The organism is Actinopolyspora sabaoui, from assembly GCF_051225635.1.
Lineage (GTDB): Bacteria > Actinomycetota > Actinomycetes > Mycobacteriales > Pseudonocardiaceae > Actinopolyspora.
The window spans coordinates 229,125-286,795 of the sequence record NZ_JBMIHH010000001.1; the positions used below are offsets into that span (position 1 = coordinate 229,125).

At 68.0% G+C, this 57,671-nt stretch carries 55 protein-coding genes (2 of these 55 cut by a window edge); 43 read left to right on the forward strand and 12 right to left on the reverse strand.

Features of this window, described 5'->3' with window-relative positions; translation table 11 throughout:
- Both ACOQFL_RS01030 and ACOQFL_RS01035 read left to right on the forward strand, forming a co-directional pair.
- Positions 1–759, forward strand: partial view of a helix-turn-helix domain-containing protein gene (locus ACOQFL_RS01030; protein WP_435542175.1) — the 3' portion only. Its footprint begins 90 nt before the window's first position; 759 of the gene's 849 nt are visible here — the last part of the coding sequence; its start codon lies beyond the left edge, outside the window; it ends in the stop codon at positions 757–759.
- Complete coding sequence (locus ACOQFL_RS01035) at positions 756–947, forward strand: DUF397 domain-containing protein (protein ID WP_435542176.1); 192 nt, start codon at positions 756–758, stop codon at positions 945–947. The genes ACOQFL_RS01030 and ACOQFL_RS01035 overlap by 4 nt, the downstream gene beginning before the upstream one ends.
- A gap of 107 nt (positions 948–1,054) precedes the next feature.
- Here the strand turns inward: ACOQFL_RS01035 and ACOQFL_RS01040 are convergent, their stop codons facing one another.
- Together ACOQFL_RS01040 and ACOQFL_RS01045 are read right to left on the reverse strand one after the other, a co-directional pair.
- Entirely contained in the window at positions 1,055–1,600 is a 546-nt protein-coding gene (locus ACOQFL_RS01040) for a DUF3558 family protein (protein ID WP_435542177.1), read from the reverse strand.
- On the reverse strand, positions 1,597–2,067 hold the full coding sequence (locus ACOQFL_RS01045) for a hypothetical protein (RefSeq protein ID WP_435542178.1): 471 nt from the start codon (positions 2,065–2,067) through the stop codon (positions 1,597–1,599). The genes ACOQFL_RS01040 and ACOQFL_RS01045 overlap by 4 nt, the downstream gene beginning before the upstream one ends.
- Positions 2,068–2,269: 202 nt before the next feature.
- Between ACOQFL_RS01045 and ACOQFL_RS01050 the strand changes: the two genes are divergently transcribed.
- On the forward strand, positions 2,270–2,485 hold the full coding sequence (locus ACOQFL_RS01050; RefSeq protein ID WP_435542179.1) for a DUF397 domain-containing protein: 216 nt from the start codon (positions 2,270–2,272) through the stop codon (positions 2,483–2,485).
- Between the two features lie 160 nt (positions 2,486–2,645).
- Here ACOQFL_RS01050 and ACOQFL_RS01055 read toward each other — a convergent pair whose 3' ends face one another.
- Entirely contained in the window at positions 2,646–2,861 is a 216-nt protein-coding gene (locus tag ACOQFL_RS01055; protein WP_435542180.1) for a hypothetical protein, read from the reverse strand.
- 144 nt (positions 2,862–3,005) lie between these two features.
- Here ACOQFL_RS01055 and ACOQFL_RS01060 point away from each other — a divergent pair, with 144 nt between their 5' ends.
- A complete protein-coding gene (locus ACOQFL_RS01060; protein WP_435542181.1) occupies positions 3,006–3,965 on the forward strand; it encodes a GlxA family transcriptional regulator in 960 nt (319 codons plus the stop codon).
- Positions 3,966–3,991: 26 nt separating this feature from the next.
- Here the strand turns inward: ACOQFL_RS01060 and ACOQFL_RS01065 are convergent, their stop codons facing one another.
- Positions 3,992–6,094 carry an elongation factor G-like protein EF-G2 gene (locus ACOQFL_RS01065; protein WP_435542182.1) on the reverse strand — a complete coding sequence of 701 codons (2,103 nt, stop codon included), beginning with the start codon at positions 6,092–6,094 and terminating at the stop codon, positions 3,992–3,994.
- A gap of 410 nt (positions 6,095–6,504) precedes the next feature.
- Here ACOQFL_RS01065 and pdxS point away from each other — a divergent pair, with 410 nt between their 5' ends.
- A complete protein-coding gene (gene pdxS / locus ACOQFL_RS01070; protein ID WP_435542183.1) occupies positions 6,505–7,425 on the forward strand; it encodes a pyridoxal 5'-phosphate synthase lyase subunit PdxS in 921 nt (306 codons plus the stop codon).
- A gap of 95 nt (positions 7,426–7,520) precedes the next feature.
- Here the strand turns inward: pdxS and ACOQFL_RS01075 are convergent, their stop codons facing one another.
- Positions 7,521–8,081: a helix-turn-helix domain-containing protein gene (locus ACOQFL_RS01075; RefSeq protein WP_435542184.1), complete on the reverse strand. Its 561-nt coding sequence runs from the start codon at positions 8,079–8,081 to the stop codon at positions 7,521–7,523.
- A gap of 70 nt (positions 8,082–8,151) precedes the next feature.
- Here ACOQFL_RS01075 and ACOQFL_RS01080 point away from each other — a divergent pair, with 70 nt between their 5' ends.
- The 5 genes from ACOQFL_RS01080 to ACOQFL_RS01100 all read left to right on the forward strand — a co-directional run bounded on the left by ACOQFL_RS01080 (position 8,152) and on the right by ACOQFL_RS01100 (position 11,297).
- Positions 8,152–8,877, forward strand: coding sequence for an AzlC family ABC transporter permease (locus tag ACOQFL_RS01080; RefSeq protein WP_435542185.1), 726 nt, complete (start codon positions 8,152–8,154; stop codon positions 8,875–8,877).
- Positions 8,874–9,173: an AzlD domain-containing protein gene (locus ACOQFL_RS01085; protein WP_435542186.1), complete on the forward strand. Its 300-nt coding sequence runs from the start codon at positions 8,874–8,876 to the stop codon at positions 9,171–9,173. The genes ACOQFL_RS01080 and ACOQFL_RS01085 overlap by 4 nt, the downstream gene beginning before the upstream one ends.
- 249 nt (positions 9,174–9,422) lie before the next feature.
- Positions 9,423–10,127 carry a pyridoxal 5'-phosphate synthase glutaminase subunit PdxT gene (gene pdxT / locus ACOQFL_RS01090; protein ID WP_435542187.1) on the forward strand — a complete coding sequence of 235 codons (705 nt, stop codon included), beginning with the start codon at positions 9,423–9,425 and terminating at the stop codon, positions 10,125–10,127.
- Positions 10,124–10,876 (forward strand): YebC/PmpR family DNA-binding transcriptional regulator, encoded by a 753-nt coding sequence (locus ACOQFL_RS01095; RefSeq protein ID WP_435542188.1) that lies wholly within the window; start codon positions 10,124–10,126, stop codon positions 10,874–10,876. The genes pdxT and ACOQFL_RS01095 overlap by 4 nt, the downstream gene beginning before the upstream one ends.
- A 208-nt stretch (positions 10,877–11,084) precedes the next feature.
- Positions 11,085–11,297, forward strand: a complete 213-nt coding sequence (locus tag ACOQFL_RS01100) for a hypothetical protein (RefSeq protein ID WP_435542189.1) — start codon at positions 11,085–11,087, stop codon at positions 11,295–11,297.
- Between the two features lie 3 nt (positions 11,298–11,300).
- Here the strand turns inward: ACOQFL_RS01100 and ACOQFL_RS01105 are convergent, their stop codons facing one another.
- Positions 11,301–11,930, reverse strand: coding sequence for an SAM-dependent methyltransferase (locus tag ACOQFL_RS01105; RefSeq protein WP_435542190.1), 630 nt, complete (start codon positions 11,928–11,930; stop codon positions 11,301–11,303).
- A gap of 347 nt (positions 11,931–12,277) precedes the next feature.
- On the opposite strand from ACOQFL_RS01105, the gene ACOQFL_RS01110 reads away from it, so the two are divergent.
- From ACOQFL_RS01110 to ACOQFL_RS01145, 8 genes are all read left to right on the forward strand, one after another.
- Complete coding sequence (locus ACOQFL_RS01110; RefSeq protein WP_435542191.1) at positions 12,278–12,787, forward strand: DUF4262 domain-containing protein; 510 nt, start codon at positions 12,278–12,280, stop codon at positions 12,785–12,787.
- 378 nt (positions 12,788–13,165) lie between these two features.
- The gene (gene ruvC / locus ACOQFL_RS01115) at positions 13,166–13,753 is read left to right on the forward strand and encodes a crossover junction endodeoxyribonuclease RuvC (RefSeq protein WP_435542192.1); all 588 of its coding nucleotides are present in this window, start codon (positions 13,166–13,168) and stop codon (positions 13,751–13,753) included.
- Positions 13,750–14,388: a Holliday junction branch migration protein RuvA gene (ruvA, locus tag ACOQFL_RS01120; RefSeq protein WP_435542193.1), complete on the forward strand. Its 639-nt coding sequence runs from the start codon at positions 13,750–13,752 to the stop codon at positions 14,386–14,388. The genes ruvC and ruvA overlap by 4 nt, the downstream gene beginning before the upstream one ends.
- Positions 14,389–14,474: 86 nt before the next feature.
- Positions 14,475–15,581 (forward strand): Holliday junction branch migration DNA helicase RuvB, encoded by a 1,107-nt coding sequence (gene ruvB, locus ACOQFL_RS01125; RefSeq protein WP_435542194.1) that lies wholly within the window; start codon positions 14,475–14,477, stop codon positions 15,579–15,581.
- A gap of 265 nt (positions 15,582–15,846) precedes the next feature.
- On the forward strand, positions 15,847–16,227 hold the full coding sequence (gene yajC / locus ACOQFL_RS01130; protein ID WP_435542195.1) for a preprotein translocase subunit YajC: 381 nt from the start codon (positions 15,847–15,849) through the stop codon (positions 16,225–16,227).
- A gap of 412 nt (positions 16,228–16,639) precedes the next feature.
- Positions 16,640–18,454, forward strand: coding sequence for a protein translocase subunit SecD (secD, locus tag ACOQFL_RS01135; RefSeq protein WP_435542196.1), 1,815 nt, complete (start codon positions 16,640–16,642; stop codon positions 18,452–18,454).
- 3 nt (positions 18,455–18,457) lie between these two features.
- The gene (gene secF, locus ACOQFL_RS01140; RefSeq protein WP_435542197.1) at positions 18,458–19,738 is read left to right on the forward strand and encodes a protein translocase subunit SecF; all 1,281 of its coding nucleotides are present in this window, start codon (positions 18,458–18,460) and stop codon (positions 19,736–19,738) included.
- Between the two features lie 301 nt (positions 19,739–20,039).
- The gene (locus ACOQFL_RS01145; protein ID WP_435542198.1) at positions 20,040–22,352 is read left to right on the forward strand and encodes a RelA/SpoT family protein; all 2,313 of its coding nucleotides are present in this window, start codon (positions 20,040–20,042) and stop codon (positions 22,350–22,352) included.
- A gap of 352 nt (positions 22,353–22,704) precedes the next feature.
- Here the strand turns inward: ACOQFL_RS01145 and ACOQFL_RS01150 are convergent, their stop codons facing one another.
- Positions 22,705–23,565, reverse strand: a complete 861-nt coding sequence (locus ACOQFL_RS01150; RefSeq protein ID WP_435542199.1) for a peptidylprolyl isomerase — start codon at positions 23,563–23,565, stop codon at positions 22,705–22,707.
- A gap of 227 nt (positions 23,566–23,792) precedes the next feature.
- On the opposite strand from ACOQFL_RS01150, the gene ACOQFL_RS01155 reads away from it, so the two are divergent.
- From ACOQFL_RS01155 to ACOQFL_RS01165, 3 genes are read left to right on the forward strand one after another with little or no spacing between them, the layout of a single operon-like run.
- A complete protein-coding gene (locus tag ACOQFL_RS01155) occupies positions 23,793–24,476 on the forward strand; it encodes an MBL fold metallo-hydrolase (RefSeq protein WP_435542200.1) in 684 nt (227 codons plus the stop codon).
- 50 nt (positions 24,477–24,526) lie between these two features.
- The gene (hisS, locus tag ACOQFL_RS01160) at positions 24,527–25,789 is read left to right on the forward strand and encodes a histidine--tRNA ligase (RefSeq protein ID WP_435542201.1); all 1,263 of its coding nucleotides are present in this window, start codon (positions 24,527–24,529) and stop codon (positions 25,787–25,789) included.
- Complete coding sequence (locus tag ACOQFL_RS01165; protein ID WP_435542202.1) at positions 25,786–26,430, forward strand: hypothetical protein; 645 nt, start codon at positions 25,786–25,788, stop codon at positions 26,428–26,430. The genes hisS and ACOQFL_RS01165 overlap by 4 nt, the downstream gene beginning before the upstream one ends.
- A gap of 85 nt (positions 26,431–26,515) precedes the next feature.
- Here ACOQFL_RS01165 and ACOQFL_RS01170 read toward each other — a convergent pair whose 3' ends face one another.
- Positions 26,516–27,913, reverse strand: a complete 1,398-nt coding sequence (locus ACOQFL_RS01170; protein WP_435542203.1) for a YibE/F family protein — start codon at positions 27,911–27,913, stop codon at positions 26,516–26,518.
- A gap of 140 nt (positions 27,914–28,053) precedes the next feature.
- Between ACOQFL_RS01170 and ACOQFL_RS01175 the strand changes: the two genes are divergently transcribed.
- On the forward strand, positions 28,054–29,142 hold the full coding sequence (locus tag ACOQFL_RS01175; protein ID WP_435542456.1) for an Rv2578c family radical SAM protein: 1,089 nt from the start codon (positions 28,054–28,056) through the stop codon (positions 29,140–29,142).
- A gap of 204 nt (positions 29,143–29,346) precedes the next feature.
- Here the strand turns inward: ACOQFL_RS01175 and ACOQFL_RS01180 are convergent, their stop codons facing one another.
- Positions 29,347–30,417 carry a hypothetical protein gene (locus ACOQFL_RS01180; protein ID WP_435542204.1) on the reverse strand — a complete coding sequence of 357 codons (1,071 nt, stop codon included), beginning with the start codon at positions 30,415–30,417 and terminating at the stop codon, positions 29,347–29,349.
- Between the two features lie 347 nt (positions 30,418–30,764).
- On the opposite strand from ACOQFL_RS01180, the gene aspS reads away from it, so the two are divergent.
- The 6 genes from aspS to ACOQFL_RS01210 all read left to right on the forward strand — a co-directional run bounded on the left by aspS (position 30,765) and on the right by ACOQFL_RS01210 (position 39,974).
- Complete coding sequence (gene aspS / locus ACOQFL_RS01185) at positions 30,765–32,570, forward strand: aspartate--tRNA ligase (protein ID WP_435542205.1); 1,806 nt, start codon at positions 30,765–30,767, stop codon at positions 32,568–32,570.
- Between the two features lie 675 nt (positions 32,571–33,245).
- Entirely contained in the window at positions 33,246–34,451 is a 1,206-nt protein-coding gene (locus ACOQFL_RS01190) for a phosphotransferase family protein (RefSeq protein ID WP_435542206.1), read from the forward strand.
- Between the two features lie 582 nt (positions 34,452–35,033).
- Positions 35,034–35,417, forward strand: coding sequence for a hypothetical protein (locus ACOQFL_RS01195; protein WP_435542207.1), 384 nt, complete (start codon positions 35,034–35,036; stop codon positions 35,415–35,417).
- A gap of 446 nt (positions 35,418–35,863) precedes the next feature.
- Positions 35,864–37,381: a SulP family inorganic anion transporter gene (locus ACOQFL_RS01200; RefSeq protein WP_435542208.1), complete on the forward strand. Its 1,518-nt coding sequence runs from the start codon at positions 35,864–35,866 to the stop codon at positions 37,379–37,381.
- Positions 37,382–37,459: 78 nt separating this feature from the next.
- On the forward strand, positions 37,460–38,848 hold the full coding sequence (locus ACOQFL_RS01205; protein ID WP_435542209.1) for a replication-associated recombination protein A: 1,389 nt from the start codon (positions 37,460–37,462) through the stop codon (positions 38,846–38,848).
- 160 nt (positions 38,849–39,008) lie between these two features.
- Positions 39,009–39,974: a 2-hydroxyacid dehydrogenase gene (locus tag ACOQFL_RS01210; protein ID WP_435542210.1), complete on the forward strand. Its 966-nt coding sequence runs from the start codon at positions 39,009–39,011 to the stop codon at positions 39,972–39,974.
- A 64-nt stretch (positions 39,975–40,038) separates the two neighbouring features.
- Here ACOQFL_RS01210 and ACOQFL_RS01215 read toward each other — a convergent pair whose 3' ends face one another.
- Complete coding sequence (locus ACOQFL_RS01215) at positions 40,039–41,214, reverse strand: hypothetical protein (RefSeq protein WP_435542211.1); 1,176 nt, start codon at positions 41,212–41,214, stop codon at positions 40,039–40,041.
- 230 nt (positions 41,215–41,444) lie between these two features.
- Between ACOQFL_RS01215 and ACOQFL_RS01220 the strand changes: the two genes are divergently transcribed.
- The 6 genes from ACOQFL_RS01220 (at position 41,445) to ACOQFL_RS01245 (ending at position 47,645) form a co-directional block, all read left to right on the forward strand.
- Positions 41,445–41,849 carry a DUF948 domain-containing protein gene (locus tag ACOQFL_RS01220; protein ID WP_435542212.1) on the forward strand — a complete coding sequence of 135 codons (405 nt, stop codon included), beginning with the start codon at positions 41,445–41,447 and terminating at the stop codon, positions 41,847–41,849.
- On the forward strand, positions 41,846–42,202 hold the full coding sequence (locus ACOQFL_RS01225) for a hypothetical protein (RefSeq protein WP_435542213.1): 357 nt from the start codon (positions 41,846–41,848) through the stop codon (positions 42,200–42,202). The genes ACOQFL_RS01220 and ACOQFL_RS01225 overlap by 4 nt, the downstream gene beginning before the upstream one ends.
- Before the next feature lie 85 nt (positions 42,203–42,287).
- Positions 42,288–44,966: an alanine--tRNA ligase gene (gene alaS, locus ACOQFL_RS01230; protein WP_435542214.1), complete on the forward strand. Its 2,679-nt coding sequence runs from the start codon at positions 42,288–42,290 to the stop codon at positions 44,964–44,966.
- Positions 44,963–45,460, forward strand: a complete 498-nt coding sequence (ruvX, locus tag ACOQFL_RS01235; RefSeq protein ID WP_092628463.1) for a Holliday junction resolvase RuvX — start codon at positions 44,963–44,965, stop codon at positions 45,458–45,460. The genes alaS and ruvX overlap by 4 nt, the downstream gene beginning before the upstream one ends.
- A gap of 12 nt (positions 45,461–45,472) precedes the next feature.
- Positions 45,473–46,684 carry an endolytic transglycosylase MltG gene (locus ACOQFL_RS01240; RefSeq protein WP_435542215.1) on the forward strand — a complete coding sequence of 404 codons (1,212 nt, stop codon included), beginning with the start codon at positions 45,473–45,475 and terminating at the stop codon, positions 46,682–46,684.
- A 67-nt stretch (positions 46,685–46,751) separates the two neighbouring features.
- Positions 46,752–47,645, forward strand: coding sequence for a shikimate dehydrogenase (locus ACOQFL_RS01245; protein ID WP_435542216.1), 894 nt, complete (start codon positions 46,752–46,754; stop codon positions 47,643–47,645).
- 372 nt (positions 47,646–48,017) lie between these two features.
- On the opposite strand, the gene ACOQFL_RS01250 is transcribed toward ACOQFL_RS01245, so the two are convergent.
- Positions 48,018–48,287, reverse strand: a complete 270-nt coding sequence (locus tag ACOQFL_RS01250; protein ID WP_435542217.1) for an HPr family phosphocarrier protein — start codon at positions 48,285–48,287, stop codon at positions 48,018–48,020.
- A 51-nt stretch (positions 48,288–48,338) separates the two neighbouring features.
- Complete coding sequence (locus tag ACOQFL_RS01255) at positions 48,339–49,613, reverse strand: PTS transporter subunit EIIC (RefSeq protein ID WP_435542218.1); 1,275 nt, start codon at positions 49,611–49,613, stop codon at positions 48,339–48,341.
- 306 nt (positions 49,614–49,919) lie between these two features.
- On the opposite strand from ACOQFL_RS01255, the gene ACOQFL_RS01260 reads away from it, so the two are divergent.
- The 9 genes from ACOQFL_RS01260 to ACOQFL_RS01300 all read left to right on the forward strand — a co-directional run.
- Positions 49,920–50,156 (forward strand): PTS sugar transporter subunit IIB, encoded by a 237-nt coding sequence (locus ACOQFL_RS01260; RefSeq protein WP_435542219.1) that lies wholly within the window; start codon positions 49,920–49,922, stop codon positions 50,154–50,156.
- On the forward strand, positions 50,153–50,608 hold the full coding sequence (locus tag ACOQFL_RS01265) for a PTS sugar transporter subunit IIA (protein WP_435542220.1): 456 nt from the start codon (positions 50,153–50,155) through the stop codon (positions 50,606–50,608). The genes ACOQFL_RS01260 and ACOQFL_RS01265 overlap by 4 nt, the downstream gene beginning before the upstream one ends.
- Before the next feature lie 129 nt (positions 50,609–50,737).
- Positions 50,738–51,430, forward strand: a complete 693-nt coding sequence (locus ACOQFL_RS01270; RefSeq protein WP_435542221.1) for a prepilin peptidase — start codon at positions 50,738–50,740, stop codon at positions 51,428–51,430.
- Between the two features lie 104 nt (positions 51,431–51,534).
- The gene (gene aroC, locus ACOQFL_RS01275; protein WP_435542222.1) at positions 51,535–52,743 is read left to right on the forward strand and encodes a chorismate synthase; all 1,209 of its coding nucleotides are present in this window, start codon (positions 51,535–51,537) and stop codon (positions 52,741–52,743) included.
- Positions 52,740–53,258: a shikimate kinase gene (locus tag ACOQFL_RS01280; protein ID WP_435542223.1), complete on the forward strand. Its 519-nt coding sequence runs from the start codon at positions 52,740–52,742 to the stop codon at positions 53,256–53,258. The genes aroC and ACOQFL_RS01280 overlap by 4 nt, the downstream gene beginning before the upstream one ends.
- Before the next feature lie 191 nt (positions 53,259–53,449).
- The gene (aroB, locus tag ACOQFL_RS01285) at positions 53,450–54,559 is read left to right on the forward strand and encodes a 3-dehydroquinate synthase (protein ID WP_435542224.1); all 1,110 of its coding nucleotides are present in this window, start codon (positions 53,450–53,452) and stop codon (positions 54,557–54,559) included.
- Positions 54,556–54,987 (forward strand): type II 3-dehydroquinate dehydratase, encoded by a 432-nt coding sequence (gene aroQ / locus ACOQFL_RS01290; protein ID WP_435542225.1) that lies wholly within the window; start codon positions 54,556–54,558, stop codon positions 54,985–54,987. Before aroB ends, aroQ begins: the two co-directional genes overlap by 4 nt.
- 377 nt (positions 54,988–55,364) lie before the next feature.
- Positions 55,365–56,834 (forward strand): extracellular solute-binding protein, encoded by a 1,470-nt coding sequence (locus ACOQFL_RS01295; RefSeq protein ID WP_435542226.1) that lies wholly within the window; start codon positions 55,365–55,367, stop codon positions 56,832–56,834.
- On the forward strand, positions 56,831–57,671 hold the 5' portion of the coding sequence (locus ACOQFL_RS01300) for a carbohydrate ABC transporter permease (RefSeq protein WP_435542227.1). Its footprint extends 86 nt past the window's final position; the window shows 841 of its 927 coding nt (coding positions 1–841); the start codon lies at positions 56,831–56,833; the stop codon falls past the right edge of the window. The genes ACOQFL_RS01295 and ACOQFL_RS01300 overlap by 4 nt, the downstream gene beginning before the upstream one ends.

The following is a 57,671-nucleotide window of genomic DNA, read 5'->3' on the forward strand; positions in this document are numbered from 1 at the left end:
GAACTCGCCGAGCGACTCAACGTGAGCTACGTTTCGATTTCGCGCTATGAAACCGGAGCGCGTACTCCGAATCCCGAGGATGTCGCTCAGATCCTCGCCACGCTCGGCATCACGGGCGCGAGGTACGCGGAACTGGTCGACATGGCGCGGGATGCCGACCAGCCGAATTGGCTGGACACCGGCCACACCGGCGCTCGTCGTGAACTCACCACGTTGATCGAGTTCGAGCGCACCGCTCGGCGCATCACGGATGTCGCCACCATCGTGATTCCAGGGCTACTTCAGACAGCGAACTACGCACGAGCCATCCTCGGCGAGACCAGCAGCGATCTCGATACCCGCGTGACCATGCGGGTCGGACGGCGGGACGTGCTGTTGCAGCGCGAGGCTCCCGAGTTCATCGCGTTGATCTGGGAAGCCGCGCTGCGCGAACCACTCGGCGGCCACCGGACGATGGCCGACCAGCTGCAACACATCATGACGATGAGCGAACGCCCGAACGTCACAGTGCGGGTCATTCCGATGGGAAGCACGCGGTGGCATCCCGCTCACGCCGGTGCGTTCCTCGTCTTCCACTTCCCCAGGTCAGCACCGATCGTGCACGTCGAGAACTTCCACTCGACCACGTTCTTGCACAAGAGTAGGGATGTTGCCGCGTACGATACGGCGGCGACCACCCTGCAACAGCTGGCGATGACACCGGAAGACTCGCTCGGGCTCATCGCCAAAATCAAAGACGAAATGGAAGGGCAACTATGACGATGCCCCCGCAAGGCTGGCGCAAATCGAGCCGATCCCAGCAACGTACGAGCTGCGTCGAGGTCGGCCGGGTCGACGACGGCGCGGCGGTACGCGACACCAAGGACCGCTCGCTCGGCTACTTCACCACCACGAGCACGCAGTGGCAGACGTTCCTGCACGCGGTCAAAACCGACCGGTTCAACTGACACAGCCCCGGCGACACAGCGCCTCCGACACCACCGGAGGCGCTACCCGCGCCCACTATCGCTGAGACCGAAGCATACGTATAGGCGAAGCGTGCCGCGATACCCACTCACGCGGGTTCAGGAACGTTCAACTCTACCTTCTTCGCGATCTCCAATGCCTTTGCACACTCGTCCACGTCATCGGGAAGGCGGTCTTCTCGAGCCTGCACTTGGATCAATCCTTGTCCAGCGTCGAACATCACGTTGCACAGACGCGCCTTCGTAGTTCCCTGGGTGATCGCTCGCGCACCAGAACGACCATTCACCTCAAGACGCTCGAACTCTGCCCAAGTAGACTTCTGCTCATTCGAGGCGACCGTATTCCGCTTGTCTTTGTACAACGTGACGGAAACAGGCTCACCTTGATAGCCACAACCCGGTCGCCACGGCAACGAATTCATAGCTTCGCCCGGAACCTCTAGTCCGAAGGACTTCAAGGTTTCCGACGAGAGGAGCTCACACGGCTTCACACTCGCCAATGTTTCACCCGACGGTGAGGCTCCAGTGGTCTCTGACGAGCCGTCACCAGCTCCTTCACTCGGCGAACATGCGGAAGCGCTAATCAACGCTGCACCGGCAGCGGCCGCCAACAACGACCGTGTCCACAGCTTCACTCCGCACTCCTCCGCAGATCATCGGCAACCTGCTCATCGGTAGCCTGATAGTTCTCCTTGGCCTGTTCGAACAGACTCGCCTTGCGCCGCAGCTCTTCGGCGAACTGACCTAGCAGGTCCGCCGCACCGCTCGAGCCGTTTTGAGCTTTGTTCCCGAACTTGGCCGCCAACTGCTGCCCAGAGGTGTAGGCCCCCAGACCTGGAACCTGCTGCAAGTTCCCAGCCTTCCTGGCAAGGTTGTCAGCTTCCTCGGCCTCACGTCTATACACCTCGGCCGCCTCGTCGGCGGCTTGGGGTTCCATGCTCAGCCCGCCGCCGGAGATCTGCTGCTGGATCCAGGAGTTCTCGTCCCGGATCGACTGCAACGCCGCACCAGCACCCACGAAACCGGACGCATCGGCGCTCTGCTCCGCCATCACGGCTCCCTTCACGTCCCAGGCATGCTCACCGTGCACGACCCCGCTCACCCACGATCACCCTAGCCGAAGGCGCGGCTACGCTGGCCCGTTATTCACCATCGCGGCTGTATCGCGGCTGTGGCCGATGTTTCACTCGCACGGCCGTAGCGGGGCAGAGGCCACCTCGCTTAGTGGTGGAGTAGTTGGCCGAGCAGGCATTGTCTCCGGCGGAGTCAGCCGATTTCCTCTCCGAACTCGTGAAGGAGCTGGCATGAAGCGTTACGACAGTGTGCCGAACGCGGCCGAGCTGACCGATGTGGCCTGGCGGCGGAGCAGTCGCAGTGGACCCAATGGGGGCTCGTGCGTGGAAGCCGCTTCCCTGTCGGATGGTGAGGTCACCGCTGTGCGGGATTCCAAGCGTCCGCACGGCCCGGCGCTGCTGTTCGACCGTCGAGCCTGGACGGCTTTCCTGCGCTCACTGGGCTGATACGGGAGAGCACGGCCGGGCCGTGCGGTTTGGTGCCGACCCGCGCCACGTACCGGCGAGGCGGCGGTACCTCGGTACCCGCCCCGCCGGTGGTCGTCGCCGCACCGTGCCCACTTGCTGTGAGCTTCCGTCGTGCTCCGCACTTCGGGCGGTCGATGGTTCAGCCGACGGGTAGCTGCGTCTCGGCATTCGCGGAAGGTTCGAGTGCTCGTGCGGCCTCGTTCGGTGCTGCTGTCCGAACCTCCGCCCGAACGTCCGCCGCTCCGTCCCGCGTTACTTCCCACGGCCGCAGTGAGTTCAGGTAGCGCTGCCACAACCACACGTTGTCGGCGTTGAATTCGCGGAGCACGTGCCAGAAGGCCCTCAACCGTCGCATTTCGGTCTCCTCGTTCGCGGTCTTCGAGTTCGCCGGCCGGCCGCTGGTAGCGGGTGATCACACCTGACAGCATGCTCCGTCCCGGGCGGCAGCAACGAGTGGCAGATCTGTCGATCGTCGATGACTTTCTGCCACAATCGCGTCGTGTCTCATTCGTGGAATGTGGCGGTACTGGTGGATGACGGCGTGGCTCCGTTCGAGCTCGGAGTCGCCTGCGAGGTCTTCGGCACGGACCGCGGCGAGCAGGGGCTGCCGACGTATGAGTTCGCGTTGTGCTCCGAAAACACGAGCTCGATCCGGACCAAGAGCGGTTTCCGGCTGATCGCCACTCACGGCTTGGAACGATTGCGGGAAGCCGATCTGGTGATCGTGCCTCCCATCGACGAACCCGCTCCGCCGGAGGTCTCCCGTGCTGTCATCGACGCGCTGGCGGAGGCGGTCGAAGCGGGTTCCTGGGTAGCAGCGCTGTGCTCCGGCGTCTTCGTGCTGGGGGAGGCGGGACTGCTCGGGGAGGGCAAAGCGGCGGTGCACTGGTACAAGGCAGCCGATTTCCGTCGGCGGTTCCCCGAGATCGAAGTGGACGAGTCGGTGCTTTACACGGCGAATCCGCCAATCTTCACCAGCGCGGGAACCGCGGCCGCGATCGATCTGTGCCTGCACCTGGTCCGGGTGCGGTCCGGCGCCCGTACCGCGAACGCCATCGCCCGCCGGATGGTCGTGCCACCGCACCGGGAGGGCGGTCAGGCACAGTACATCGAGCTGCCGGTGCCGACCTCGACCGACACGATGGGGCCGGTGCTCGACTGGATGGAGCAGAACCTCCGCGAGGAACTCCCGGTCACCGAGCTCGCCCGCCGTGCGCGGATGTCCCCGCGCACTTTCGCCCGCCGGTTCAGGACGGAAACCGGAACCACGCCGCACCACTGGCTCACCACGCAACGGGTCGCGCGTGCGCAGCAACTGCTGGAGGACACCGACAGCGCCCTCGAAGTCGTGGCCGACAGCTGCGGGTTCGGCAACGCCGCCGCGCTCCGGCATCATTTTCTGCGCAGGTTGGCCGTAACTCCCACCGAGTACCGCCACACCTTCCGTCGAAAGGTGTAGGGCGTGGTGCGGCTCGCCCGCCCGGTTCACTGCGGCAGCGGTTCGTAGCCCGCGAAGCTGCGGCTGAAGCTGGCGCTGCCGGAGCTGAGCGAACGCACGTTGACCGCGTAGCGCGTCAGTTCCGTGGTGGGCACGTGCGCCCGCACCACCGTCCAGCCGGTGTCCTCGGGCTCGGTGCCGATCACCCTGCCCCTGCGGCTGGACAGGTCACCGAGCACCGCCCCCAGGTGGTCGTCCGGGATGTGCACCTCCACCTCGTCCACCGGCTCCAGGGTGACCAGCCCGGCCTGCTCCGCCGCCGACTTCAGGGCGAGGGCCCCGGCGGCCTGGAAGGCCGCGTCGGAGGAGTCCACGCTGTGCGTCTTGCCGTCCACCAGTGTCACCCGCAGGTCCACTATCGGGCAGTCCGGTTCGATTCCCCGCGCCAGCTGAGCCCGGACCCCCTTCTCGACACTGGCGATGAACTGCTTGGGTACGGCACCACCGACGATCCGGTCGGCGAACTCGAACCCGGCGCCGCGTTCCAGCGGTTCCACCTCGATGTCGCAGACCGCGTACTGCCCGTGCCCGCCGGACTGCTTGACGTGCCTGCCGTGGCCCTTCGCCGGGCCGCGGAAGGTCTGCCGGAAGGCCACCCGCACCGGCTCGGTGTCCACCTCCACACCGATCTCCCGCAGCCGCTGCAGGATCACCTCGGCGTGCGCCTCGCCCATGCACCACAGCACCATCTGGTGCGTCTCGGTGGAGCGGTCCAGTCGCAGCGTGGGGTCGGCGGCCAGCAGCCGGTTGAGGTTGCGGGCGAGCGCGTCGTCGTCACCGTGCCCGGTGACGGCCATCGGCAGCAGCGGGTCGGGCATGTCCCACGGTTGCAGCAGCAGCGGGTCCCGGGGATCCGAGACGGTGTCGCCGGTCTCGGCCGAGGTCAGCTTGGTCAGCGCGCACAGGTCGCCCGCCACGCAGTACGGAACTTCGCGCAGTCCGGCCCCCAGTGGGCTGTGGATGTGGCCGATGCGCTCGTCGGAGTCGTGATCGGGGTGTCCCCGCTCCGACAGGCCGTGACCGGACACGTGCGCCGGGCGGTCCGGCGAGATCGTCCCGGAGAACACGCGAAGCACCGAGACCCGCCCCACGTAGGCGTCCACCGAGGTGTGCACCACCTCGGCCGCCAGCGGGCCGTTCGGATCGCACTCCAAGCGGCGCGGATCGCCGCCGCGTGGGTCGGTGAACTCCGGGAGCACGTGCTCCAACGGGGAGGGGAACGCACGAACGATGCCGTCCAGCAGTTCGGTCATCCCGATCCCGGTCTCGGCCGAGACCGGGATCACCGGGTGCAGCCCGCCGCGGGCCACCGCCGTCTCCAGGTCGCCGATGAGCGTCGCCTCCTCGATGTTCTCGCCACCCAGGTAGCGCTCCAGCAGCGTCTCGTCCTCGCTGCCCGCGATGATCCCCTCCAGCAGGCGATCCCTGGCGGCTTCGGTCGACTCGTCCGGCGGTTCGCTGCTCGCCCGCACTATTGGTGTGCTGCCCTGCGAGTAGTCGTAGCTGCTTCCGGTGAGCAGCCCGAACAGCTCGGTCGGCGATCCACCGTGGTAGCGCGGCAGGTACAGCGGAACCACCCCGCTGCCGAAGGCGGCCACGCAGGACTCGATCGCCGCCGTGGCGTCCGCGCGCGGCTGGTCCATGCGCGAGATCAGTACCGCCCTGGGCATGCCGACCCTGTCGCACTCCTGCCATATCGTCCGGGTCGCGGAGTCCACCTCCTCGGTGGCGGCCACGACGAACAGCGCCGCGTCGGCCGCGCGCAGTCCGGCGCGCAGCTCGCCGATGAAGTCGGCGTATCCGGGCGTGTCCACGAGGTTGATCTTGGTCTCGCGATGCCACAGCGGGGCCACCGCCATGCCCACGGAACGCTGCTGCTCCACCGCCGCCGTCTCGTGGTCGCAGACCGTGCTTCCCTCGGTGACCGAGCCGCGCCTGCTGATGGCCGAGGTGGTCGCCAGCAACCGCTCCACCAGCGTGGTCTTGCCGGAACCGGACGGCCCGACCAGCACCACGTTGCGAACGGCGGCGGGGTCGGTGGTCACCGGTACCGACTGAGCCTGCCCGTTGCCCGTGCGCTTGTTCCCCATCACTGCCCCCTGCCGTGTGGCACACCGGACTCGGATGTGGTGCCGAGCACACACCCGGTGGGAGGACTCCGCAAGGTCGAACCCGGGTGTACGGCGCGTCGCGGTCGTTCGCGCGCCGGAAGTGGACTGGCGAGAAAGCCACGCAGTGGCCCGTTCGCCGTGCCGCGATTCCTCCTAGGCTCGGTCGTGTCGACCCCACCCGGCGCGTGTCGGCGACCCCGTCACGTTCAGGAGGCCCACTCGTGTTCGGGCGGCCCACTCCTGTTCGGCCGGTCCAGCCGTGTTCGGGCACCGCCGAGCCCTTCGGGCGACGCTCGGCACGCCGGGTCCGGCACGTCGCCGGTGGTCGGGGCGAGCTCTTCCCGGAAGGCCCGTGCCGGGAGTCAACCGCGCGAAAGGATCGATCGAACGTGACCAACGGCGACACGACCAGCCCGTCCGCCGACACCCAGGCGACCGGAACCGACGGTGTCAAGCGAGGCATGGCGGAAATGCTCAAGGGCGGCGTGATCATGGATGTCGTCACGCCGGAACAGGCGAGGATCGCCGAGGACGCCGGGGCGGTCGCGGTCATGGCACTGGAACGCGTGCCCGCCGACATCCGCTCCCAGGGAGGTGTCGCCCGGATGTCCGACCCCGAGATGATCGACAGCATCGTGCGTTCCGTGTCCATCCCGGTCATGGCCAAGGCACGCATCGGCCACTTCGTCGAGGCCGAGGTGCTGCAGTCGATCGGGGTGGACTACGTCGACGAGTCCGAGGTGCTCACCCCCGCCGACGAGGACAACCACATCGACAAGTGGCCCTTCACGGTGCCGTTCGTGTGCGGCGCGACCAACCTCGGCGAGGCGTTGCGCCGGATCTCGGAAGGCGCGGCGATGATCCGTTCCAAGGGGGAGGCCGGGACCGGCAACGTGGTCGAGGCGACCCGGCACATGCGGCGGATCCGCGCGGACATCCGGAGGCTGTCGGTGCTGGACAGCACCGAGCTCTACGCCGCGGCCAAGGAACTGCGGGTGCCGGTGGAGCTCGTGCGCGAGGTCGCGCGGACCGGTGAGCTGCCGGTGGTGCTGTTCACCGCGGGCGGGATCGCCACTCCGGCCGACGCCGTGATGATGCGCAGGTTGGGTGCCGAGGGAGTCTTCGTCGGTTCGGGCATCTTCAAGTCGGGGGACCCGTCCGCGCGTGCCGAGGCCATCGTCAAGGCCACCACCCTCTACGACGACCCCGAGCTGGTCGCGAAGGTCTCCCGTGGGCTCGGCGAGGCGATGGTCGGCATCAACGTGGACGAGCTTCCGGAGGAGCAGCACTACGCCCAGCGCGGCTGGTGACGTCTCCTCTTGAGATGTCGGGGAACCGCCTCGCCGGATCCGGTCCACTCGTCGGCTCCGGGGGCGGTTCCCCGTGCGAGACCACGAGCGCCTGTTCAGGAGTGCTCCATGACCAGCACCGCCGTGGTGGGGCCGTTCACCGCCTGGTAGACGTGCGGCACCGCTCCGGAGAACGTGGTGTAGTCGCCCGGTTCGAGTTCGGCGGGCTCGTCGGCGGGGCCGCTGCGCATGCTTCCCGAGACCACGATCAGGTGCTCGACCGTGCCCGGCTGGTGCGGCTCCGCCCGCCGGATCTCCCCGGCGTCCAGTGCGATCTCGTGGATGTCCCGGCTCGCTCCGGCGGGGCAGGCGGACAGCAGTCCCGCCGCGAAGCCGGAGTGTTCCGCCCGGATCCGGGGCGCCTGCCCCGCGCGGATCACCCGCATACGGGGAGTCGGCAGCTCCACGAGCCTGCTGAACGGCACGTTCAACGCGACGGCCAGCGCCCACAGCGTCTCCACTCCCGGGTTTCCCTCCCCGGATTCCAGCTGCGACAGCGTCGACTTGGCCACTCCGGCTCGCTTCGCCAGCTCGGACAGCGAGATTCCCGCGCGTTCGCGGTGGTGGCGCAGCGCGATCGAGATCGTCTCGATCGCCTCGGTCTCGGATCCCCGCATAGCCGTTCCTTCTGGACTACCGATCGTTCGTCTTGACGAACGCAGTTCGTTTTGTTCATTGTAGAAGACGATGCGTTCGCCAAAAAGAACGGACCGTGCTTCCGACAGCGCTCGATTACTGCCCGCCGTGGCCTCGATGGCCCTCGCGCTGGTGGTGGTCGGGGCCTCGCTGGGAGCCATCGCGGTCTCGAGTGGCGCTCCGTTGTGGCTGGTCACGGTAATGGCCGCCCTCGTCTTCGCCGGTGGTTCCGAGTTCCTGGTCGTGGGGCTGGCCACCGCCGGAGCCGCACCACTGACCGTGCTGCTGGGCGGCTGGCTGCTCAACGCACGTCACCTGCCCTACGGGCTGGCGATGGGCGACGTCCTCGACGGCGGTCTCGGACGCAGACTGCTCGGGAGCCACCTGCTGGTCGACGAGGCCGTGGCCTTCGCGCTCGCCGAATCCGAGCCGGGGCGCAGGCGACGCGCCTACTGGGTGGCGGGGACGACGCTCTACGCGGTCTGGACGCCCTCGGTGCTGCTGGGCGGGCTGCTGGGACGCGGCCTCGGTGACCCCCAGCTGCTCGGGCTCGACGCCGCACTGCCAGCCGGGCTGCTCACTCTGGTGCTGCCCGCCGTGCGCGATCGCCCGACCGCGCGTGCCGTGCTGCTCGGCTGTCTGCTCGCCGTGCTCACCGTCCCACTGCTGGAGGAGGGACTCGCGGTGCTGGTCGCGCTGCTCGGCACCGCCGCCGCGCTGCTGCCCGTGCCGCGCGCGAGGCGCGGAACCGAGGTCTCGGAAGGGGAAACGGTATGACACTCGGCCTGGTACTGGCACTGGCCGCCGGGACCTACGCGATGCGTGCGGCGGGGCCGTTGCTGCGCGGCAGACTGCATATCTCCGAACGCGGCAGGTGGCTGCTCTCCGTGGCCGCGGTGACGTTGCTCGCCGCGTTCGTGGCCGTCAGCGCGGGTTACGAGTCGGGCTCGTTCGCGGGCTGGCCCCGTGTGGTCGGGGTGCTCGTGGGGGGTGTGCTGGCATGGCGCAGAGCACCCTTCGTGGTCGTCGTGCTCGTCGCGGCCGGTGTCACGGCCGGACTGCGTGCCCTGTGAGCGCGGCGACGGCTCGGCGGCCAGTGCTGCCACGGCGCGGGACGGGTTGCCAGGGCGCGGGGACGGGCTGCCACAGCTTCGTGGGCTCGGTGGCTCACCCGGTGGCTCACCCGGTGGCTCACCCGGTGGCTCGCCCGGTGGAACTGTCCGGCTCCTGCCGAGCACGGGTACCGCCATCGAGCCGGGCACGGGTTCGAACGGAGCTGACCCGGACGTTGCTCGTGCGCGCCACTGCCGGACAATCGTGGTGTGAACCCAGCTCAACCGGTAGTCGGTGTGCTCGCTCTGCAGGGCGGCGTCGCCGAGCATCTCGCCGCGCTGCGGCGCATCGGGGTGACGGCGTTCCCGGTGCGTCGTCCCGAGGAGCTCGCCCGAGTGGACGCCCTGGTGCTTCCGGGCGGGGAGTCGACCACCATGACGCGGCTGTTGGACACCTTCGAACTCTTCGAGCCGCTGCGTACGCGGCTGCGGGAAGGCATGCCCGCCTACGGGTCCTGTGCGGGCATGGTGCTGCTCGCGGACAGCGTGCTCGACGACCGCCCCCAGGTTCGGGGCAGTCCCGGCGTTCGATCGTTGGGGGCGCTGGACGTGGTGGTCCGCCGCAACGCCTTCGGGCGGCAAGTGGATTCCTTCGAGGCGGATCTCGACTTCGCCGGGATCGAAGGCCCGGCGTTGCGCGCCGTGTTCATTCGGGCCCCTCTCGTCGAGAAGGCGGGTGCCGAGGTGACCGTGCTGGCAAGCGTGCCGTCTCCCGCCGAGCCGTCGGACGGACGACCGGAAGAGACGGGTGCGGGTACCATCGTCGCGGTTCGGCAGGGACCGGTGCTCGCCACGGCTTTCCATCCCGAGCTGGTCAACGGTGACGACCGCGTGCACCGGCTGTTCGTGCGGATGATCAACGAGAACAGCGGGCACACCGGCCCGGGACGACCTGATACCACGGAGGAAAAATGAGCGGCCACTCCAAGTGGGCCACGACCAAGCACAAGAAGGCCGCCCTCGACGCCAAGCGCGGCAAGCTCTTCGCGAAGCTGACCAAGAACATCGAGGTCGCCGCGCGTACGGGTGGGGGCGACCCGGAGGCCAACCCCACGCTGTTCGACGCCATGCAGAAGGCGCGCAAGTCCTCGGTACCGCAGGACAACATCGAGCGCGCCCGCAAGCGCGGCGCCGGTGAGGAAGCGGGCGGCGCCGACTGGGAGACGGTCATGTACGAGGGCTACGCCCCCAATGGGGTGGCCGTGCTGATCGAGTGCCTGACCGACAATCGCAACCGCGCCGCGGGCGAGGTGCGCACCGCCATGAACAAGCACGGCGGTTCCATGGCCGACGCCGGGTCGGTGGCCTACCTGTTCAACCGGCGTGGCGTGGTGATCCTGCCCAAGAACGGTCTCAGCGAGGAGGACGTCCTCGGCGCCGTGCTGGAGGCCGGTGCCGAGGAGATCGAGGACCTCGGCGAGAACTACGAGATCCTCTGCGAGCCCAGCGACCTCGTTCCGGTCCGCAAGGCCCTGCAGGCCGAGGGCATCGAGTACGACTCCGCTGAGCCCAGCTTCCTGCCGTCGGTCAACGTGCCGCTGGACAGCGAGGGCGCGCGCAAGGTCTTCAAGCTCATCGACGTGCTTGAGGACTGCGACGACGTGCAGAACGTCTACTCGAACTTCGACGTCAGCGACGAGATCATGGCCCAGGTCTCGGCGTGATCCGGGGGAACTTCCGGACCACGTGGTCCGGAAGTTCCCTGTCCGCCGCGGTCGGTTCGTGCCCGCGTGCCGCGACCGGTTCGTGCCCGCCCCGGCCGGTTCGGTCGAGATCTTTTCACGAATCGCTGCTACTCTCCGGCGCTGACGGATACTCTCCGGCGCTGACGGATTCCGAAGTGCGGTCCGAACAGGGCCTCGGGAGGCAGCCGTGCCGGCGACCCCCACCACGTTCACGAACGAGGACCTCAACTTCGACGTGACCGACAGCGGCGTCGCCCGCGCCGGTGTCGACGCGACCGCCCGGTGGGTGACCGGGCCGTACGAGAAGGTCGTGCTCAGGGGCGTCGGCCACTGGATTCCAACCCAGGCTCCCGAGGCAGCCGCCTCGGCCGTCCTCGCCAGAGCCCGGTCCACCCGCTGAGGCTCAGATCCTGCGGACCCGTGCCAGCCAAGCGGCCGTGTCGACCTGCTCATTGGGCGAGACGCCGAGTCGGGCGGCGTACTCCTCGTTCGCGACTCCCCGGTAGACCTCGGGTCGCAGCGACTCGACGAGCCAACCCGCACCGAACGAGTCCCGCACCTGCTCGGCACTCAGTCGCGGCCCGCCCGCGTCCTCGGCGTCCGACAGCGCGAGCACGTGCACCACGGCTCCCGGTGCACACACCGCGTGCAGGCTTCGGGTGTAGGCGCGTCGTTCGACCTCGCCGAACACATGCAGCAGGGCGCTGTCCACGACGGTGTCGAACCGCGGTTCGGTGCCGAGATCGAACGCGTCGGCCACCTCGAAACGCGCGGCCACCCCGCGCTCGGCCGCGTTGTCCCGGGCCCGGACCACAGCCGTCCGGGAACCGTCCACGCCGAGCACGTCGTAACCGAGCTCGGTCAGCAGTATGGTGTGCTCGCCCTCGCCGCAGCCGGGGTCCAGCACCGAGCCCCCGATCCACCCCTGCCGTTCCAGTTCGACGACCGCGGGCTGTGGGGCGCCGATCACCCACGGCGGGTTGCCCTCCCGGTAGGTCTGCTCGAAGTGCTCCCCCGAGATCGAATTGTTCATGGTGCTCTCCCGGTCTTCTGTTCGTTCCTGGTTCGTGGTTTCCCGGTATGTGCGATACGTGGTTGCCCGGTGGCGTTCGTGCCCGGTGGCGTTCGTGCCCGGTGGCGTTTGTGCCCGGTGGCGTTTGTGCCCGGTGTCGCGCTTTCGTGCGGCACCACCGAGCATGCGAGTTCGAGTGAACTCGAAGTCAAGATCGCTCGTGTAGTCCGTCGAACTTCCCGTTTCGCGACCGACGACGGCATGTCCCCGGCGCCCACCGGTGAACTAGGCTTCGCCCCCGACGCGGCGCTCACCGGGGACGCGCGGTCGCGCCGCGAACGAACCCGTCGACGAAGAGGTGACACGTGATGACCGGGACGGCGAGCTCGACGGACGAACTGCGACGCTGGTTGGTCGACACCTCGGAGCGGTACGGAGCGGCCGTGCTGCACGTTCCCGAGGAGGAGGACCACGCCCCGTACTCCTTCTCGGTGGGCGCGTGGCGGCGGTTCGGCAAACCGGAGCTCGTGGTGATCGGTTTACCCGAGCAGGTGGGCCGGAGCGTGGTGGAGACCTACGTGGCCCGCGTCGGCCGTGGCGAGCGGTTCATCACCGGCAGGCTCTACGAAGGTTTCCTGGCCGAACAGCCCGTCACCTTCGAGCGCGTGGCCGGGATGTACTACCCGGAGTACCTGGGAAGCGCGATGCTGGTTTACGGCGACGACGACTTCCCCGCGCTGCAGTTGGTGCTCCCCACCCCGGACACCGGGCTGTTCCCCTGGTCGGAGCACGCTCCCGAGGGCTTCGCCTCCTATCAGCCGGTGCTGACCCGGAGCGGTGCTCCCGAGACCTGGAGGCCCGGTCACGACGGCGCCTGAGGACCCGCCGCCGAATCCGCCGGGCGGTCCGAAAATCACCGGACGCGCCCGCGCGTGCGCTGCGTGAAGCACGTGCCGTGACCGAACCGGACGCCCCGAGCCGGAGGCGGTCCCCGACGAGCACGTCCCGGATCCCCTGGTCGAGGGGACTCAAAGCGCCCACTGGTACCGCCTGCCGCCCGGTGCTCCGCGCATCCCTCTACTGTTCACGCTGCGGGCGAGTCTGCCCGGCTGATCCTGCCGCGGGTGCGGCCTCGCCCGGTCGGTGCTGCTTCCTCCGCTCGGTGCGGCGTGCGTGTCGCCGTGCTCGGTTCCGTCCGACCGGCCGGTATCATTCGAACGCGTGTTCAAAGCGGGCTCGCGCGAGAGGATGAGGGTGTGCGCATACTGGGAGTCGATCCGGGACTGACACGCTGCGGAGTCGGTGTCGTCGAGGGCGGGCATCGGCGCGGGGTGAGCTGTCTCGGGGTCGGCGTGGTGCGCAGCCCCGTGGACGACGAGCTGCCCCGGCGCCTGGTGGCCATCGCCGACGGGGTGGAGGAGTGGATCGACCGGCACGAACCGGAAGTCGTGGCCATCGAACGGGTCTTCAGTCAGCAGAACGTGCGCTCGGTCATGGGAACCGCGCAGGTCTCCGGAATCGTGGCGCTGGCCGCCTCACGGCGGGACATCCAGGTCGCCTTCCACACGCCGAGTTCGGTCAAGGCCGCCATCAGCGGCTCCGGCAAGGCCGACAAGCGACAGGTCACCGCGATGGTCGGCAAGGTGCTGGGAATGTCGAGCCCCCCGAAACCCGCCGACGCGGCCGACGCACTGGCACTGGCACTGTGTCATCTCTGGCGGGCTCCCATGGCGGGCAGACTCGCCGAGGCGGAGCAACGCGCGACCGAACTCGCGCGCAATCATCAACAGCGGCTGCGAGAGGCAGCACGAGACTCGTCCGGTACAAGGGGGAACCACCGATGATCGCTTCGGTGCGGGGTGAGGTGCTTTCGATCGGACTGGATCACGCGGTGATCGAGGTCGGCGGCGTGGGAATGGCCGTGTACGCGACACCGGCCACGCTGGGTGGGCTGCGACGCGGCTCCGAGGCGAACCTGGCCACCTCGCTGATAGTGCGGGAGGATTCGCTGACGCTCTACGGGTTCGCCGACGCGCAGGCCCGTGACCTCTTCACCCTGCTGCAGACCGCCTCGGGCGTGGGGCCGAGGCTGGCGCTGGCCGCGTTGGCGGTGCTCGACCCCGCCCAGCTGCGCGACGCGGTGAGCCAGGGCGACATCGGGGCACTGACCCGTGTTCCCGGAATCGGCAAGAAGAATGCCGAACGGCTCACCCTGGAGCTGCGCGACAAGGTGGCGGCGCTGTCCGTCCAGCCCGGTGTCGATTCCGGGTGGACGACCACGGAGACGGGCGTCGCGCCCGGGGCCGCTGCCGTGGACACCGCCGGTATCCGCTCCGAGGTCAGCGAGGCCTTGGTCGGACTCGGGTTCTCCGCGAAACAGGCGGAGCAGAGCGTGAACGCGGTGCTGGCCGAGAACGGTGGTGAGACCGACACCTCCACCGTGCTGCGCAAGGCCCTGGCCGGTCTCGGTCCCAAGTAGCGCGGCCCGGCAGCCCCGAGTAGTGCGGTTCGGGACGACGGCGGCGCGACAATCGAAAATGGCACGAGCGAAGTTCTGAGGAAACGATGCACGAGGACGGTCCGGTGGAGCCGGAAGCCGAAACCCCGGACGCGACGGATGCCTCCGAGGAAACCCTCTCGCCGCACCGCGCCAACGGGGAACAGGAGATCGACGCGAGCCTGCGCCCGCGCAAGCTCGACGACTTCGTGGGCCAGCAGCGCGTCCGCGAGCAGCTGCGCCTGGTGCTGCAGGGTGCCCTCGGCAGGGGGGAGCAGCCCGATCACATCCTGTTCGCGGGGCCACCCGGGCTCGGCAAGACCAGCCTGGCCATGATCCTCGCGACCGAGCTGGACTCGGCCATCAGGGTGACCTCCGGTCCGGCTCTGGAACGCCCCGGGGACCTGGCCGCGATGCTGTCCAACCTCACCGGCGGGGACGTGCTGTTCATCGACGAGATACACCGCATGGCGCGCCCGGCCGAGGAGATGCTCTACCTGGCGATGGAGGACTACCGGGTCGACGTCGTCGTCGGCAAGGGGCCGGGTGCCACCAGCATCCCGCTGGACATCGCCCCGTTCACCCTGGTGGGGGCGACCACGCGATCGGGGTCGCTGACCGGCCCGTTGCGGGATCGGTTCGGGTTCACCGCGCACATGGAGTTCTACGAACCCGCCGAGCTCGAGGAGGTCATCAACCGTTCGGCCGGGATCCTCGGGGTGAACCTGCGCCCGGACGGTGCCACCGAGATAGCCCGGCGGTGCCGGGGAACGCCGCGGATCGCCAACCGACTGCTGCGGCGGGTTCGCGACTACGCCGAGGTGCGCTCCGACGGGGTGGTCACCGTCGAGGTGGCCCGCGCCGCGCTGGAGGTCTACGACGTGGACGAGCTCGGACTCGACCGCCTCGACCGGGCCGTGCTCGGCTCACTGGCCCGCTCGTTCGGCGGTGGACCGGTCGGAGCCTCGACACTGGCGGTGGCCGTGGGCGAGGAGCAGAGCACCATCGAGGAGGTGTGCGAGCCGTACCTGGTGCGGGCGGGCATGCTGGCCCGGACACCGCGTGGGCGGGTCGCCACCGCCGCTGCCTGGAATCACCTCGGCATGGTGGCGCCGGCCAACGCCTTCGGCGCGGCGCCCGCCGCTGAACCCGAACCCGGGTTGTTCGACGAGTGAGCCCGGCCCTTTCGAGAGCGCGTCGACGAGCGGTGCGCCCCCGCACCGCGCCGGTGGGTGAGGCGAACCGGAGGCGGCGTTGTGCGCTGCATCACTGCTCGATCCTTCCGGGCGGTGTGTCCACCGCAAGGGCAGGGGCGGTTGTGTGCTGGTGAACCTGGCACACTGGGGAGCGGTACATCCGAATAGTCCGGGCGCCGGTGGGGCACGGCTCCGTTGTCGCGGTCGCCGCGCTGTCCGGGTGACGTCCGTGGATGGAGCAAGATTGACGACAGAGTATTTGATCCCGATTCTGTTCGTCGCCTTCGCGGCGCTGCTGTTCTTCCAGATGCGCAAGCAGCGCAAGGCGATGAGTGAGCAGCAGAAGCTGCAGAACTCGCTGACGGTCGGGGACCGAGTGATGACCACTTCCGGATTGTTCGGCACCGTGGTCGAGACCGAGGACGATTCGATCGAACTCGAGATCGCCGACGGTGTGGTCACGACCTGGCTGCGCCAGGCGATCCGTGAGCGGGTCGAGACCGAGGTCGACGAGGACGAGGATGAGGACGACGAGGACGAGGAGATCACCGACTCCTCGGACCGCGATTCGTCCGACGAGGAGTCCGAGGTCGCGGAGAACGCCGAGACGCAGAAGACCGGCTGAGGCCGTTCGACGGCTCCCGGCGGGCGTCGCGGTGTAGCGGCGATGCGGGTGTGGAGCGTGCTTTCGACGACGACTCCGGCAGCCTTTCGGTGGTGACCCCCGGCGGTGACCCCCGGCCGCGCGGAGATACGTCGCTCGGCCGGTGGCCGTGTCGATTTTCCGCCGTCGGGGTGTCCTCGCTGTCCATGCGGGAGCGTTCCCAGGTCACGATGACGATCACTCGTGTCACGCACCGCCCGCACATCACGATTCAGTACCTGCGCGACGCCGTCGGAATGTGACCTGTCAAACTGGACGCCGTTGTCGCGTCAGCCACGTGCGGTGTCGGCACCGTGAAGGGCCGGGCGCGACGGCGGCTTTGGACGACTGCCGGACCTTCGGCACCGACCCCGGACGAGGAGACGGACCTAACGTGGCACCTCCACGCGGGCAGATCCGGCCGGCGCGTTACCTGCTGGCCTTCGTGGTGATTCTGCTGGGCATATACAGCCTTGTGTTCTTCACCGGTGACCGCAAACCGGTTCCGGAGCTGGGCATCGACCTGCAGGGCGGTACCCGGGTGACGCTCACGGCGCGGACCCCCAACGGTAAACCCCCCACCGATGAGTCGTTGCAGCAGGCTCGCGAGATCATCGAGCAGCGTGTGAACGGGCTCGGTGTCAGTGGCTCCGAGGTCACCGTCGACGGCACCAATCTGGTGATCACGGTGCCCGGCAAGGACGGTGAGCAAGCCAAGCGGCTCGGACAGACCGCGGAGCTGAACCTGCGCAAGGTCAAGCAGGTCGTTCCGGTCAGCGCGTTGCAGGGCAACCAGTCCGGCCAGGGCAACCAGTCCGGCCAGGGTGATCAATCAGGCCAGGACGGGAACTCCGGCCAGGGTGATCAGTCCGGCCAGAACAACGGATCGAGCGGTTCCCAGGACCAGCCCTCCGGCACCACGCCCCAGGCGGTGGGTGCGCGGCAGGCCCCGGCGCAGGACCAACCGGACGAGAACTCCCAGTCCGGTAATGGTGAGCAGCAGTCCGGCGACGGTGAACAGCAGAGCGGTAACCAGCAGGGCGGTAACCAGCAGAACGGTGACCAGCTGACCAGGACCGAACGGATCGAGCAGGCCAAGCAGCTGCGCCAGAGCAAGAACCCGACCATGCAGCGGCAGGCACTGCTGACGCTGGACTGCAGCGCCCCCGACCCGCTGCGCGGCAACGCCGACCCCAAACTCCCGCTGGTGACCTGCGGCGACGACGGGCAGCGCAAGTACATCCTCGAACCGGTGCTGATTCCCGGTACCCAGATCAGCGACGCCAACTCCTCCCCACCGGGGCAGCGCAAGGCCGAGTGGACCGTCAACCTGGAGTTCAAGAACCAGGGCAAGAACACCTGGGCCGACTTCACCTCGCAGAACGTCGGTGAGCAGGTCGCTTTCGTGCTCGACAACCGGGTGGTCTCCGCACCCTCCATCAACGACGCGATCGTCGGTGGAACCACCTCGATCTCCGGCAACTTCAACCAGGAGACGGCCAAGAACCTCGCCAACACCCTCAAGTACGGCGCGTTGCCGCTCGCGTTCGACCAGTCCACCGCCGAGACCGTCTCGCCGACACTGGGGATCGCCTCGCTGCAGGCCGCGTTGCTGGCGGGTGGTATCGGACTGATCCTCGTGGCGGCCTACTGCCTGCTCTACTACCGGCTGCTGGGGCTGTTGACGATCCTGTCGCTGGTGCTGTCCGGTGCGGTGGTCTACGGCGTGCTGGTGCTGTTCGGTCGCTGGATCGGATTCACGCTCGACCTGCCGGGCATGGCCGGTTTCATCATCGCGATCGGTATCACCGCGGACTCGTTCATCGTCTTCTTCGAGCGACTCAAGGACGAGATACGCGAGGGCAGAACGTTCCGGTCCGCGGTGCCGCGTTCCTGGGCCCGTGCCCGTCGGACGATTCTGTCGGCCGACGCGGTCAGCTTCCTCGCGGCGGGTGTGCTGTACCTGCTCGCGGTCGGCCAGGTGAAGGGCTTCGCCTTCACACTCGGAATGTCGACGGTGCTGGATCTGATCGTCGTCTTCCTGGTCACCCATCCACTGGTGGCGCTGGCCTCGCGCAGCAAGTTCCTCTCCCGTCCGGGGGTGACCGGTCTCGGCGCGGTCCAGCGGATGGGCGAACGCGCCAGGGCACAGCGAAAGGGCGGCAACCGGCAGCAGGGTGCCTCCAACGGCACTCCGAAGGAGGCGTGAGTCGTGGACACGACCGGCAGCAACGGGAGCGATCCCGCCGCGACCGACGCGAGCGGCACCGAGGCCAAGCGTGGGGTGCTGCAACGGCTCTACACCGGTACCGGTGCCTTCGACATCGTCGGCAAGCGCAAGTACTGGTACGTCGTCCTCGGGCTGCTGATGCTGGTCTCCGCCCTTTTCGTCGGCGTCAAGGGCTTCAACCTCAGCATCGAGTTCGAGGGCGGTACCAACATCTCGATGCCCGCACAGGGCGCCTCCGGGCAGATCACCACGGAGGAGGCCGAGGAATCCTTCCAGCAGGCGCTCGGCTCCGAGCCGTCCTCGGTGCAGCTGGTGGGCAGCGGTGACAGCCAGACGCTGCAGATCAACACCGAGAAGCTGTCGCAGGCCGATCTGGTCCAGGTCAAGTCGGCCCTGTTCCAGGATCTGCAACCGCTGGGAACCAACGGCCAGCCCAGCGCGGACGCGATCAGCGACAGTGCCGTCAGCGGTACCTGGGGCAGCGAGATCACCCAGCAGGCGTTGATCGCGCTGGCGGTGTTCCTCGTGCTGGTGACCGTGTTCCTGGCGTTCTACTTCGAGCGATGGATGGCGGTCGGCGCCCTGGTGGCGTTGCTGCACGACGTGCTCGTCACCGCGGGCATCTACTCGATGATCGGATTCCAGGTCAGCCCCAGCACGGTGATCGGTCTGCTCACCATCCTCGGTTTCTCGCTGTACGACACGGTCGTGGTCTTCGACAAGGTCAAGGAGAACACCACCGGGCTGTTGAGCACCACCAGGCGCACCTATCCCGAGGCGGCCAACCTGGCCGTCAACCAGTCCCTGATGCGGTCGATCAACACCTCGGTGATCGCGCTGCTGCCGGTACTCGGCCTGCTGGTCGTCGGCGCGGGGCTGCTGGGTGTCGGTGTGCTGCGGGACCTCGCGCTGGTGCAGGGCGTCGGCATGCTCGCGGGCGTGCTCTCCTCGCTGCTGCTGGCCACCCCGCTGCTGGTGGACCTGAAGATGCGCGAGTCCAAGTATCGCGTACATGCCGAGAAGGTCGCCCAGCGCAGGCGCAACCGGGGCAGTGACGGGACCGCCACGGGAAACGGGACCGGCACCGATGAGCAGTCCGACTCCGAGTCCGGGACGAGCACGGGCGAGAAGCAGCGCCCCGCCCGCAACGGGACCAACGGGACCGGCGGCGCGAAACTGGCCGGCGCGGGTGCCTCCGGTTCCGGCGGGGCCCAGCCCTCGGGGAAGGCGGGACGCCGTTCCGCCGGACGCAGGCGGCGGTGAGCATCCGCCGATCACCGCGGGCCCGCTCCTGAAGCGGTCGGCGCTCGCGGTGATCGGCCTCCTCGGAGTGACACGAGCTCCGTGACCGTACTGCCCGGTGATCGGCGCGACCGATCACCCGTGGGTTCGGCTCAAAGCTGTGTGGGGACCGCTCGGCGTGGCGTCGCCCCTCCCGGGAAGGCTCACGGCGTTCGTAGCGTTATGCTCGATGCCCGGGTCGCCGCACCGAGCGCCACGGGCGTTCTCGCGTGCGGAGAACCGACCCGGGCCGAGCGGATCCTCGAACACCCGGGAGCGTGCTGTGAGCCAAGAAGTCGAGTCTCCCGCGAGCGGGGCGGAATCTGCCGCGCAACGGCCCGCCTCGGCAACTCGGCGGGTTCGCGCGCGGTTGGCCCGGCGAATCACCGCGCAGCGCCCTACTCAGGTCAAGCAGGTACTCGAGCCGCTGGCCTCGGTGCACCGCGAGATGCACCCGCAGGCGGACCTGGCGTTGCTGCAGTACGCCTACGACATCGCCGAGGAACAGCACAGCGACCAGCAGCGCAAGTCCGGCGATCCCTACATCACGCACCCGCTCGCGGTGGCGACCATCCTCGCCGAGCTGGGCATGGACACCACCACACTGGTGGCCGCGCTGCTGCACGACACCGTCGAGGACACCGACTACCCGCTCGACCGGTTGCGGTCGGACTTCGGTGAGGAGGTCTCCCACCTCGTCGACGGCGTCACCAAGCTCGACAAGGTCAAACTGGGCAACGCCGCCGAGGCCGAGACCATCCGCAAAATGGTCATCGCGATGGCCCGAGATCCCCGCGTCGTGGTGATCAAGCTCGCCGACCGGTTGCACAACATGCGCACCATGCGGTTCCTGCCGCCGGAGAAGCAGGTGCGCAAGGCGCGCGAGACCCTGGAGGTGCTCGCGCCGCTGGCACACCGGTTGGGCATGGCCACCATCAAGTGGGAGCTGGAGGACCTGGCCTTCGCGATCCTGCAGCCCAAGAAGTACGACGAGATCGTGCGGCTGGTGGCCAATCGCGCGCCCTCCAGGGACACCTACCTGCGCACCGTGGTCGACGAGCTGTCGTCGAACCTGGACGCGGCGCGGCTCTCCGCGAAGGTGGAGGGGCGGCCCAAGCACTACTACTCGATCCACCAGAAGATGATCGTGCGGGGCCGTGACTTCGACGACATCCACGATCTGGTGGGAGTGCGCATCCTCGTCGACCAGGTCCGGGACTGCTATGCCGCCATGGGTGTGGTGCACGCGCTGTGGCAGCCGATGCCCGGCCGGTTCAAGGACTACATCGCCCAGCCCAAGTTCGGGGTTTACCAGTCGCTGCACACCACGGTGATCGGTCCCGAGGGCAAACCGCTGGAAGTGCAGATCCGTACCGAGGAGATGCACCGCACCGCCGAGTACGGCATCGCGGCCCACTGGCGTTACAAGGAGACCAAGGCGCGCGGCCGCGGCGCCGGTGTCGAGATCGACGAGATGGCCTGGATGCGCCAGCTGCTCGACTGGCAGCGGGAGGCCGCGGATCCAGGGGAGTTCCTGGAGTCGCTGCGCTACGACCTCAACACCAGGGAGATCTTCGTATTCACCCCCAAGGGTGATGTGATCACGCTTCCGGCGGGATCCACGCCGGTCGACTTCGCCTACGCGGTCCACACCGAAGTGGGGCACCGCTGCATCGGCTCCCGGGTCAACGGCAGACTCGTGGCGCTCGAACGCAAGCTGGAGAACGGCGAGGTCGTCGAGATCTTCACCTCCAAGGCCGAGGGGTCCGGTCCGAGCAGGGACTGGCTCTCCTTCGTCGCCTCGCCGCGCGCCAAGACCAAGATCAAGCAGTGGTTCGCCAAGGAGCGGCGCGAAGAGGCCATCGAGTCCGGCAAGCAGGCCATCGCCAAGGAGCTGCGCAGGCTGGGACTACCCGTGCAGCGGCTGGTCTCGGCCGATTCCATCGGATCGGTGGCCAAGGAACTGCACTACACCGATGTGACCGCGTTGTACGCGGCGGTCGGGGAGCGACAGGTCTCGGCGCACCACGTGGTGCAGCGGCTGGTCGCCTCGCTCGGCGGGGTGGAACAGGCCGAGGACGAGATCGCGGAACGCTCCACCCCCTCCACGGTGCAGCAGCAGCGTCGCAGCTCCGGCGATTCCGGTGTGCGCGTGGAGGGCGCCAACGCGGGCGAGGTCTGGGCGAAGCTCGCGCGTTGCTGCACCCCGGTGCCCGGTGACGAGATCCTCGGCTTCGTCACGCGCGGCGGTGGTGTCAGCGTGCACCGCACCGACTGCAACAACGCGGACGACCTGCGTTCCAAGCCCGAACGGTTGGTGGAGGTCTACTGGGCCCCGTCGAACTCCTCGGTGTTCCTGGTGGCCATCCAGGTCGAGGCGCTGGATCGACACCGGTTGCTCTCGGACGTGACGAAGGTGCTGGCCGACGAGAAGGTCAACATCCTGTCCGCCTCGGTGACCACCTCGAAGGACCGCGTCGCGGTGAGCCGGTTCTCCTTCGAGATGGGCGATCCCAAGCACCTGGGACACGTCCTCAAGGCCGTGCGCAACATCGAGGGTGTGTACGACGTGTACCGCATGACCTCCGCAGCGTGACCCTCACTCGGTCCGGCTGCGTGGTGGTGCGGGTGGCGGAACCTCTCGCGGGCTCTCGCTGCGGGTCCGGAGACATCGGGTAGGTACTACACAACGTCTCCGGCGTCCTCGCGAGAGCACCACGAGAGAACCCGCGGCGGTGCAGGCTGCGGCCGTGGTGGGAGCTCGGCCCTGCGTCGAAGTGGCGCGGCGATTTCGTGGGAAATTTACGCGAGCCGGGGCCATACCGCCGCACCGCGCGGCGATTTCGCGAGAAATTGACGCTGGCTGGGCCGCACCACGCCCGCGCGGACGGGTCCACGCGGGCGCTTTCCGGCGTTCCGAACCGGGTTTCCGGGGCGGGATTTCCGGATCAGGACTTCACGGTCACCTTCTCGAAGGTCACCTTCTTGTTCGGGTGGCCACCACCGGCACGCGAGAACGAGCCATCGTGGCCTGCCCGTGCGACCTTGTCGACCACCTGCAGACCCTCCTTCGACACGGTGCCGAACACCGTGTAGTTGGACTGTAGCGGCGCTTCGCCGTACACGATGAAGAACTGGCTGCCGTTGGTGTCGGCCCCCGAGTTGGCCATCGCCAGGTACCCGCGTCCGTACTGGATGTCGGAGTACGTCTCGTCGTCGAACTGGTAGCCGGGGCCGCCGGTTCCCTTGCCCGTCGGGTCACCGCACTGCAGCATCTGCAGCCCCGAGGTGGAGAGGCGGTGGCAGGGGGTGTCGTCGTAGAACCCGGATTCGGCGAGGTGGACGAAGCTGTTGACCGTGCAGGGGGCCAGCGAGCGGTCCAAGGTGATCGGAATGGTGCCCACGTTCGCCTCGATCGTGGCCTGCACGGTGCCCTGCGAGGAGACCTCGCCGTTCTCTGGAGGCTCCACCGGTTTGGCGGGCTCCCCCTTCGAGCGGTAGGTGCAGGAGACCTGGTTCGGTAGCGGTTCCGGGCGGCTCGGGGCGGGCGCGAGTTCGCTCGGTATGGATATCTGCTCCGAGTTCGACTGTTCGGAGGTGGCCGTGGAGCTCGGTGGCGTACTCGCGGCGCTGTTGCCCCCCTCGCCCGTACGGGTGAGGAAGTAAACCCCCACCACGGCCGCGATCACCACGACGATCGTGGTGGTCACCGCCACGGTCCTGCGTTTGCGCGCTTGCTCCTCCCTGCGGGCGAGCTGACGCTCGAGCTTGCTCTTGGCCGCCTGGCGACGTTGTTCGTTGCTGGACACCTGTTCCCACTCCGCGGTCGGGGTCGGTCGGGTTCGTCCCGAGGAAACAACACGGGATCACGTTTTCGGGGAGTGTAGAACGGCCCGGTGTGCGAAAACTGTGAGACCGCACGACTAGGCTGGGAGCACTGGAGTGATCCGGGTGTCCCGTCGGCACGTGGTGCGGTGGTTCCCCGCGCCGCGGGTACCCGGTCGCACGTCCCCGAACGCTGAAGAGGTAGCACTCCGTGCTTGTTGTTGGTTTCCCCGTCGGCCAGCTCCAGGCGAACTGCTACGTGCTCGCCCCGCACGAGGGCGGCGAGTGCGTAGTGGTGGACCCGGGTCAGGATGCCGTCGAGCCGGTGCGCGAACAGTTGGACAACCACGGGCTCACCCCCGTGGGCGTGCTGTTGACGCACGGCCATTTCGACCACGTGTTCTCCGCCGGGGAACTGTGCGAGTCCTACGGGATACCCGCCTGGGTGCATCCCGAGGATCACTACATGCTCGCCGAACCCGGCGCCGCGCTCGGCCCGGAGGGACGCCAGCTGTTCGACGGTGTGCCGGTGAAGGTGCCGAAGGACGTGCGCGAGCTCTCCGGCGACACCGTGCTCACCCTGGCGGACATGGAGTTCGACGTGCGGCCCGCACCCGGTCACACGGGCGGTTCGGTGCTGTTCGGGACCGGCACCGCCGAAGGCGGTCGACTGCTGCTGACCGGCGACACCCTGTTCGCCGGAGCCATCGGTCGCACCGACCTGCCCGGTGGTGACCACGAGCGGATGCTGCACACACTCCGGAACGAGATCCTGCCGCACTCCGACGACACGGCCGTGCTTCCGGGACACGGCTCCACCACGACCATCGGGCGGGAGCGCGAGAGCAACCCCTTCCTGCGGGGGCTCGGCGCCTCCGATGTCGCGGCCGAGTGACCGCCCCCGAGAACCAGCACCAGGACCGACGAGACCAGAAGAAGTCAGCGATGAGTACGTTTGCCGCCCCCAAGGGCATTCCCGAGTACTACCCCCCGGAATCGGCACGATTCCTCGCGGTGCGCGACACCCTGGGTGAAGCCGCTCGCCGTGCGGGGTACGGCTACATCGAACTGCCGGTGTTCGAGGACACCGCGCTGTTCGCACGCGGTGTGGGTGAGTCCACCGACGTGGTCAGCAAGGAAATGTACACCTTTCCCGATCAGGGCGGACGTTCGATCACGCTGCGTCCCGAGGGCACGGCCGGCGTGATCAGGTCGGTCATCGAACACGGCCTCGACCGTGGCCAGCTGCCGCTCAAGCTGTACTACAGCGGGGCGTTCTTCCGGTACGAGCGGCCGCAGGCGGGCCGTTACCGACAACTGCAGCAGGTGGGCGTGGAAGCCATCGGCGTGGACGATCCGGCGCTGGATGCCGAGGTGATCGCCGTGGCGGACGAGGGTTACCGCAGACTGGGACTGACCGGCCACCGCATCGAGCTCACCTCGCTGGGTGACAGCACGTGCCGCCCGGAGTACCGAGCCAAGCTGCAGGAGTTCCTGCGTGGGTTGCCGCTGGACGAGGAGACCCGCCGTCGGGTGGAGCTCAACCCGCTACGGGTGCTCGACGACAAACGCCCGGAAGTCCGCGAGATGGTCGCCGACGCCCCGCTGATGGCCGACAACCTCTCCGACCAGGCCGCCGAGCACTACGAGCAGGTCAAGGCGCACCTGCGTGACCTCGATGTCCCGTTCACCGAGAACCCCAGGCTGGTCAGGGGGCTGGACTACTACACCAAGACCACCTTCGAGTTCGTGCACGACGGGCTCGGGGCGCAGTCCGGCATCGGCGGTGGCGGTCGGTACGACGGTTTGATGGCCGATCTCGGCGGTGCCGAGCTCTCCGGGGTGGGATTCGGACTGGGGCTGGACCGCACCATGCTCGCCTGCGAAGTGGAAGGAGTGCAGCCCGGTGACCAGTCCCGCTGCGACATCTACTGTGTACCGCTCGGTGAACAGGCCAAGCGGCGACTGGTGGCACTGGCCGGTCAATTGCGGCACGCGGGTATCCGGGTGGAGGTAGCCTACGGCGGCAAGGGGCTGAAGGGCGCGATGAAGGCGGCCGACCGTTCCGGCGCCCGCTACGCGCTGGTGCTCGGAGAACGTGATCTGGCCGAGGACTCGGCGCAGCTGAAGGATCTGTCCGGTGGGCAGCAGGAGAGCATCCCGCTGTCCTCGGTGGTCGAGAAGGCACGGACGGTGCTGTCCGGATGAGCGAGGAACAGTCCCAGGAGACCGTGACGCTGGATCTGCTCGATCGTCGCGTCGTCCGCAGGCGGGCGATCGGTGTCGCCGTCGCCGCTGTCGTGATCGGCGCGGCCATCGGCGGCATCGCTGGGCTGTTCGCGGGCGCGGTCGGTTTCTTCGTCCCGCTGGTGGTGTTGGCGCTGCCGTTGCTGCTGATGGCCTACGGCGAGGCGCGCAAGACCTACTGGCTGTGTGGCACCGAAGTGGCGGCGCGTGCCTTCGGCACGCGCCGGGTGGATCTGGCGACGGCCACCGCGCTGGACGTGCTGATCACCGATATCCGGGGCACCCGCACGATCAGTCTGGTCGTCACGGGGCCGCCCCGGCACCGCACGTTGAACGTGGCGCTGGCGATGTACGCGGGCACCGGTGGGAAGGAACTCGGTGTCTACGCGTTGCGGCGGCTGGCCGACACGTTGGCCGGTACCGGGGACACCCGTGCGCTGGTGCTCTCGGAACTGATCGTGGCGCAGCTCCGGGCCGAGGCACGCGGCGACGCCGCGGCGGACCGGCCGCTGTACAAACTGGCCTCCGCGGTCCCGGGCGGCGGGGTGGCCCGGCGAGTGGCCAACACCGACGTGGCGAAGTTCGTGGCCATGCTGGACTGAGTCGCCGGGCCGCGCTGTCGGGTCCCTTCGTGGTCCCCTCTCGAACCGGCCGGACACCGGCGGTACGGCGACCGGCAGCACGGTGTCACCGGCGTGAACGGGAACCGCGACGCGGTCCCGCCGCACCGAGCACCGCACGGGTCGATCCCTCCGAGGCGGCTCGGCGCACGACGTCGAGCACCCCGGAGGTGTCCGCCCGCTGCGGCTCGGAAGGTGCCTCCGAGCCGTCCCCGCCCCGCGTGCCGTCCTCGCTCAGTACCACCGTCGCGGCGATGGCGGTGGTCAGGGGCACGGCGGCGATCAGGCCCAGACTTCCCACCAGGGTTCGCACGATTTCCTGGGCCACGTCCTGGGTGGTGGCGATGTCCCCGAACGACTGGCCGGACAGCTTGTAGGTCAACAGCAGCGGGAGCGCCGTGCCCGCGTAGGCCAGCACGAGCGTGTTGACCGAGGACGCGACGTGGTCCCGACCGATCCGCAGCGCGGCCGAGTACAGTTCCCGCCAACGCAACCGGGGATTGGCGTGGTGCAGTTCCCACACCGCGCTGGTCTGCGTGACGGTGACGTCGTCGAGCACTCCCAGTGCCCCGATCACGACTCCGGCCAGCAACAGTCCCCGAGCGTCGATGTCGTGGCCCAGGGCGCTTATCAGGGACGAAGTGGAATCGTCCAGTCCGGTCAGTCCGGTCAGCGCGGCGAACCCCGCGCTGAGCAGGCCGATCAGACTCAGACTCGCCAGGGTGCCCAGCACGGCGGTCGAGGTCCGTGCCGAGACGCCGTGCGTGGCGTAGAGCACGCAGAACATGATCAGTCCGGCTGCCACCACGGCGACCAGCAGGGGAGCGGCTCCGGAGAGAATGGCGGGAAGCACGAACCCGAGCAGCACGGTCAGCGTCAGCGTCAGCGCCAGCAGGGAGGCCGCTCCCTTGACGCGTCCCAGTGCGAGCACCGACGCGGCGAACAGGCCGACCAGCACCAGCAGCCAACCGCCCCGCTGGTAGTCCACTATCCGGTACGAGGTGGACTCGCGTGGCGAGTCACCGGAGTAGGAGAGCACGATCTCGTCCCCCACGCCGAACTCCGGGGTGGTCGGTTCGTCGGGTACTCGTTGTTCGATCGTGCTCCCCGAGGCCGGGCCGCCGTGCAGTTCGACGCGAAGCAGCACGCAGTTTCCCGAACCTCCGGTGCCCTGCCCGGAGATCCCGCCCGTGGTGCAGGAGGCGGCGCGTGCCGCGAGCACGACACCGTCCACCGGGTTACGGGTGAAGCCCGGTTTCGTCTCGGGAGTGGAGTGCTGCCCGAAGGGATACAGCAGTATCGCCCCCGTTACGGCGGCCAACGCGAAAGGCGTCAACACCGCGGCGAGCAACCGCCGAGTGCGTCTGGAGGCTCTCGGGGCGGAATGTCCGTGTCCGTGTCCGTGGCCGTGTCCGGTGGGGGGATCGCTCGGGATGCCGCTGGCGGAATCTTCGGGTGACGGCACCGCATCATGGTACGACCGCGGTCTCTCCGGTTATCTTCGGCTTCCTGCGAGCTCGTCGTCGTCTCGCGCCTCGGTGTCCTCGATTGGACAGCGATTCGAATACGTGTTCGAATGAGGTCGTGCGTTGGGAGAGGCAGCGGATCACTCCGCCGACCGGTTCTTCGGGGGAAACGGGTGTCCCCGAAAGTGGGGGCGAGACGGCCGAACTGGACCTGGGGGTGTCACCGGAACCGCCGTCGAACGGTGACCGCCGGGTGGGCGCGGGGCTGCGACTGCCCGATCCGGTGCCGATCGAAGCGGGCACGGAGGACGCCTACGCCATCGAGATCCGGGCGAAGTCGATCCTCAACCGGGTTCCGGGGGAGTCCGGTGTTCCGTTCGAGTGGACTCTGAATCCTTACCGGGGGTGTGGTCACGCGTGTCGTTACTGCTTCGCGCGCAACACCCACACCTATCTCGACCTGGACAGCGGACACGATTTCGACAGCAAGATCGTGGTCAAGGTCAACGCGGGGCAGCTGCTGCGCCGTGAGCTGGCGAGCCCGAAGTGGCGCGGTGAACCGGTGGCGATGGGGACCAACACCGACCCCTACCAGCGTGCCGAGGGGCGTTACGCGTTGATGCGAGACATCCTCACCGTGCTGTCCGAGCGCGCCAACCCGTTCTCGATCCTCACGAAGTCGACGCTGATTCTGCGCGACCTCGATCTCATCGAGTCGGCGGCGGCGGTGACCGACGTTTCGGTCGCGGTGTCCATCGGTTCGCTCGACGAGCGGCTCTGGCGGACGGTCGAACCCGGCACTCCCGCCCCCGCCCGGCGGCTGGAAGTGGTGCGGCGGTTCGCCGAGGCCGGGATCGGTTGTTCGGTGTTGCTGGCGCCGATCCTACCCGGACTCAGCGATTCACCGGAGCAGCTCGACCGCACGGTGGGGGCGCTGGTGGAGGCCGGAGCGAAAAGCATCACCCCGTTGCCGCTCCATCTCCGCCCCGGGGCCCGCGAGTGGTACCGCGCCTGGTTGCAACGCGAGTATCCGTCGCTGGTTCCGCTCTACGCGCGGCTGTACCGGAACAGGGCCTATGTTCCCGAGTCCTACCAGCGAGAAGTGGTGGAGCTGGTGGAACAGGCCTGCCGCGCGCACGGGATGCCTCGCGAATCCGCGGGCGGGACGCGCGAGACGCCGGAACGTGCGGCTCCCGAAACCGCGCACGAGCAGCTCAGCCTGCTTTGATTCCCGCGCAAGAAGACAGCGAGCGGAAGTGGCCGTTTCGTCCGCACGGAAACGGAGCCTCGACACTCTCGGTTGGTAGCGCCTTGGCCCCGGCGTCGGTTCGCCGTGTCGGGCGGATCCGGTGGCGAGAACGGCGACCGACCGTGAAATGTCCAAGCGCCTGACACGAACCCGGGCCTCCGCCGAGTGGGCGCGTTGTCCGCCTTATCCGAGTCGCTGTGCCAGTGCCGCGGGCGGCCGGCTCACGAGGCCGGGAACTCCGCTCGGGCTCGGCGTCGGCTGAACGGGTTGCCACCTCACGCAGAACGCGCCGAGCCCGAAGTCCAGTGCAACGGCGTGGGTGCGACCGCGCGGATCGATCGACATCGGCTTGGCGGTTCCCAACTCCGAACCGTCCGGCCGGGCGGTGAAACTCTCGCAGTGTGCGGGTGGATTGTCCGGGTCGAACCACAGTTCCACCAGGTACTCCCGCACGGGCAGCCGGAACCTGCGCGAATAGGTGTGGTCCTGTTCGGTTCCCACCAGGCCGTTCGGGCCGTGGGTGATCTCGTACTCCAGCAGCGCGGTCTCGCCTTTTTCCAGGCAGTGGTCGAACAGCAACTCCGCCGCGACCACCCCGTTGCGGTGGTCCGAGAGTGTCCGGCCGAGAGTGCAGCCGTGTGAGGCGTTGATGTTGGGTGGTGCCACACCACTGCCCGCGTTGTCGAAGACGGTCACCCAACGATCCACCCCGTTGCGCTCCGCCTGGACCAGCTGGCGTACCCGCAGGACCCGTTGTTTGCCCGCCGAGTCGATCTCGAGCACGTCGTGCTGGCTCAGTCGTGTGAGGTGACCGTCAGCGCTGGTGTCCAGTCTGCTGAGGAGGCCCGCGGCCGAGGCGTTGTCGGACCAGAGCGTGGCCAGCGTCGGCGCCGAGGGTTCCTCCCGGTTGCGGCCCCTCGGCTTCGGGGGTCCCAACAGTGCCGACAGCGCGCCGTCCGGCACGCCGAGCACGTCCTCCAGCGCGCGCAGCGCCACGAGTGAGTCCGGTCGTTCCGGTCTGCGGCGTCCGGATTGCCAGTAGCTCAGCGCGGTGATGCTCACGGGGGTGCCTCTGGCACGCAGTCGATGCTGAATGCGCTCCAGGCTGAGTCTGCTCGAACGGATCGCGGCTCGCAGCGCGACGTCGAACGGGCCGGTCCGCAGTAGCTTGGACAGCTCGGGGGACAGTTGACGGTGCTCGTGTCCGGTTAACGGGGACGCTGTGGAGGGTGTTCGGGTGCGGGGGACGACCATTACCACTCCTCGTGCTTGCTGACCTCCCGCGGAACGCTAATTGTACTGATCACGTTCGTGCAACGAGATTGCGGGAATTCGACGTCCCCAGGGGATGAGCGTTACCGCTTCGGTCACGGTGGTGCCGTTTCAACGGTGTTGTCGGGAGCGCGGTTCGCTGCGTGTGGGAGACGATCGCCGAATTCCTCATCCGTGCCCGACCGTTGCGACATTCGGGTGTTCCTCGCCGGACCCGTGCTCGGTGGCTACCCGAAACCTGGTGCACGGTCGATGGTCGGCGTTGGCTAGCCTGGAGTGGTCCCGCTCCGGACGACCACCCGATTCACATCGTAAGGAGATCAGCAGCCGTGATGCGCACGCACGAGGCCGGCTCGCTCCGTGCCGACCAAGCCGGGCAGTCCGTCACCCTCGCCGGATGGGTGGCGCGTCGCCGTGATCACGGTGGAGTGATCTTCATCGATCTGCGTGATGCCTCGGGAGTGGCGCAGGTGGTCTTCCGCGAGGGTGAGATGGCGGAGCGTGCCCACCGGTTGCGCGCCGAGTTCTGCGTCCGTGTCACCGGGGAGATCTCGCTCCGGCCGGAGGGCAACGAGAACCCGGAGATCGCGACGGGTGCCATCGAGGTGACCGCGACCGACCTCGAGGTCCTCTCCGAGTCGGCTCCGTTGCCCTTCCCGGTGGACGAGCATCTCGACGTGGGCGAGGACGTCCGGCTGCGGCACCGCTACCTGGATCTGCGTCGTTCCGGGCCCGCGAAGGCGATCAGGATGCGCAGCGAGGCCAACCGCATCGCGCGGGAGGTGCTGCACGGGCGCGAGTTCGTCGAGGTGGAGACTCCCACGATGACGCGCTCCACCCCGGAGGGTGCCCGCGACTTCCTCATTCCGGCACGGCTGCAGCCCGGCAGCTGGTACGCGTTGCCACAGTCGCCACAGTTGTTCAAGCAGCTGCTGATGGTCGGTGGTCTGGAGCGTTACTTCCAGATCGCCCGCTGCTACCGCGACGAGGACTTTCGCGCCGATCGGCAGCCGGAGTTCACCCAGCTCGACATCGAGATGAGCTTCGTCGACGCCGAGGACGTCATCGACGTCAGCGAGCGGGTGATCCGCGCGCTGTGGCGCGAACTGGCCGACCACGAGATCCCCGCTCCGATTCCCCGGTTGCCCTACGCCGAGGCGATGGCGCGCTACGGGACGGACAAACCGGACCTGCGGTTCGGTGTCGAGCTGACCGAGTTGACCGACTACTTCCGCGATACCCCCTTCCGGGTTTTCCAGGCCCCCTACGTCGGAGCCGTGGTCATGCCGGGTGGTGCGGACCAGCCCCGCAGGCAGCTGGATGCCTGGCAGGAGTGGGCCAAGCAGCGCGGTGCGAAAGGACTGGCCTACGTGCTGGTCGGCGCCGACGGCACGTTGTCCGGCCCGGTGGCCAAGAACCTCTCCGAGCAGGAGCGTGACGGGCTGGCCAAGGCGGTCGGAGCCTCTCCCGGGGACTGCGTGTTCTTCGCGGCCGGACAGCCCGGCCCTTCGCGTGCGTTGCTCGGGGCGGTCCGCCTGGAGGTCGCGGAGAACTGCGGACTCGTCGATCACGACGCCTGGTCGTTCGTGTGGATCGTCGACGCCCCCATGTTCGAGTCCGTCGACGACAGCGACGACGTCGCCGTCGGTGCCGGTCGTTACACCGCTGTGCACCACCCCTTCACCGCGCCGGTGCCGGAGTGGGCCGACAGCTTCGAGCAGAACCCGGAGAAGGCCCTGGCCAACGCCTACGATCTCGTGTGCAACGGTAACGAGATCGGCGGTGGTTCCGTCCGTATCCATCGCTGGGAGATGCAACAGCGAGTGTTCGAGGTGCTCGGTATCTCCAAGGAGGAGGCCGACGAGAAGTTCGGTTTCCTGCTGGAGGCATTCCGGTACGGTCCGCCCCCGCACGGTGGTGTGGCCTTCGGATGGGACCGCATCTGCATGCTGCTGAGCGACGCGGAATCGCTGCGTGACGTCATCGCCTTCCCGAAGAGCGGTAACGGGTTCGACCCGCTCACCGGCGCTCCCGCTCCGATCACCGCGGCGCAGCGCAAGGAGGCAGGGGTGGACGTCAAGCCCACCCGACGTGGGGGCGGGGAAGCCGAGCAGGCGGGTTCCCGGAGCTCCTGACTCCGTTGGCTTCTTCCGTTCGGTCGAGGAGTGCCGAGCCGTGTCGCCGCGTGGCACTACGACACGGTGCGTGGTCGCAGGGGTGACTCGTTTCGTGTTACCCCGCTCGAGACACGACCAACCGAGCAAGGAGTGAGCACGGTCTCATCCTGCGCTCCGACGGCGGAAGCTGCCCTCCCCGGTGCCGCCGGGGAGGAACTCTTCGGTTCGGGCGGTTTCACAGTGTCAGCCGATACTCCGATCGCGTGAAAACCCGTTACGCCTGCGGTGGCATACGGTTTACGGTCGGTGGCGAAATGCTGGCCGTTCGCCGTTCGGAATGTTTCGATCTTTCGGAATGTTCCCCTCTTCGGGAGGGTTCTCGTATTTCGGAGTCGCCCGGCTCCCGGAGCCGTTCGGCGTCGATCTCCGTTCTGCTGCCACGAGCGGAGGCGGGTAACGCGCCGGGCAGTAACGAGTGGAGAACATCGTGCAACCACTGTGGTGATTGGTTCGTCGTCGGAACGGGTAGTTCACCTCGGTGGCAAGGGTTGCCGAGCGCTCGGTGGCCGCGTAACCGTTGAGGGTGGTGTTCTTGTGGGTACCGTCGGTACGCAAGGCCGTTACCCGAGTCGGGTGTAACTTAACCGGTCAGGCCCGTGGAGCAGCGGGCGGTGGCGGTAGGGTCTGGAGACGATGAGCGTGGAAATCACCACCGGTCCGCCGGAGGTTCGTGTGCCCGCGAGTGCGGAGGTTACCGATACGCTCGGTACTGCTGAGACCGTGCTCACCCGGAGAATGGGGGCACCCGTCCGGCTTGCCGACCCGGAGGACCTGGGCGGTAGCGGTCGGTCGGTCGTGATGCGGGTCCGGGTCGCCGAGACACCGTTCGAGTTGCCGCGCACACTCGTGATCAAGCATTACGGAACGGTTCCCGGCAAGGGCCACTCGGATCCGTTCGCCCACGAGGCGGCAAGCTGTCAGCTGGCCACCGCACTTCCACCGGAACTGCGCGTCGGGCCGGAACTGATCGCTCAGGACACCGAGAAGCGGCTGTTGGTTCTGGAAGACCTCGGCCGCGGCGCGAACCTGGCCGATGTGCTGTTCGCCGACGATCCGCGCGCCGCCGAGCGTTCGTTGTTGGCCTGGGCTCGTGCGCTGGGCAGGCTGCACACCTCGATGGCGGGCAGGGAAGCCGACTTCGACGCTCTGATGCGTAGGCTCGGGCTCGAGTCGTGGAGCGATCCGGTCGCCGACGACATCCAGCGCTCGTTGCGGGAACTTCCCGAGCTGTTGGCCAACACCCTGGATCTGTCGTTGCCCGAGCAGGTGCGAGCACGGCTCGATTCCGCCGCCGGGCTGTTGGGCTCGACCAAGTACCGCTCCTTCAGCCCCTCCGACATCTGTCCGGACAATAGTCTGGTGACTGGTAACGGGGTGCGTTTTCTGGACTTCGAATGGGCGTGTGTCCGTGATATCGCGCTGGATGCCGCCTATCTGCAGTTCCCGTTCCCCTCCTCCTGGTGCTCGTACGCCATGCCCGCCGGACTGGTGGACAACATGCTCGCCACCTGGCGTTCGGAGATCGTCGAGGTGTGGTCGGACCTGGACGACGACGCCGTGCTGATGCCTCGCCTGCTGGACGCGCAGCTGCTCTGGGTTTGGGTGTCGACCTGGTGGTTCCTCCCCCGGGACGGCCAGTTGGACGGACCCATCGACGCCCACATGCCTTCGCCGCGTCGAAGCACCGCGCTCGCCGACCGTTGGCAGCGCTTGGGCAAGGATGCCGCTGCCAACGACATGCCGGAGATCGCCGAGTACGCGGAGCGGATGGTGCAGGCGTTGGTGGAACGATTCGGTTCCGGAGCGTTGGAGCTGCGGTCGTACCCGGCCTTTCGCTGAACGTGATCTCTCACGCGGCGAGCTGCCGCGTTTTCGTCCGCCACGGGCGGAGGCTCCTTCTCCGGGGCCGGTTCCGAATGGGAGCCGGCCTTCCGATGGCCTCGTGCCCGCCGTCTCGCCCGTTCCTACCGGGAAATTCCTCGGAGCTCCCGTGTTGCCGCGCCGCTCCGGTAGGACTGTACGGGGAGCCTCGCACGGGCCTCATCGGTGGATAACCGCAGGTGGATAACCGCGGGTGGGCACCGCTGTTCGGGCAGTCCTGTCGGGTTCGAGCGGAAACCAAGGAAGACGTAGTCTTTTCGTGTATTCCTAATATTTGGGAAGAGGCCGCTTGTGCGCTGTGTGGTAACTTACACACGAAAGCGGTATTGATTTTTCGGGCATCGCGCTGACCTGAGAAAATTTTCGTGTTCGGTGCTTCCGCTGTCCGCCACGCGTTTTTCCATCCTTTCGGGTTAATTTTGGTTTACTCCGAGTACACATTTCTCCGGTAATATCGGAAATGTCCGCGTTGGGTGGTGGACCGATACATCCGACCCTTGGTCGGAGCTCGGTCGGTAGTCGGAGGTGGCAGTGTCGGGGGTGACAGTGAAAGCCGGGATGAATTCGGCGCTGCGGGCGGCGTTGTTCCTGCTGTTCGCTGTGGTCCTCGTCGTGCTTTCCCCGCTGCACGCGGTCGGTGCCGCGGCACAGGTCGGCAGGGCCGTCTCCGGGGAGTACAAAACGGAGCACAGCGCTCCTTGCGAGAGCGAGAAACTCCGCAAGCGCCCCAGCGTGGCCGAACTCGGCAGAAGGGTCGGGCGGCGCACCGAGCGGTCGTGCAGCAGACGGAACCGCACGACTCTTCCCGGCAGGCAGCGCTTCGCCACCGGGGAAGAGGTCGAAAACACACGTGGTGCGGTCGACTCGACCGTGAAGTGCAGATCCGCCCACTCCCAGGCGAGACTCCAGGTCTACCGCAGGTGATTCGTCAACCGATTCGGTTCGACGGGGACCTGCGCCGCTCGCGAGGTCCCTTGCCTCGTTTACGCGGCAGCGATGGTGGGAGTCGGGGCACGTTCGGTTCGCCGACTGCCAGGCCGAGCTGTAGCACGTTCCGGTCCACAGGGCACAACGCTCGCGGGCTTCCTCGCCGAATTCTTCTCGCATCGACGCGAGTCCGTTGGAAATCCATTCCGGGAAGCTGTCCGCAACGCGGGTTCTTTCGAGTCTTCTCCGCACCGGGAGAAAGCGTGCTCCGGAGGAACCAGCAGCGGTACGGACGGTGAGCCGAGCGAGTAATCCGAATACCCGCTCGGGGCTTCCGGAACGGATTCCCACTCGTACCAGCGACACATTTCGACTGATGACCCCTGCGGGCCCACGTGTGTCCGAACGCGGACACGGGCCTGTCGACTCTCGCGGAGTGAATCGTGACCACACAACTCGAATCGACCCGGCCCACGCGGTCGGGCTCCCTCGGCGAACACATCCGCCGGAACAAATCGGTGTTCGGCTTCGACCTGGGTGCTTCGCTCGTGGTCTTCCTGGTGGCGTTACCACTGTGTGTGGGAATCGCCGTGGCTTCCGGTGTGCCCGCCGAACTGGGCATCGTCACCGGCATCGTCGGCGGCATCGTCGTCGGTTGTATGCCGGGCAGCACCATGCAGGTCAGTGGACCCGCGGCAGGTCTGACCGTGCTGGTCGCCTCCACGATCGCCGACCACGGTCTCGCCGCGCTGGGAGTGGTCGTGCTCGGAGCGGGGCTGCTGCAGATCGCGATGGGGTTGACCGGCATCGGAACCTGGTTCCGCGCGATCTCGCCCTCGGTGGTGCAAGGGCTGCTGGCCGGGATCGGACTCGTACTGATACTCGGCCAGATCTATCCGATCGGAGGGCTGGACCAGCCCTCGCACACCGGTGCCAAGTTCGCCGGGCTGCCCGAACTGTTCCGGGCCGTGTTCACCACCCCCGCGGGGCGGGCCGGGCTCGCCATCGCGGCGGTGACGCTGCTCACCATGGCGCTGTGGGGCCGGTTGCCCCAACGCTTCCGGACCGTTCCCGCACCCTTGGTGGGAGTCACCGTCGCGGCGGCGCTCACCTACGCGTTCGGGCTCCCGCTGGAGACGATCCGGGTCGGTTCGCTGCTGGAGACCATCAATGTCACCACTCCCGGTGACTTCGGTGCTGTTACCAGCTTCGCGGTGCTCGGATCGATTCTGACCTTCGCGCTGATCGCTTCCGCGGAGAGCCTGTTCAGCGCGGCGGCGGTGGACCGAATGCACGACGGTCCCAAGACCCGTTACAACTCCGAGCTGGTGGCGCAGGGAACCGGGAACGCGGTCTGCGGAGTACTCGGCGCTCTACCGATGACCGCGGTGATCGTGCGCAGTACCGCCAACGTGCACGCGGGGGCGCGGACCAAACTCTCCCGCGTGCTGCACGGGTGCTGGCTCCTGCTGTTCGTGATGCTGCTTCCCCAGCTGCTCTCCTTCATTCCGCTGGCCACCCTCGGAGCGCTGTTGGTGCACGCGGGATGGAAGCTGCTCGGAGTACGCCAGGTCGCCAACCTGATCCGGGAACAGCGTTCGGAGGCGTTCATCCTGCTGCTTACGGCTGGGACGATCCTGGCCACCGACCTGCTGATCGGTGTGCTCACCGGCATCGCGGCCGCGGTGATCAAGACCGCGTGGGAGGTTTCCGGACTTTCCGTGGAGATCGAGCACGACGAGAACCACGCCCGGGTGCGGTTGCACGGCAACGCCACGTTCCTGCGGTTGCCGCAGCTGCAGGACAGGCTGGAACAACTGCCGCACACCAGTAGCGCTCATGTCGACATGACGCCGCTGCGGCATCTGGACCGAGCCTGCCACCAGAGCATCGAGCACTGGGCGGAGCAACGGCGCAAGAACTCCTGCGCCGTGGAGCTGGCCATGCCGGGCGCGCGCTGACAGCGAGATCCGCTGGAGGTGGCAATCCCGCGCCGTCCCGCACGACCGGTGCCGTACGGCGCGGGTAGCGTCGGGAACGTGACTGATGGCCTGTTCGACAACGGTTCGTTCCACGGCGGTCTGCTGGACGGCGGCCTGTTCGGCGCGGATGCCGAGGACCGCGCCGAACAGCGACTCGCCGAGAACGCGCCGCTGGCGGTGCGGATGCGTCCCCGGACGCTCGACGAAGTCATCGGGCAGGACCACCTCCTCGGCTCCGGAGCGCCGTTGCGCCGTCTCGTGGAGGGGGCGGCACCCGCTTCGGTGCTGCTGCACGGACCACCGGGCACCGGCAAGACCACGCTGGCCGGGCTGGTTTCCCAGGCCACCGGACGTCGTTTCGTGGCGCTGTCCGCGCTATCGGCGGGTGTCAAAGAGGTGCGTGGGGTTATCGAGGAGGCACGGCGCAGGCTCGGGCACTCGGGTGAGGCCACGGTGCTGTTCATCGATGAGGTGCACCGTTTCTCCAAGACACAGCAGGACGCGCTGCTGTCCGCGGTGGAGGACCGCACTGTGCTGCTGGTGGCCGCCACCACCGAGAACCCCTCGTTCTCCGTGGTCTCACCGCTGCTTTCGCGTTCGTTGATGCTGCAACTGCGACCGCTCGGTGAACATGAGGTCAGACAGTTGGTGCTCCGCGCCGTCAGTGAACAACGCGGGCTGGATGGCGAGTTCCGCTTGGACGAGGAGGCCGAGCAGCATCTGGTGACGCTGGCCGGGGGAGACGCGCGCCGCGCGCTGACGGCGCTGGAGGCCGCTTCCGAAGCGGCGGCCGCCACCGGTTCGACCACCATCGACCTCGCCACCGTCGAGGCGACGGTGGACAAGGCGGCAGTGCGTTACGACCGGGACGGTGACCAGCACTACGATGTCGCCAGCGCGTTCATCAAATCCATCCGCGGTTCGGACGTGGACGCCGCGCTGCACTATCTGGCCAGGATGATCGAGGCGGGCGAGGATCCACGATTCATCGCCCGCAGGCTCGTGGTGCACGCCAGCGAGGATGTCGGCATGGCCGATCCCACCGCGATGCAGAGCGCCGTGGCCACCGCCCAGGCGGTGCAGTTCATCGGCATGCCGGAGGGCAGGCTGGCGCTGGCCCAGACCACGGTGCATCTGGCCACCGCCCCCAAGTCCAATGCCGTGATCACGGCCATCGACGCCGCGCTGGCCGATGTCCGTGCGGGCAGGGCCGGAACCGTACCCGCGCATCTGCGGGACGGGCACTACGCGGGTGCCGAGCGACAGGGGAACGCCCTCGGGTACCGCTATCCGCACGATCGCCCCGAAGGGGTGCTCGAACAGCAGTACCCGCCCGATTCCCTTGTCGGGAGGAACTACTACGAGCCCCACGGGCGCGGTGAGGAACGAACACTGGCGGAACGGTTGCCGAAACTGCGCAACATCGTCCGCGGGGATCGCCAGTAGTTCCCGGGTGAAAGTCGCCGGCCCCTCCCATCGTGGTTCGCGATCCTCCCACGAAACGTCGGCTTCGGGTTTGTTTTCGGGTAACGTGCCGGTTCGGCCGGACAAGCCACGAGTCGACGACCCGGCCCTCGTCACGGTCGGGTTCGGAAGGGACGGATGAGTGAGTTCTCGGATCCTGGTCACCCGCTCGATTCCCGAGTCGGCGCTGCGACTGCTGGAGTCGGTGGGTGATGTGCGGCTCTGTAGCCAGAGCCGAGCGATGACCCCGGCGGAGCTGCACGAGGCCGTGCACGGTGCCGAGGCGGTGGTCACCATGCTGCACGACAGGATCGACGGCGAGGTCCTCGACGCCGCGGGGCCGTCGTTGCGTGTGGTCGCCAATGTCGCGGTGGGCTACGACAACGTCGACGTGCCCGCACTGGACCGACGCGGGGTACTGCTGACCAACACGCCCGGCGTCCTCACCGATGCCACGGCGGATCTGACGTTCGGGCTGTTGCTGATGAGCACCCGCAGGCTCGCGGAGGGGGAACGGTTGATCCGTTCGGGTACCCCCTGGGCGTGGCACTTCTCGTTCATGTTGGGCAGCGGACTGCAGGGTAAGACCCTGGGAATAGTCGGAATGGGCCAGATCGGTCGTGCCGTGGCACGCAGAGCGCGTGCCTTCGGCATGGAGGTCGTCTACACCGCTCGGAATCGCGTGGCTCCCGGGATCGAGCGCGAGCTGGACGCGAGTTTTCTGCCGCTGCCGCGGCTGCTGCGGGACTCGGACGTGGTGTCGCTGCACTGCCCGCTGACCGAATCGACCAGGCACCTGATCGACGATGCGGCCCTGTCCGCCATGAAGTCCTCGGCGGTGCTGCTCAACACCAGTCGCGGTGCCGTGGTCGACGAACGTGCCCTGGCACGCGCTCTTCGGGACGGCACCATCGCCGGAGCCGGACTGGACGTGTTCGAGAACGAGCCCGAGGTGGACCCGGAGCTGCTCGACCTGGACAACGTGGTGATGGTGCCGCACCTGGGTTCGGCCACGAGCGAGACGCGTACGGCGATGGCCGAGCTGGCCGCGCGCAACGTGGTCGGGGTGCTCGACGGCAGTGGCCCGGTTTCGCCGGTCAACGGTTGAGGCTCCTTTCGGAGCCCTGGCGGGGAACCGCGGGGCTTGGCGGGATACGATTCCGCGCCCCGCGTCAACCGCGGCGGAACCGTCCGCTCGCTCGTTCGCCCGCCACCCCCGCGGCCGCGGCGAGCGCGGGAAGCAGGATTCCGAGCAGCACCCACACCGGGCTCGGCAGCAGCATCCAGTGGTCGATCCGCAGGCCCAGGAACTCCTCCATCGGAGCACGCAACACCAGCGCCGCCGGGATTCCCAAGGCGGTCGCGGGGACGGCCCCGGCGAGTGCGACGGCAGCTGCTGTCGGCGCCCCGTGCTCGAACCGTTCTCGGGAGTCGTTCCGCCTGGCGGTGAACACTCCGAACAGCACCGCTCCGCCCAGCAGCCCACCGAGCGCGATGTAGCGCCAGGTGCCCACTGTGGCGATCATTTTCTGCTCCCGCAGCGGCAGCCGGAAGGCGCCGAGGCCCATCTCGCGAAGCCTGGAAGCCACCGCTCTCGGTTCGTACGACTCCTCGACCAGCACGCCGACCCGTTCGATGTTGCTGGTCTCCCGCAACTGGGAAACGGTCTTGCCTTCGCCCGCCGCGGCCACTCGGGCGGCGGTCACCGGCGCGAGATAGGCGGTCTGCGGTCCGTCCGCGTGCCACCGGGGGTCGTAGGTGGCGATCACCTCGAGTTCGATGATCGCCGAGCCCACACCCGGTGAGCGCGAGCCGTCCGCGGCCTCTTCGATTCCGGCCTCCGGCCTCGGAGGGGCCGGGAGCTTGTCGCTGTGGCTGAAGCTCAGCGTGCGCCCGAGGTGGCGGGTGAAGTTCACCCCCTGGCTTCGGGCCGGAAGTACCACCTGGCCGGGGAGTACACCCTCGGCCACCGAGCCTCCCGTGATCGGAGGGGACACGTAGCTCCCCCAGGAGTGCGTGGCCAGCGAGAGGCGCGGCATGCCGGTGCCCAACGGAGTCCGGATCGCCGACGGGTAGTCCGCGACCGCGTGATCGACCCCGGGAACGGAGCGGATCAGCTCCATCCGTTCGTCGTCGAGGCTTCCGAACGTGCCCTTGCTGTTCAGCGAGGAGATCACGATGCGCTGTGCGCCGTCGGCACGAAGCACGTCGCGGTCCGTCGCGGTCTGTATTCCGCCGCTGACTCCGGCCAAGGTGCTGACCAGAAACGTGAACACCAGCGTCACCAGCAGCGGCGTGCGGCTGGTGAACCCTGCCCTCAGTGCGGCCGATACGGCCCGCTTGCGCATTCGACGCGTCCCCTCGTACTCGTCCGGCGGAGCCCAACCCGGCCGGAAGAGCAATCTATCGTGCGGGTCGCGCGCTTTCACACCGACCACCCGTGCCAAGCCGCGTCCTCGTGCCCAAAGCCGCACACGTACCCGTGAGCGCGACGCGATAGCCTGGCCGCGATCATCGCCGCCGTTTCGAGGGCCTCGTCACGGTGGCCGCACGAATCGGCTGGAAACCGGGAGGATACGTGACGCCCACCGAGATCGCCGCGCTGATCGCAGCAGGTGCTTTCGTGCTGCTGGTCGTGCTGCTGGCGATCCCGTTGGTCAAGCTCGGCCGCACCCTGGACGAGGCGACCAACGCGATCCGCAAGGCGCAGGAGAACTCCGATCCGCTGTTCACCGGTGCGAACACGACGTTGGACCACGTGAACACGCAGTTGGAACGTGTCGACGGCATCACGGCCAACGCTCAGTCGGTCTCCAGCAATGTGTCGGCACTGTCTTCGCTGTTCACCGCTACACTGGGAAGTCCGCTGGTGAAGTCAGCCGCCTTCACCTACGGCGTGAGGAAAGCCCTGCGCGCCCGCCGAAAGCGCGACGAACAGGCCGCGGGTAAGCATTCCCGCAGGCGCAAAGGGGGTCGTAAGTGAGCCGTCTGTTCTGGCTCGGCGCCGGTGTCGCCGCGGGCGTGGCGCTGAGCCGCAAGGTCAATCGGACCGCGCGAAAGGCCACCCCGGCGGGTGTGGCCGATCAACTGGGCGATGCCGTCCGGGAGCTGGCGGAGGCGGTCGGCTCGTTCGGAGCGGATGTTCGTGCGGGCATGACCGAACGCGAACGCGAGCTCCACGACGACGTGGCCGAGCGCACCGGTATCGTCACCGGAGGCCGTGAGCAGCGGACCATTACGCTGCCGGACAATGGGAACCGGCAGGTGACACGGATGGCGGGAACGCTCGAGGAGACCGGTTCGCAGGGCCGGCGAGCTCGCAGGGCGGGGCGCTGACGTTCGCCGCGAGTCTCCGCTCACGCCGACCGGTGTCCCGCCTGCTCCGTGCCGGTAGCCCGCATCCGCGTAGAAGGACTTCATCGTGCAGACCCACGAGATAAACAACCGTTTCACCGAGCATTTCCGTGGCCGGGGGCACACCGTCGTTCCCAGTGCCTCGCTGATCCTGGACGATCCCAACCTGTTGTTCGTCAACGCCGGGATGGTGCAGTTCAAGCCCTACTTCCTCGGTGACGCGCCCGCTCCCTACCCGCGTGCCACGAGCATCCAGAAGTGCGTGCGGACCGCCGACATCGACGAGGTCGGCAAGACCACGAGGCACAACACCTTCTTCCAGATGGCAGGCAACTTCTCCTTCGGGGACTACTTCAAGGAGGGGGCCATCGAGCATGCCTGGAGCCTGGTGACCAATTCGCGGGACTCCGGTGGATTCGGTTTCGACCCCGACCGCATCTGGGTGACCGTCTACGAGCACGATCCGGAGGCCGAGCGGCTCTGGCAGCGGATCAGCGGGCTGCCCCCGGAACGGATCCAGCGCAGGGACGCGCACGACAACTACTGGGACATGGGAGTTCCCGGCCCCGGTGGTCCCTGCTCGGAGATCTACTACGACCGTGGTCCCGAGTACGGCGAGGAGGGCGGTCCCGTCGTCGACGAGGATCGCTACATCGAGATATGGAACCTGGTGTTCATGCAGGACATCAGGGGGGAGGGCAGCCCCAAGGACGGCTACCCGGTCCTGGGCGAGCTCCCCACCAAGAACATCGACACCGGTATGGGCGTCGAGCGGGTCGCCTGCCTGCTGCAGGGCGTGGAGAACGTCTACGAGACCGACCTGGTGCGCCCCGTGATCGCCAAGGCCGAGGAGTTCTCGGGCAAGCGCTACGGCGACGAACACGTCGACGACGTGCGGTTCAGGGTGATCGCCGATCACATGCGATCCGGCATGATGCTGGTCTCCGACGGCGTCACCCCCAGCAACGAGACCCGGGGTTACGTGCTGCGGCGGCTGCTGCGCCGCGTCGTGCGCTCCACCCGGCTGTTGGGCGTGCACGAGCCGGTGCTGGGTGAGTTCACCAAGGTGGTGCGGGACGCGATGTCGCCGGGCTACCCCGAACTCGCCAGTGATTTCGACCGCATCGACTCGGTGATCCGCAACGAGGAGGAAGCCTTCCTCGGCACCCTGTCGGCCGGTTCCAAGATCTTCGACACGGCGGTGGAGCGGACCCGGGAGCAGGGGGCCGCCCAGCTGCCGGGCTCGAAGGCCTTCCAGCTGCACGACACCTACGGCTTCCCGATCGACCTGACGCTGGAGATGGCGGCCGAGCGCGGGCTCTCGGTCGACGAGCAGGGGTTCCGCGAGCTCATGGAGCAGCAGCGGCAGCGCGCCAAGGAGGACGCGCGCTCCCGCAAGACCGCCCACGGCGACCTGTCCACCTACCGCACCCTGCTCGACGAGCACGGTGCGACCGAGTTCATCGGCTACACCGATCTGCGCTCCACCAGCAGGGTGCTCGGGCTGCTGCGGGACGGTGCTCCGGTGCCGGTCGCGGGCGAGGGAAGTCAGGTCGAACTGGTTCTCGACCGCACCCCGTTCTACGCCGAGGGGGGTGGCCAGATAGCCGACACCGGCAAACTGGTCGGTCCCGGCGTGGAGCTGGAGGTCACCGACGTGCAGCAGGCGGTGCCCGGCCTGTCCGTGCACCGCGCCAAGGTGCTGGGTGGTGAGGTCGCGGTCGACACCCGGCTGGAGGCGGGCGTCGACGCGGAACGCAGGCATGCCATCGCCCGTTCCCACTCCGCCACCCACCTGGTGCACGCGGCCGTGCGCGACGCCTACGGCAAGCGTGCCGCGCAGGCCGGTTCGTTGAACTCCCCCGGCCGGATGCGGTTCGACTTCACCGCCCCCTCGGCCGTCTCCTCCGACGTGCTCGGCGGTGTCGAGGAGGAGGTCAACGAGTACCTGCAGCAGGACGTCGAGGTCAATTCCTACACCACCTCGATGGACCGGGCGATGGAGCTCGGGGCCGTCGCCCTGTTCGGTGAGAAGTACGGCGACCGGGTCCGCGTGATCGACATGGGCGATTACTCCAGGGAGCTGTGCGGTGGCACCCACGTGGGCAGCATCGGGCAGCTCGGTGTGGTCAAACTGGTCAACGACTCCTCGGTCGGTTCCGGGGTGCACCGCGTCGAGGCCCTGGTGGGCATGGACGCGATGCGCTACATCAACAAGGAGCACATGCTCGTCAACGAACTCGCGGACAGGTTCAAGGTCAAGGCCGAGGACCTGCCCGAGCGCATCGACAGCATGGTCACCCGGCTCCGGGATGCCGAGAAGGAACTCAAGCAGCTGCGGGTGGCCAAGGTGTTGCAGTCGGCGGGCGAACTCGCCGGTGGTGCCGTCGACATCGACGGTGTCAGCCTGGTGGCGGTCCGGGTCGCCGACGGCGTGGACGGCAACTCGTTGCGAGCCCTGTCCGGTGAGGTTCGCGGTAAACTGGGTTCCCGTCCTTCGGTCGTGGCGCTGTTCTCGGCTGACCCGGACACCGGCAAGGTCGGTTTCGTCGTCGCGGTCAGTCCGGGCGCCCAGGATCGGGGGGTGGCAGCGGGCGAGCTGGTGCCTTCCTTCGCCGCGCACATCGGCGGTCGGGGCGGCGGGAAGGCCGAGATGGCCCAGGGCGGTGGCTCCGATCCCTCGGGCATCGAGACCGCGATCGAAGCGTTGCGCAAGGAGCTGGAGCAGGTGGTGGCACGGGCGTGAATCCCGAACGCTCCGAAACCGAGCCGAACCGGGGCGGCTCCGGCCGTGACCGGAAGGACCCGGGCCCCGGCAGACGTATCTGTGTGGACGTGGGCCAGGCACGGGTGGGCGTCGCGGTCAGCGACCCGGCGCCCATCCTCGCCAGCCCGCTCACGACGCTCAAACGGGACAAGTCCCGCAAGTCCGATCTCGACGAGCTGGCCGAGCTGGTGCGCGAGTACGAGGTCGTCGAGATAGTGGTCGGCCTGCCGGTCACCCTGGCGGGCAGGCACGGCCCCGCGGCCGACATGGCACGTTCCTATTCCGACGCGCTCAACGCCAGGACCGGCGATGTTCCGGTACGGCTCAGTGACGAACGACTCACCACCGTGACGGCCACCAAGGTGCTGTCCGATCGCGGGATCCGTGGTAGGCGTCAACGGGACGTGGTGGATCAGGCCGCTGCGGTCGAGATCCTGCAGTCCTGGCTCGACGCACGCGGCCGGAGCGAATGAGAGGACCCCGGCGTGAACGATGATCTCGGTCTGTTCACCGATGACGCTGGAGACACACCACGCGGCGGCCGTGCGGCGGAGCGGGAACGGCTGCACCGACGACGTCGTCGGCGCATTGTCACGGCGTGCTCCGGAATTCTGGTGCTGCTGATCGTCGCGGGCGGTGCCGGGTACGGCGTGCTGCAGTTACTGCGGCTCGGCAGCTACGAGGACTACGAGGGGAGCGGCAACGGGCAGGTCGTCGTCGAGGTCCGGCCCGGTGAATCCACCAGTGCCATCGCGGGCACGCTCTCGGAGCGGGGTGTGGTGGCCTCCGCCGCCGCGTTTGTCCAGGCGGCCGAGGGAAACAGTGAGATCAAGGGCATCCAGCCGGGCTTTTACCTGATGCGGTCCGAGATGTCCGGTGAGGCAGCCGTCGAGCGCATCGTCTCCGACGAGGCCAGAGCGGGCATGGTGGAGATCCGTGGGGGGATGCAGCTCGCCGATCACAACCTTCCCCACGGGAAGGTCAAGAAGGGCATCCTCACCCGGTTGGCCGCGGCCACCTGCACCGGGAAGGGGAACTCCCAGGGGTGTATCACCAAGGAGCGATTGACCCGGGCCGCCACCGAGACTCCGGCTGCCGAACTCGGCCTTCCCGACTGGGCAGCCGACGCGGTCTCGGACGTTCCCCACCCGAGGCGACGCCTCGAGGGGCTCATTCTGCCGGGGATTTATCACGTCCAACCCACTGCCGGTCCCGTCGAGGTGCTGCGTTCGGTGCTGTCGGATTCTTTCGACAAGCTGCGTGCCGTGGGGTTGTCGAATCTGGCCTCGGAATCCGGCCATTCGCGCTACGAACTGCTGCGGATCGCCTCACTGGTGCAGAGTGAGGGCATCACCGAGGACTTCGGCAAGGTGGCGCGTGTGATCGAGAACCGGCTGGCCATCGACATGCGGCTCGAGCTCGATTCGACGATCAACTACGTTACCGAGGACCCGGAGCTCTACACCGACGACGAGGACAGGGCCGAGAAGGGTCCGTACAACACCTACAACAGAACCGGCCTGCCACCCACACCGATATCCGCGCCCAGCACGGCGGCGATCAAGGCGGCCGCCAATCCCGTCGAGGGCGACTGGAAGTACTTCGTCAAATGCCGCACGGACGGCACCTCCTGTTTCTCCAAGACGTTCGAACAGCACAAACAGGCCCAGAAGAAGGCCGCGAGCAACGGGGTGTGACGTTCGTCCGCGAGAGCGGCCCCGTGAGGTTCGTACGAGAGTCCGGTTTCGAAAGGAAGCTTCCGGGATGTCCGCTCAGTCACCTGATTCGGTGGAATCTCGTGTGGTGAGAGCCGGGGTGGTGGGTTCCCCCGTGGAACACTCGCTCTCCCCGGTACTGCACGGGGCCGCCTATGCGGCGCTGGGGTTGCACGACTGGTCGTACCAGCGCATCGAACGGGACGCCGAGGGGTTGCGGACGCTGCTCGGCGAGTTCGATTCCAGTTGGCGCGGGCTGTCGGTGACCATGCCGGGCAAGCACGCGGCGCTGGAGCTGGCCTCGGAGTCCAGTGAGCGCGCCGCCGCGGTCGGTGCCGCCAACACGCTGGTCCGGCGTGCCGGTGGTGCCTGGTACGCGGACTGCACCGATGTCGACGGCATCACCGGGGCGCTGCGTGCGGCCTGCGGATTCCACGGTGACGACGACACGGCGGAGCGCGTCGGACTGGTGCTGGGTGCCGGTGGCACAGCCCTGGCCGTGCTCGCCGCGTTCGCCGAGCTGGGGGTGCGTACCGCGACCCTGGCGGTACGCGACCCCGCCCGGGCCGGTTCCGCGCTGGCCACGGCCGAACGTGTCGGCGTGCGGGCCGAGAGCCGGGCGTTGGACTCGCTGGATCTCGTGAGGGCTGCCGCCGAGGCGGATGTGGTGGTCTCCACCCTGCCCGCCGGGGCGGTGGATGGCCGTGTCCGGGAGCTGGCAGCGGCGGGCCGTGTGTTGGACGTGGTTTATCACCCCTGGCCCACGCCGCTGGCGGACGCCGTGCACGCGGCGGGCGGTCGATTGGCGACCGGACTCGACATGCTGTTGCACCAGGCGTTCGGCCAGGTCGAACTGTTCACGGGCAAGCCCGCTCCGCAATCGGCGATGCGGGACGCGTTGTCCGAGGCCACCGGCGGGAGGGTGCCCCTTCCGCTGCTCTGAGCGGGTGGTTCGCCGCGGTGAACGTGTGGGGCCGCCCGGACCGCCTCGGCTCACGATGTTTCGCACGAACGTGGGCCGGTCCCCTGAGGCAGGGAACCGGCCCACGGTTACGTGTGACGGATTCTCGGCGGTGTCAATTTCCCACGAAATCGCCGCGCCCATTCCACGGAGAGCCGAACTCCGACCACCCTCGCAGGCCGTACTCCGACCACTTACGCGATCGGCACCGCCGCGGGGTCTCCCGTGCGGCTCTCGCGAGGAAGGCCCAACGTGGCGTAGGTGCCTACTCGATGTCGGGCCTCCCGCAGCGAGAGCCGTGCGCGAGGTTCCGCCAAGCGACCCACTACGGAAACCGAGTCACTACAGTTTTCATCAGGAGCCGTCCAGCTCGCTGTTGACTAGCTCGGCGATCCGATCCAGCGCATCGTTGGCTCCCTCACCGTCGGCGGCGAGCACGACTTCGTCGCCGTACGCGGCTCCCAGGGTCATCAAACCCAGGATGCTGGCGGCCTCCACCGGCTCCGTCTCCTGCTTGCGGATGGTGATCTTCACCGACTGCGCGGCCGCTTCCTTGGCCAGCATGGCCGCGGGCCGTGCGTGCAGACCGACCTTGCTCGCGACGGTGACGTGTCGTTCAGGCATCTCCTCGTCCGTTCTCGTCGTTGCCTACCGATCCTCGTGAATGCTCGAGAATCAGGTCTTGCTCCCCCCGGTGGTGGAATCACCGGCGTCGACCGACCCCGCGGCGGCGGTGGTTGCCGAAGCGCTTTCGGTTTCCGACTGCTCGGTTTCCGCGTCGTCCTCCCTACCTGGTGTGGGCAGCTTCATCTTCGTGATGATGATCCGGAACAGGAAGTAGTAGATGACCGCGTACACCAGTCCGATCGGGATCAACCACAGTGGTTTCTGTGCGATCCCGAAGTTGAGCAGGTAGTCGATGGCCCCGGCCGAGAAGCCGAAACCGTGGTGGATGTCCAGTGCGTTGACCAGCGCCAGTGAGGTGCCGGTCAGAACCGCGTGCACGATCAGCAGTGGCCATGCCACGAAGATGAACGAGAACTCCAGCGGCTCGGTGACACCGGTCAGGAAGGCGGTCAGCCCCGTGGAGAACATGATACCGCCGACCAGCTTGCGCTGGGAGGGCTTGGCCGAGTGGTAGATCGCCAGCGCGGCGGCGGGCAGCGCGAACATGAAGATGGGGAAGAACCCGGTCATGAAGGTTCCCGCGCTGGGATCCCCTTCGAAGAACCGGTTGATGTCGCCCTGGGCGCCCTGGTACTCGCCGGTGCTGAACCACAGGATGGCGTTCGGGATGTGGTGCAGGCCCACCGGCAGCAGCAGCCGGTTGACCACGCCGTAGATTCCGCCGCCCGCGACGACGCTGCCGGTCACCGCGTCACTGAAAGCTGTCAGTGCCTGGTCGAAATAAGGGAAGACGATGCCCAGCACCACGCCGATGCCCAGCATGACCACCGAGGTGATGATCGGGACGAACCGACGTCCGCCGAAGAAGCCCAGGTAGGAGGGGAGCTTGATCCGGTGAAAGCGTTGCCACAGCGTCGCGGCCACCAGACCGGCGATGATGCCGCCCAGCACTCCGTAGGGGCCCTTGTTGTAGACGGTGTCGCCTTCGGTGCCGGTCATCTGATACAGCACCCCGGCCAGCACCAGATAACCCACCGCGCCCGCCAGGGCGGTGGAGCCGTCGGCTTTTCGTGCGAACCCGATCGCCACACCGATCGCGAACAGTAGCGGCAGGTTGTCGAACAACGCCCCGCCCGCGGAGCTGATGACGCTGCCTGCCTCGGTCAGGCCGGGAATGGCGCCGATCAGGTCATCCTGACCGAGTCGAAGCAGCAGTGCCGCCGCCGGCAGCACTGCGATGGGGAGCATCAGGCTTTTGCCCAGCCGCTGTAGCTGCGCGAAAGTCTTGCTGCCGCCCGAGGACGGGCTGGCGCTGGTGCTCATCGAGTACCTCCTGGATACACCGGTGCGTTGGAACGGTCTCGCCACGTCGCGGTCAGTTCGCCACGGTGCTCCCGGTCGGGGGAGGGGTGCACCCGCGGCTTACTGTCCGCCGAATCACTCGTACCTTCGCCGGGCTGTTGGTACGGTAAGGTCTAAACCAGTTGGAGGGAACCTTGCGCCTCCGGGCGAACAGGTGTCAAGCGGGTGGCCGATTCGTTGCCGGTTCGACATCGGACGTGCCCGGGGCGACGTGGTTAGCTGTGTGGGGACACTCGATGCGCGAGTGATCGAGAGTGGAGGATTTCGGTGGCTGATGACAAGGCTTCGGCGATCCTGGCCGCGCTGGGCGGTCAGGGCAACATCGTCGAGATCGAGCCGTGCATTACGCGACTGCGTTGTGAGCTGGAGGACGGCGCCAAGGTCGACGAGCCCGCGTTGAAGAAGGCGGGTGCGCACGGCGTTATGCAGCAGGGCACGGTTGTCCAGGTCGTGGTGGGGCCGGAAGCGGACACCATCGCGAGCGATATCGAGGATTTGTTGTGAGCGTTCAGGTACTCAGTCCGGTGACGGGGCTGGTGGCCCCCATAAGCGAGGTACCGGACCCCGTTTTCTCCCAGTCGATGGTCGGCCCCGGCGTGGCGGTCAAACCGAGCGGTGGCAGCTCGGAGGCCGTGGCGCCGGTGGAGGGCGTCCTGTCGACACTGCATCCGCACGCCTTCGTCGTCTCCACCGACGACGGCAAGGCCGTGCTGGTTCATCTGGGAATCGACACCGTCAAGCTCGAAGGCGCGGGATTCACGCTGCACGCGGCCAAGGGGGCACGTGTCGCGGCGGGCAGCCCGGTCGTGAGCTGGAATCCCACCGAGGTCGAGGAGCAGGGCTACTCCTCGGTGTGTCCAGTGGTGGCACTCGAGGTCGGTCAGGACGCGTTGTCGGACATGGCCGACGGCGTGCGGGTCAACGGCGGGGATCCGCTGTTCACCATCGACTCGTGATGCGCTACACACACTGTCACCGTTCGTGAGTCGGGGGTCGCGGCCGGTTCGACGGTCGCGGTTCCCGACACGCCGGTGACCTCGCCCCACTCGCGTGCGCGTCGAGAAGCAGGCCCCGACGCTGCTGACGTGTTCGACGGTTCGCTCGCCACTCCGCTGCCGGTTTCCCTCGCGCTCGGGGTGCTGTTCTTCCCGCTGGGTTGGTTCTGTGGCGCCGGGTGTGCTCACCTCGCGGTGCTGGCGCTGGCAGACGCGGCGCCGGTCGGGGTGTTGCCGTGCCGGGCGGCCCTGGCAGTCCTGTGGGCCTCGTTGGCCCCCGCCGTGTGCTACGGCGGCCTCGACCTCCGATGGTTGCCGGTTCCGGTGCTGGTGGGCTGGTTCGGGGTCGCGCTCGCCGCCTGCGATCTGACCGCTGCTCGGTTGCCGGACCGGCTGACGTTTTCCGCTCTCGTTCCGCTGCTGGCGGCACTGTGCCACTGGGCAGCGGCGGCCCACCGTGGTGCGGCACTGTGGAGCGCACTGGTCGGGGCGTTGCTGTTCGGTGGTTGTTACGCGCTGGTGCGGCTGGCCCGGCCCGCGGTGCTCGGCCCCGGCGACGTGAAACTCGCCTGCGTGCTCGGCCTTCCGGTGGGGGCGGTGGCTCCGTCGGCCGTGCTCGCCGTGATGCTCGCCGCGGCGACGCTGACCCTGCTGGCCGCGGCCCTGACCCGGCGGTGGCGGATACCGCACGGACCGGCGATGCTGCTGCCCGCCTGGTTGGTGACGGCGTTTCCCGTCCCGCATCTTCCGGGGCCACCCCTCACCGGATATCTCACGGGTTGAGCCCGGCCGGTCCGCCGGGTGAGACGGTGGTGTGCGACGGAGCCCGACGTGCTTTTTCAACCCGTGCTGTCCGGCACGCGACACGCCGTGGCAGGATCGCGGGCGTGCTGCGCTGGATGACCGCCGGGGAATCACACGGTCCCGCATTGGTGGGGGTTTTGGAAGGAATGGTGGCTGGCGTCGAGGTCACCACCGAGGACATCAACGCCCAGCTCGAGCGTCGCAAGCTCGGGTTCGGTCGTAGCCCTCGGATGAATTTCGAGTCCGACGAGCTGGAAGTGATCGGTGGCATCCGACACGGCCTCACCCAGGGGAGCCCGGTGGCCGTGCGGATCGGCAACACCGAGTGGCCCAAGTGGCAGCAGGTGATGGCCGCGGACCCGGTCGATCCCGAGGTGCTGGCCTCGTTGGCCCGCAACGAACCGTTGACCCGGCCACGCCCGGGCCACGCCGATCTTCCCGGGATGCAGAAGTACGACTTCGACGAGTCCCGCCCGGTGCTGGAGCGGGCCAGTGCCAGGGAAACGGCCGCCCGAGTGGCCGTGGGAACAGTGGCGCGGCACTTCCTGCGCCAGCTGCTGGGAGTGGAACTGGTCAGCCATGTCGTCTCGCTGGGAGATGTGGACGCCGCACACGAGACGCTGCCCACGGCCGCCGACCTGCCCACCATCGACGAGAACCCGGTACGAGCCTTCGGCGATCACGTCACCGAACGGATGATGGCCGAGGTCGAGGCCGCCAAGTCGGAGGGCGACACGTTGGGTGGGGTGGTCGAGGTGGTCGCCTACGGGCTGCCGCCCGGCGTGGGTTCGCACGTCCACTGGGACCGCAAGCTCGATGCCAAACTGGCGCAGGCGCTGATGAGCATCCAGGCGATCAAGGGTGTGGAGATCGGCGAGGCGTTCGCCAACGCACGCCGCAGGGGCAGCGCCGCCCACGACGAGCTCTATCCCGCTCACGGGCCGAACTGGGTGTACCGCGCCAGTAACCGGGCAGGCGGACTGGAGGGTGGCATCACCAATGGGGAGCCGTTGATCGTGCGGGCCGCCAAGAAGCCGATCTCCAGCCTGCCCCGCGCGCTGTCGACCGTCGACGTGCGCACCGGCGAACAGGCGCAGGCCATGCACCAGCGTTCCGACATCACGGCCGTGCCCCGCGCTGCCGTGGTCGCCGAGACCATGGTCGCGTTGGTGCTGGCCGAAGCGGTGATCGAGAAGTTCGGCGGTGACTCCATCGGCGAGACCCGACGCAATGTCCGGGGCTACCTCACGGCCCTGCACGAGCGGGCCGAGTCCCGGGGTGAGAGCTCATGAGCCCGCGGTTGGTGATCGTCGGGCCGCCCGGGGCGGGTAAGACCGAGGTGGGGAGGTTGCTCGCCGAACGCCTCGGGGTGCCGTTCCGGGACACCGACACCGACATCGAGGCACTGGCGGGCAGGACGATACCGGAGATCTTCACCAATGACGGTGAACCGGCCTTCCGGGAGCTGGAGACACGTGCCCTGACCGCTGCGCTGGCCGAGCACTCGGGCGTGCTCGCGCTGGGCGGGGGAGCCGTGACGACCGAGCGGAACCGGTCGCTGCTGGCGGGGTACCCGGTGCTGTTCCTGTCGGTGGGTCTGGCCGAGGGCGTGCGTCGGACCGGCCTGTCGGCTCCCAGGCCGTTGCTGACCGGTGTGAATCCCAGGGCGACGTTCCAGGCGTTGCTGCGCGAGCGGCTGCCGCTCTATCGCGAGGTCGCCGTCTGGGAGGTCGACACCGACGAGTCCTCCCCCGCTGAGATCGTCCACGACCTGCTGCCCCGCCTCGGTGGCGCCGACGTCGGCTAGGTGCCTGCGGTGTGAATAATGTGAACAACATGGCCGGCCCCGCTGATCCGTGTGATCACGGGCCGGTTTTCCTGTGTCCGGACGCCGAGGTGGCGAATCGCTCGCGTTGATCCGAACGCCCACCCTGCGCGCGGCGGTGCGGTGACGCGCGGGACAATGCGGGACGAGCCCGTTGAGAGCGAGAGGACACGATGAGCGAGCCCGAGCGGATCCCCGTCAATGCCGAGAAGCCCTACGATGTGCTGGTCGGACGTGGACTTCTGGGTGAGCTCGTCGAGTACCTCGGCGATGCCTCGGTGGTCGCGCTGCTGCACCAGCCCACGCTCACCACGACCGTGGAGACCATTCGGGAGGAGCTGAGCGAGGCGGGGGTGGATGCCCACCGGGTGGAACTTCCCGACGCCGAGGACGGCAAGAGCTTCGCCGTGGCCGGTTTCTGCTGGGACGTCTTCGGCAAGATCGGTATGGATCGCGGCGGTGTCGTCGTCTCCATCGGCGGCGGCGCGGTCACGGATCTGGCGGGCTTCGTCGCGGCCACCTGGATGCGGGGTGTCCGGGTGGTGCACGTGCCGACCACGCTGCTGGGCATGGTCGACGCCGCGGTGGGCGGTAAGGCCGGGATCAACACCGAGGCCGGCAAGAACCTCGTCGGGGTCTTCCACGAGCCCTCGCGGGTGTTCGCGGACCTGGCCACACTGGAGGAACTGAACCGCAACGAGCTGATCGCGGGGATGGCCGAGGTCGTCAAGTGCGGTTTCATCGACGACCCCGAGATCCTGCGACTCGTGGAGGCCGACACCGATGCCGCGCTGGACCCGGCCGGTGACGTGCTGGCCGAGTTGATCGCCCGTGCGGTGCGGGTCAAGGCCGCGGTGGTCGGTGCCGATCTGCGCGAGTCGCACCACCGCGAGATCCTCAACTACGGACACACCCTCGGTCACGCCATCGAGCGCCGGGAGCGGTACCGCTGGCGCCACGGTGCGGCCGTGAGTATCGGGCTGGTCTTCGCCGCCGAGTTGGCGCGCCTGGCGGGACGCCTCGACGACGAGACGGCCGATCGGCACCGTGCCGTGCTGGACCGGCTGGGGCTGCCGGTCTCCTACGACGCGGACGCGCTCAACGACCTGCTCGAACTGATGCGCACCGACAAGAAGACGCGCACGGGGGTACTGCGTTTCGTGGTGCTGGACGGTTTGGCCAAGCCGGGCAGGCTGGAAGGGCCGGACCCCTCGTTGCTGGCCGCGGCCTACTCCGCGCTCGCCGAGGGCGGCGCCAAGTCGGGACAAGGGGTTCTGCTGTGAACGTGCTGGTGCTCAACGGTCCCAACCTGGGACGACTCGGCACCCGGGAGCCGGACAAGTACGGTCACGACACCTATGCCGATTTGGTTGAGCTGTGCCGGAGTACGGCCGCCGAACTCGGGATCGAGGCGGAGGTGCGCCAGACCGATCACGAGGGCGAGATGATCGGGTGGCTGCACGAGGCCGCCGACTCGCGGCGTCCCGTCGTGCTCAACGCCGCCGCCTGGACGCACTACTCGATCGCCGTGCGGGACGCCTGCGCCCAGCTGCGCGCGCCGCTGCTCGAGGTGCATCTGTCCAATGTGCACAAACGTGAGTCGTTCCGGGGGCACAGCTACATCTCCGACATCGCCACCGGTGTGCTGGTGGGACTCGGGGTGCGCGGCTATGCGCTCGCGCTGCGCTGGTTGGTCGACACCGCGGCCTGAGCCGCTGCTTTCCGGACCGCCCGGCTTTCCGGACCGCCCGGCCGAGTGGCTCGCCGGGGCCTCCAGCGTCAACTCCTCGGATGGTTGGATCGGGCGGTCCCGCCATCCGAATGATTCCGCACTCGCCGCGTCGCGGGTGTCGTTCGTGACGTTTCACCCGTTCGCAGGATGCCACTTCGCCGCGTGACCTCCCCTTCCGAGTGGCGCTCTGCGTTGGTCCGCTGCTCCCCGCTCGGGTGAGAGCGCTCTTTTTCGCTGATCAAGACTTCCCGCGAGAGCTGTCTGCCAAAGAGATACCGCAGAAAGTGTTAACAAGATGGGTTTTCTCTGCTAAGAATGACCCCAGTCACACGGACGGGTGAGTAGCGGGAGAGTCCATGGTCGATCCGAAACCAGCGGCCGTCAGCAGGAGACGCCTGCTGACGGGAACGCTCGCCGGCGGAGCCGCCATAGCCGGCGGCGGGGTACTCAGTGGTTGCTCCGCTCGACAGGATGTGCGCCGCCGCGACACGGCCGACCCCTGGCGGCAGTTCGCCGGATGCACCCTGAACTTCGTCTCGGAGAACACGGCGCCCACCAGTGCCATCGCCGCCGAGGCGCAGCGCTTCACCGAGCTGACCGGTATCCACATCAACATCGTGACCCTGGAACTGTCCGCCCTCGTGCAGAAAGTGGCGCTGGACCTGGCTTCCGGCCAGTCGCAGTACCAGGTGCTCTACGCCGACTCCTACCAGGTGCTCGCGCCCTACGCCGAAGGGCTGGTCGACCTGCGGGAACCGGCGGGAGATCCGTCCCTGCCCGGCGACACCTCGCGGTTCGACGAGTTCGTCCCGCTCCAGATGGACGTCTCCGGGCGGTTCGGCGACGGGGACCGGGTCCTGGCGCTGCCCTACGACTGCGCCACGATGATCTGGCAGTACCGGAAGGATCTGTTCGAGACCTACCACGACCGCATGGCCGCCGATCTGGGATTCGATCCCACCCCCGGGCCGCAGCGAACCTGGGAGGAGTACTTCCGCATAGCCAAGTGGTTCAACGACAACGTGGACGAGGTCGCCTACGGCACCGGCCACCAGGCCAAACAGCACGACTCGCTGATGTGCGACTTCTCCAACGTGCTGTTCGCCCACGGTGGGCAGTACTTTCCCGACGGGGAACGCGTCGGGCGCTACGGCGCGGTCGACCCCGGGCCGTGCCAACTGGATTCCGATGCCGCCCTGGAGGCCGCGGAGTTCTACCGGCGCCTGCTCTCGGTCGCCGACCCGGCCTCCCGAACCTGGGATTGGACCGGTGTGGGCGCCGCCTTCGCGGCGGGCAGGGTGGCGATGTGCCCGAACTGGCACGAGTTCGCCGCCGACAACGAACGAGCGCTGCCCGGCAAGGTGGGCTACGCGGCCCTGCCGAGCGGTCCGGTCAAATCCGCCAACATGTACGGCGGGGCGGGCATCGCCATCAACGGCAACACCGCCCCCAACGAACGTAAGGCCGCCTGGTTGTTCCTGAACTGGGCGACTTCCCGGCGGACCCAGCTGCGCAACCTCACCGGTGAGGTCGGCGGTGCCACCCCCACCCTGAGTTCCATCTACCAACTGCCGGAAGTGCGCAGTGCCCAGCAGCGTCCCACCGACATGCCCACCATGCTCACGGCTCCGGCGGTGCAGCGGGCATGGCAACCGGAGTACTCGGGCATGCGACCGAAGATCCCGATGTGGAGCGAGTGCGACACCGCCGTCTACACCGAGCTGTCCCGCATGCTGGCCGGTGACGCCACTTCCGCCGAAGCCATGCGCGACACCACCAAGCAGGTGGACCGGATCGTTTCCAGAGGGTGGGTGGCAGCGCGATGACCACTGACACCGAACCCACCACCACGTCGGCCCGACCGGCCGAGCCCGCGCCGCCACGGCGCCGCATCGGATTCACCGGGCGCATGATGGCCCCCGGGATCGCGTTGCTCGCCGCGCTGACGGTGCTGCCGTTCGTCACCATCGTCGTGATGAGCTTCTCCGAGGTTCATCTGCTCGGCGGGCTGAGCCTGGACTTCGCCGGGTTGAGCAACTGGGCGCGGTTCTTCACCGACCCCGAGATGGGTTGGTTCTGGCTGCGAACGGCGCTGTACTTCGTGCTGACCCTGGGCCTGGAGATGGTGCTCGGGGTGCTGCTCGCGCTGTGCGTGTGGCGCCTGATCCGCGGCCGGAACCTGGTGCTGAGCATGTTGCTGCTGCCCATGTTCGTCGCCCCGGTGCTCGTCGGGCTGCTCGGCAGGTTCCTCGTCGACCCGACGATCGGTCTCTACAGCTGGTTGCTGGAGCAGCTCGGTTACGGCGGGGATGTGCTCGGCGGAACCTTCTCCGCGTTCGCGGCCGTGGTGGCCATGGACGTCTGGGAGTGGACACCGCTGATCGCGTTGATCACGCTCGCCGGGCTCACCTCGGTACCGCTTCCGCTGCGGGAAGCGGCGGCGCTCGACGGGGCGGGAAGGTGGCAGACGCTGCGCCACATCGTGCTGCCCTCGATCTCCAACGTACTGCTCGTCGCGCTGCTGATCAGGGCGATGGACGCGATCCGCTACTTCGACATCATCTGGGTCACCACCAACGGTGGTCCCGCCAACGCCACGAAGATAGTTCCGGTCCGGCTGTACGAGACGGCCTTCCGGTTCTTCGACTTCGGCTACGCCGCCG

Coding starts and splice junctions, on each gene's coding strand:
- ACOQFL_RS01215 (WP_435542211.1), bottom strand. CDS start 41,214: ATGCGCAAGCGGGCCGTATCGGCCGCACTGAGGGCAGGGTTCACCAGC.
- ACOQFL_RS01280 (WP_435542223.1), top strand. CDS start 52,740: ATGAGCCCGCGGTTGGTGATCGTCGGGCCGCCCGGGGCGGGTAAGACC.
- ACOQFL_RS01180 (WP_435542204.1), bottom strand. CDS start 30,417: ATGGTCGTCCCCCGCACCCGAACACCCTCCACAGCGTCCCCGTTAACC.
- ACOQFL_RS01190 (WP_435542206.1), top strand. CDS start 33,246: ATGAGCGTGGAAATCACCACCGGTCCGCCGGAGGTTCGTGTGCCCGCG.
- ACOQFL_RS01110 (WP_435542191.1), top strand. CDS start 12,278: ATGACCGGGACGGCGAGCTCGACGGACGAACTGCGACGCTGGTTGGTC.
- ACOQFL_RS01295 (WP_435542226.1), top strand. CDS start 55,365: ATGGTCGATCCGAAACCAGCGGCCGTCAGCAGGAGACGCCTGCTGACG.
- ACOQFL_RS01075 (WP_435542184.1), bottom strand. CDS start 8,081: ATGCGGGGATCCGAGACCGAGGCGATCGAGACGATCTCGATCGCGCTG.
- ACOQFL_RS01065 (WP_435542182.1), bottom strand. CDS start 6,094: ATGGGGAACAAGCGCACGGGCAACGGGCAGGCTCAGTCGGTACCGGTG.
- ACOQFL_RS01245 (WP_435542216.1), top strand. CDS start 46,752: ATGTCCGCTCAGTCACCTGATTCGGTGGAATCTCGTGTGGTGAGAGCC.
- aroB (WP_435542224.1), top strand. CDS start 53,450: ATGAGCGAGCCCGAGCGGATCCCCGTCAATGCCGAGAAGCCCTACGAT.
- ACOQFL_RS01055 (WP_435542180.1), bottom strand. CDS start 2,861: ATGCGACGGTTGAGGGCCTTCTGGCACGTGCTCCGCGAATTCAACGCC.
- ACOQFL_RS01105 (WP_435542190.1), bottom strand. CDS start 11,930: ATGAACAATTCGATCTCGGGGGAGCACTTCGAGCAGACCTACCGGGAG.
- ACOQFL_RS01165 (WP_435542202.1), top strand. CDS start 25,786: ATGAGCGAGGAACAGTCCCAGGAGACCGTGACGCTGGATCTGCTCGAT.
- ACOQFL_RS01080 (WP_435542185.1), top strand. CDS start 8,152: ATGCGTTCGCCAAAAAGAACGGACCGTGCTTCCGACAGCGCTCGATTA.
- ACOQFL_RS01050 (WP_435542179.1), top strand. CDS start 2,270: ATGAAGCGTTACGACAGTGTGCCGAACGCGGCCGAGCTGACCGATGTG.
- ACOQFL_RS01095 (WP_435542188.1), top strand. CDS start 10,124: ATGAGCGGCCACTCCAAGTGGGCCACGACCAAGCACAAGAAGGCCGCC.
- ruvA (WP_435542193.1), top strand. CDS start 13,750: ATGATCGCTTCGGTGCGGGGTGAGGTGCTTTCGATCGGACTGGATCAC.
- ruvB (WP_435542194.1), top strand. CDS start 14,475: ATGCACGAGGACGGTCCGGTGGAGCCGGAAGCCGAAACCCCGGACGCG.
- ACOQFL_RS01085 (WP_435542186.1), top strand. CDS start 8,874: ATGACACTCGGCCTGGTACTGGCACTGGCCGCCGGGACCTACGCGATG.
- ACOQFL_RS01035 (WP_435542176.1), top strand. CDS start 756: ATGACGATGCCCCCGCAAGGCTGGCGCAAATCGAGCCGATCCCAGCAA.
- hisS (WP_435542201.1), top strand. CDS start 24,527: ATGAGTACGTTTGCCGCCCCCAAGGGCATTCCCGAGTACTACCCCCCG.
- ACOQFL_RS01250 (WP_435542217.1), bottom strand. CDS start 48,287: ATGCCTGAACGACACGTCACCGTCGCGAGCAAGGTCGGTCTGCACGCA.
- ACOQFL_RS01255 (WP_435542218.1), bottom strand. CDS start 49,613: ATGAGCACCAGCGCCAGCCCGTCCTCGGGCGGCAGCAAGACTTTCGCG.